Origin of the sequence: Nitrosomonas sp. (assembly GCF_024282095.1) — a bacterium.
GTDB lineage: Bacteria > Pseudomonadota > Gammaproteobacteria > Burkholderiales > Nitrosomonadaceae > Nitrosomonas.
This window is the reverse complement of sequence record NZ_JAMWZS010000017.1, coordinates 1-53,967: the sequence shown is the minus strand read 5'-3', so window position 1 is coordinate 53,967 and position 53,967 is coordinate 1. Positions and strand designations below refer to the sequence as shown.

The window sequence follows — 53,967 nt, the reverse complement described above, 5'->3', positions numbered from 1 at the left end:
AGATTCACACCTCTATCAAACCGGGTAATCCCACCTTGGGCAAGACTCTACTGTCAGATCAAGTCTGAACTACTACAACTGACTTTGCGTAGGCTCATGTTCGCCGTATCTCAGGTGGATAGTCGCAGTCATGTTGTCGTAAATGCCGCGTTTCGGTATGCCGCCAATTGCCAGTCACTCTTCACTCCAGTCAAACTGAAATGCTTCACTCAACGTAAACCTCGGCGGCACATACGCCGTGCTCTGGTTTTCTTGATTGCGCCAGTTGCGGATAAAGTCGCAAATAATCGTATAATCGCCTGCATAATCTTCGTTCAATATTTCTTTGAACAACACAATGCCGTGCGGCGATCTTTCTTGGGACGACGGGCATCCGATTTCAGCGCCAAACATCAACCTGAACTCAAACGGCGTTAGCTTGTCCGACTTCTTTGCCCTTTGATATTTCACCGTGCTGTCACTCGGCGCTTGCAGCCATTTTTTTATCGTGCTCCGTGACAAACTCGTTCGTCGTTGAATTTCATTGATCGACAGGTGCTCACGGTAATACATCCGTCGTATCTTCGCATACATAACCATGGTAATCACCTCTTAAATTCTCCTACTTAAAATTTAAGCAAGATACGTGAATTACCTGGTCAATTTTCTACCAGTGTCAGTAAGGGTATAGTTGTGGGAGGCCACTTCTTTTCTAGCCAGTCGGAGTTGTTTCTATCACAATTTTAACGATTTCTGGAAAAAATCATTTCTCTAACCGTTTTTTGGAGAATTAAAGCGTATATTGTTTGCTTATTCGGTTTTTTATGGGGATAGATAGGATTTATAATGGATGTGCATTCATATAGAGAATATGAATACGCTATGATTTGTATTAAAGTTTCTTATCAGGTTGTCGTAACTGAATTGGAGATGCTTGTATTTACTGATCGTAATATTGTGGTTAATGCGGTGAAGTCGAAGGTGCGTTCGTTAAGTGCTGCTTTATTATAATTTAAATCATAAAGGTGAAATTCTATGGTAGTAACATATATGCGGATGAAATTGATAGGATTGGTATTGTTTTCTATTTTGGTTTTTTCTGCTTGTGATAATCAACCTAAGGAAAAGAAGCCCGGACAAGCATTAGTTAGTATTAATGGTCAAGAAGTTACTACACTTCAACTTAATGATGAAATAAGGCGTGCTGGTGTACGTGCCGATCAGTACGAGGCTTCTAGCAAGCAATTGCTGGAGTCGTTAATCGCTCGTCAATTGATTGTAGATGAAGCCATACGTAACAAGCTTGACCGAACTCCAGATGTCATGCAGGCACGTGAGAGAGCTAATGCGCAGATTATTGCGCAGGCATATTTGCAGGGTATAGTGAGTAAAATTACTAAACCATCTGAGGCCGAGGTTAATGAGTATTACCAGAAGCATCCAGAGTATTTCGCACAACGCAAACAATTTGATTTGACGATATTGCGCATTGCCACCAAAGATCTTAGTAGCGAATTAAGGGCAGTGATAGATGCTGCTAAGTCCACTGGTGAAGTTGCAGCTTGGCTTGATAAAAAGAATGTGCAGTATTTCCGTAGCTTGGCATCACGCAGTACTGCAGATCTGCCACTTGAAATGGTAACAATGATGCGAGAGAAAGGTAAGAACCATGTTTTTATCATTAATGAGCAAGAGAATAGTTCGCTAGTTTCTGTCAATGAGATCAAAGATAGTCCAGTCACAGCTACTGATGCTGCATTGCAGATTGAGAAATACTTAACCAATCATAAATATAAGCAGGCAATTGATGCAGAAATTGCCCGTTTACGTTCATCAGCAAAAATAGAATATCTTAATGCTAAAGCACCAGCGCGGAACACCGAAAGACCAGCTACTCAGTTAATGGATGATATAAACCATCCTGATACTGTAGGTAATTTAAATCTACCTGAACCTACTTCAGAAGGAGCAATTGAGCGTGGTATCATGGGGCTGAAATAAGAAACATAACTTTCTTGCTGTATCTTAGGAGTTTATTTTTTAGCGAATTAGATGTGGTATGTCAAAAAATTATGGATAAATGGACATTTAAGGCATTTATTATGAATAAAACGAAGCTATTATTGCTAATACTGATTTTTGTGCTCTCGTGGACGGTTTATGTTGGTAGTGCAGTTGCTGGAAAGCTGAAGGAAAGTGTAATAGGACCAGGAGATACGCTAAAAATATTTGTTTATGGACACCCGGATCTTACTACCGATACGAAAGTAAGCGAAACAGGAAATGTTACCTTCCCATTGTTAGGTGAGATATTTGTTGGTGGATTAACTCCGTCTGCTGCTGAACGAAAGATAGTAAATCTACTGGAAAGTCGTGACATCTTACGCAAGCCTCAAGTTAATATTTTTGCTGCTTCATTACAGAGTCAGATGGTATCTGTGCTCGGTTATGTTCGTAATCAAGGACGTTATCCAATCGAGGGAAAACGAAGTTTAACAGATATTCTTGCTATGGCGGGAGGGATAATGCCTGATGGGGGGGAAGTAGTTACTTTGATTCGCTCAGATGGAGACAAATCTACTAAAGAAGTGATTGATGTTTTGGAGATGATTCGCTCCAGTGATTTAACTCGGAATTTAATTGTGCGAAGTGATGATTTGATCTATGTTGAACGAGCTCCACGGTTTTATATATATGGCGAGGTGCAACGCGCTGGCGCTTACAGGCTTGAGCGTAATATGACAGTTATGCAAGCATTGTCAGTAGGAGGAGGACTAACTCAACGGGGTACTGAGCGTGGTCTAAGAATTCAACGTCGTGATGCTGAAGGTAATTTGCAGGTATTGACTGTCAATTCTAGTGATTGGGTTCAGCCGGATGACGTAATATATATCAAGGAAAGTTTATTTTGATATTTTTTCCTCAAGCTTTGTATTTCTGCTTTTTGTCGTAGATGATAAAGGAATATCAGAGCTTGTACCATTTGAGATGCGACTTAAGTGCCTATTATATATCAGGTGATACTGTAAATAAGAGAGTGTTAGGTCTATGGGAACTGTATCTGAGAGGTTTCTCACAAATTATCATCTATTGAAAGTCACAATTAGTAGAAGAGGTTAGGATTATGGATTATGTTGTGATGTGTTGGTGACTGGATTAGATGAAAGTTATTGTTTAGGTATACATTCGTAACTAGGGGGAGAGAGAAGGTGAGCAGTATGATCAATAAAGCTAGTTATAGGATAGGTTGCGAGGAGTGGATGATGGTTTTTGTGCACATTGAGATGCTCATCAATACAAGATTAAGGCTTTGCCGATGGTGTTTGGTTAAGTCAGAAATGAGATTTTAGCTATGAATTACTCCCGGTTTCTTCTTATTATATTGGCTCGTCGCAAGATTATTTTGCTTGCACTTATTGTGACAGTATTGACTACTCTGATAGTTAGTTTGTTATTGCCAAAAAGTTACAAATCGGCGGCCACTCTAGTGCTAACTCATAAAGGCCCTGATCCTGTGACTGGAGTTATTCTGTCTGCACAGCAGATTACGGGTTATATGGCTACTCAATTAGATGTCATTAAAAGTTCTAAAACTGCGTTAATGGTGGTGGATCAGCTTAAACTTGATCAGAGTGAAGTTGTGAAAAAACAGTATGAGGATAGCAGTACTAATATGGAGTTACGTGATTGGTTGGCTACTTTTCTTCTTAAAAACTTGGATGTTGAGACTGCACGTGATAGCAGCGTGATTCGAATAAATTTTATGAGTGTTGATCCCGTGTTTGCTTCAATCATTGCCAATGCTTTTGCGAATGCTTATCAAGAGATAAACATCCGTCTTACAGTAGAACCGTCACAAAAAGCAGCGACATATTTTACCAGTCAACTTAACTTGTTACGTGACAGATTGGAAACAGCACAGAAAAAACTGACAGTGTATCAGCATGATAATGGGATCATTGATGCAGATTTTCGTCTTGATGTTGAGACAAGACGACTAAACGATCTTTCTAGTCAATTAGTGGTTGCTCAAGCGGAGTTGATAGGAGCAGCATCGGAGAAGGGGAATAATTATCGCGGTGGTGAAACTCAGAGTGTTGTTAGGAATGTAATGATTAATAACCTTAAGATAGATTTATCCCAGGCAGAGTCTAGATTTTCAGAAATTTCACAGAAATTGGGACGCAACCATCCTAGCTATATAGGAGCCAAAGCGGAAGTGGAGAAATTGCGATCTGAGCTTAATAAGCATATCAAAACTACTACCGATAACGCTATCAGTCAAGAGGCTGAGATTCGTGCTGCACTTGAAGAACAAAGAACTAAAGTACTTTCTCTTAATCGTGCGAGAGATGAGCTTCAGCTTCTTACTAGAGAAGTGGAGGGTGCTCAACAAGCATATAACAGCGCTATGCAGCGCTTAAATCAGACTACTCTTGAGGGGCAGTCTAATTTATCGAATGTTTCCATCCTTGATGCGGCAAAAATTCCAGATAAACCAGATAGTCCTAAGTTATTACTTAATATGGTTCTGTCAATATTCCTAGGTACTTTGCTTGGGCTAGGAGTTGGTTTACTTGCAGAAATGGTTGATCAACGCGTGCGCTCACCAGAAGATTTAGTAGATGTACTCCAAACGCCTGTTCTTGGCGTAATAAAATGGGGAGTATCAGAACAGAAGCGCGTGCAGTTGACTTGGCCACGTTTGATGCGAAGAATCAATTTAAGCCTAAAATAGGAAAAAGAAAATGAGTACTTCAGGTCCTTCGGAAACAAAGAGGTTTATCGCTTCAAACTCAGTTAGCCCGAATGCATCTTCACTTCATAAATTTAGTATTGGCCACATTCTGTTAGATATGGGAAAGATTACACCAGTCGAAGCTGAACGTGTATTACGTTTACAGAAAGAGAGTGGTTTACGTTTTGGCGATGCTGCGCTTAAATTGGGTTTGATTACTGAAGCTGATATTCAATTGGTATTGGCGCAACAGTTTGATTATCCTTATTTATTGCCAGGGCAAGGAAATCATCCACCGGAACTTGTAGTTGCTTATCAACCCTTCGGTGCCCAAGTTGAGGTTTTTCGTGCGGTGCGCAGTCAATTAATGTTACGTTGGTTTACTTCGGGGCGTAAAGCACTGGCAATTGTTAGCTATAACTCTGGTGATGGAGTGAGTCTTTTTGCTGCTAATCTCGCGGTGGTGTTTTCGCAGCTTGGGGAGAGGACATTATTAATTGATGCTAATTTACGCTGTCCGCAGCAGCATGAGATTTTCAATCTAAGAAGTAAGCAAGGTTTATCTGATGTTCTTGCTGATCGCGCGAATATTTTTGAAGTAATTTCCAAGATAGAATCTTTCGTTGATCTATCTGTTCTGCCAGCAGGCACGACCCCGCCTAATCCTTTGGAGCTTCTGAATCGTAACTCATTTGACGAGTTGAATGATCAGCTTGCGGATCAGTTTGATGTGATTCTTTATGACACCTTGGCTTTTTCGAGTGGGGTTGACGCACTAGCCATTGCTGCGCGTACAAGCGGTGTATTGATAGTAGCGCATAAGAATAATACCCGTTTAAGTGATATCAATACTATGAGTGAACAGCTTAAATATAGTGGTAGCGAAGTAGTAGGCTCTGTTTTGATTGATTTCTAGTAAACAATTCGATTATGTTTTCTCTATTGCCCAAATTGCACAGCTCAAAATTAATTGCATTAGAATGGGGGCCCGTATTGTTGGGATTATTTGCTTTATATGTCCCTACCTTCTATAGCTTATTCTGTGGATTGTGGACTACAGAAGAGCAAGCGCATGGGCCGATCATTTTGTTTCTTGCGCTTTGGCTTATCTATCGTCGATGGCCAGAAATGATAAGTAAAGGTGAGGGTAAGTCAACCTCAATCTCGGGATGGATATTATTTTTCATAGCTCTGTTCCTCTATATTATTGGTCGTTCTCAACAGATATTAGTATTTGAAATGGGATCCTTTATTATAGTACTAGTAGCAATACTACTTATGAAACGAGGTAATAGTGCTTTGAAGGTTATGTGGTTTCCAATTTTTTTCTTATTGTTTATGATACCGTTGCCCAGTCAATTGGTAAGCTTACTTACTATGCCAATGAAGATGGCAGTTTCATATACGGCGGAACATGTTTTATTTTGGGCTAATTACCCGATAGCACGAAACGGAGTTATTCTGCAAATTGGACCATATCAGCTTCTTGTAGCAGATGCTTGTGCTGGATTGCAGACATTACTGACATTAGAAGCGCTCGGATTGTTCTATCTGAGTCTTGTTCATCATACTTCAGTTTTTCGTAATGTGACATTGGCTATTCTTGTGGTACCTATTTCTTTTACCGCTAACGTAATCCGTGTCATTGTGCTTACTCTAATTACCTACCATTACGGTGATGCTGCGGGGCAGGGGTTTTTACATGGATTTGCTGGAATGGTTCTATTTATCAGTGCGCTGATATTAATTCTTAGTGTGGATACGTTATTGCAATATTTTGTTAAGACACAGCCGATGGGTGTTTCGCGACTAAATAATGGTTAATGGTCTTTTTGTAATTATTGCTAACTATCTGATGATATTATATTAAGCATCTGTTGTGTGTAAATATATTTGATAGTTGCAGTCTGATGTGATTTAGCTTGTTCATAAAGATCGAATTGTGTTGTTTTTATGACAGAGGGGGAAAGCAATGAGAAAATCGTTAGTTATAAGTATTACTATGGGAGTATTAATGGTGTCATCCGGTGCTTTAACTATGGCCCTGACTCCAACTATAAAGATTGCCGATCAGCAGGAAGAGATCAATCTTGAGGTCATGATTCCTGAGACGTTTGAGGATTGGAAAATTGATAAATCAATTCTACCACTTCAAGTTGATGCTGAAACACAAGCTAATCTTGACAAGATATACAACCAAACATTGGCAAGAACCTACGTTAATTCTCTGGGTGAACATATCATGCTTTCTGTAGCATACGGGGGAGATCAGAGCGACAATTTAGCAGTACATAAGCCCGAAGTATGCTATTACGTACAAGGCTTCGAGATAGTGAAGACTCTATCAGATGAGCTACTTACACAATATGGAAAATTACCGATTAAACGTTTGCTAGCAGTTAAAGGTAATAGAAATGAACCGATTATCTACTGGGTTACGATTGGTAATAAAGCAGTGTTACCTGGTTTTGATCAGAAGTTGCAGCAACTACGTTATGGTCTGACCGGAAGTGTGCCTGATGGGATGTTGGTGCGTATATCTTCCATATCACGTGATGAAGATAGTGCCTATCGTCTTCAAACTACTTTTATACAGAATTTGCTATCAATAATTGGTACTAGGGAACGTATTAGATTAATAGGGGCTTTTGAAACATAAAATAGTAAATTCAACATATATGAATGAGTAACAACAAATATAACTTGAAAGACATCTTGAGTATTTTATGTTACTTAATTAAATTAGGGATCTGATATTGCTGATATAAGGCTTTCGTTCGTGTTGTAAGGCAGAAGATAGAAAATGAGTAGATGTTTTAGGGAGATGAAGAAAGCATATCGTTGTAATGTGCCAAAGCTGTCACTATTTTATCTAACTATAGACGAACTTTTTGTACAATTCATCCTATTTTGTTAATGAACTATGTTAGGAGAAATCTGGTACAGCTCTTGATTCTATTTGTTGATTGGGAATGGAACATAAAAATACCACTACATATATATAAACCCCTTCGCGCAATTGATGAGTGATAGAAGGGGAAGCAAGAACTTGTATTGATATCATTATAGCTCAGATGAGGCTTCATTATTTCTGTATTACAGATTCAATCTAAATTTTTTGAAATTCAAATATGGTGTTGAAATTGATAGCTAAGTAAAATAAGTAGCCCAAGTCACCTGGGATGTACCATTTGTGCGTGTGCACACGATCTTATCGTATTTCCTTATCGTTAGATTTGAAGTGCCGCAATTTCTACTGAGAATATTTCTACCCTTAATTGTTCAGAGTAACAGTACTACTTCGTAATATCAATAGTTAATTATGAGCGTAAAAGTACCAATTTTACTAATGTCTAGTAGTAGTCTGAACTCAAGAGCACTGCCTATTGCCCTTCTAGTTACTGGTGTTTTATTTCTATCAGTATTAAGTGGTATATTTGCAGCGTTCGGTAACGTAATTCTTTTGATCGCTTTGCTAGCTCTGTATGGTCTTTTTTTTGTCCTTGCTGCTCCTGCTGGCTGGACAGTATGGATTATATTTTTGGCGGCATTCTTGATCACTGGGCCGAGTGCCTACTTTATACGATTTTCGCAGCTTCAATGGTTTACTGTCTTGGTGAGTGCGGCGCTATTGTTACCTGTGTTACTCCACCTGCTACGTAGCAAAGCCAATATACTGGCAGCTCCAATTTCAAAGGATTTTTTCTGGCCTGCTACCTTTCTTCTGTTAATAACTTTCTCTACCATAATTGATCAACCTAAATTCTCGGAATTTGTGAATGCATCTCGTCATTACCTATTTATGTGGCCATTAATGCTTGTCTTTATGTTGGGTTTAGTTCGTCAGGAAATGCTGGTGCAATTATGGAAGGCTCTTATGGTTGTGGCGGTTATGCAACTTCCAATGGCAATTTATCAATATTTCTTTGTGGCTAAAAAGAGTGTGCGACTTTCTCCTTGGGATGCTGTGATTGGTACGTTTCAAGGCACTATTGAAGGTGGCGGTGATAGTGCCGCTATGGCTATAATGTTGCTGATCGCGATGCTGACTGCCATAGCGCTATGGCGTGAAGGGAAATTGCGTGGTATGTGGATGGTGCTGGTCGTAGTAACGAGTCTTGGCACGATAGCTTTGGCGGAAGTTAAGGCAGCAGTTATGCTGTTGCCGATTGTTATTGGTCTGTATTATCGTAAAGAGTTATTACGGCGCCCCATAGAATCGGTTGTTGTTATGATTGGTGCACTCTTGTTGGTCGGTGGCATTTTTATGGTTTATGAAAAGCTTCACTACGGAGAGATTTCAACACATACATTCAACAAGAATCAAGCTACTTCAACTTATGATCGTGTAATGAGAGCATTAAGTCCGGAAACGGAATCTTCAAATGGGCGTCAATTGGGGCGTATTAATCACTTAGTGAACTGGTGGGATATTAACGTCATGAGTGGCGATATACAGCACAGCTTATTTGGTTATGGTATGGGAGCAACATTTGCCAGTAGAATCGGTACTGGCGAGTTAGTAAATCGTTTTCCCTATCAATTGAACACATTTTCCTCTGTTATTCTACTTTGGGAGATAGGCATCTTAGGGCATTTAGTTTTTCTTCTTGTATTAATATCTGGTGTGCAAGTTTCTAGCCGGGGTGCTAGGAATGAAGCTGTTCCAGAGATTCATCGTATTTTCCTCAGAGTAGGTGCAATTGGTTTGCTATTACTTGCTATAACGTTACCATACAAAAATTTTCATTTCTATTCCAATCCGATTCAATTCCTTATGATGTTCATGCTTGGTCAGGCAGCATACTGGTCACGTTTCATAAAGAGCTATGAGAAGATGAATGGATCATGAAAAGCAAAGATTTTGCGAACATTACAAAAGTTTTATCGTACGAATAAGGGATGTGACTAGTTCTTACGAAAATTTGCTATTGGAGGATAGGCATGGCCGAAGTGATTGAAGCAATTCCAGGGAATATCGTTTTGATCAACTTGTTTTTTCGTGGAAATGAATGATTTTTTATGCGGTTAATGATAGGAGAAGAGAATGAAAAACATGTTGAAAAATATATATTCGAGATTGAGAATCCTTTCACCATTTGTGTATTACCTCATCCAATACAAGCGAGCTGCAATCAAGTTAGGTAGAACAGGTGGGAGTGTTCAATATAAAAGGATATTTGAAGAATTTATCGAAAGCTGTGAAAGTAAATCATGCCTGCAAATTGGGGTAAAAGATAATGTAGGTAAAAAATATGGACCTAATTGGGTAAGTGTTGACAAGTTTGATATGCGTGATTTCATTGATTATCATTACGATATTCATGATTTGCCCTTTGAGAACGAAAGTTTTGATGCCGTGGTCTGTATATCAATATTGGAGCATGTTCCTTATCCTTTGAAAGCCATAAGTGAACTCAAGAGAGTTCTAAAGCCTGGTGGAAAAATATGGGTTCAATTACCATGGCTTTATCCCTATCACGAAGCTCCAAAAGATTATTGGCGTGCTAGCCCAGACGGATTAAGGATATGGATGGAAGATTTCAAGGAGATTTCGTGTGGGATTGATTTATGGGATAAAACTTATTTTTCAATAGCAACATATTTTTATGGAGAGAAATAATAGCTATGATGAATAGCGGATTTGTTCTCTTTTGGAATAGTTTTCCAGCTTCATCCCCAAGATGATGGGTTAAATAATTCATATGTCGTTATTATAGAAATGAAAATTAATTTCATAGGCATTGGTGCGCAGAAATGCGCATCTACTTGGGTGCACCGTGTCCTTTCTGATCATCCAGAGGTGGCGGTCCTCCCAGGAAAAGAGATTGATTTTTTCTCATACTACTATAACTTCGGGTATGAGTGGTATGAAAGGCATGTGGGGGAAATTGACCCTGTAAAGATGATAGGTGAAGTATCTCCTTCATATTTTTCGGATACCGATACGCCTGAGCGAGTGTTTCTTTATAATCCAAATATGCGAATCGTACTTTCCCTACGCGACCCGATAGAACGTGCTTATTCAAATCATCTGCATGAAGTCAGGCTTGGTCATGTAACTGGTCAGAATCTTGAATTTGAAAACGGGTTAATGAACAATCCCATGTATTTAGTGCAATCAAGTTACGCACAGCAGCTCGTTCGTTGGCTTGCTGTATTTCCGCGCAATCAGATTTTGGTGATTTTTCAGGAGGATATTCGTGATGATCCTCTCGGTCAAGCATTGAATTTGTATCGCTTCCTAGGCATATCGGAAGACTATCAATCCTGGTTTCTGGAAAAAAAAATAAATGAAAGTCTAGTCATAAAAAATACCAGAATAGATTACTTTCTAAAGCGGTTAGGGAAGCTCGGGCGATCTATAGGGGCTAGTGAAATAGTTGAAACAACCAAGAAAAGTGATTTAGTTCGTCGTTTGCGTCGCAAATATAACCAGATAGACTTACGTCAGGTTATTCCACCAATGCGTGACGATACTAAGATACATTTGCAAAACATGCTAGCTGATGATATGCGTGAATTGTCGCTTCAGCTTGGGAGAGAGGATTTGCCTTGGCCAAGCTGGAAGGCATTACATAATAAAGCAAAGTGAGGATTAGCTGTGTTTGCTATGTTAATGCGCTATATGGTTGTGTTGTTGAGGGATATTACTGAGAAGAGTTTAGAGCGAATTTATCGGAGGGAATTATGAGCAAAAGAGGGGCGCGCGTAGTATTCCTTCTTGGTGCAGGTCGTTCTGGTACTACGCTACTTTACAAGATACTATCTACCCATCGGGGTGTAGCGTATTTAAGTAATTACCAAAAGCGATATCCTAATTGGCCATTTCTGGCCTATTTGCAATATATACTCAATCAGTTTCCAGAGTATAAACGCCAAACTTGGTTTAAAGAGCAAGGTAATGCTTACTTTAATGAACGACGTAAATGGCTGCATTCTATTGTACCAACTCCCTCAGAGGCTGAATCGGTATATACCAGTTGCGGTATTCCTCTAATACCTACAGGTGATTATCGCTTGCAGCCTCAAATGGCTGGATGCTTGCAGGATAAATTTGAATGTATTCGCCAGACTTCTCGTAACGAGGTATTGTTGACCAAACGTACTGCCAACAATCGTCGTATACCACTTCTTAAACAAATTTTTCCTGATGCAAAATATATTCATCTAATTAGGGATGGTCGTGGAGTGGCTTATTCTTCGCTGCGAGTAGCTTGGTGGAATGACCACATCTTGTATTGGGCTGGCAAAACACCCCAACAAATGGTTGTAGCGGGTTCTAATCCATTGGAACTTGCAGCACGAAATTGGGTTGAGGAAATGCAAACACTGGAGCAAGGAACTGCGCTGATTCAGAGTAATCACCTATTGGAAGTGCGATATGATGAACTTCTGCGCAACCCGTGTGAGCAATTACAACGTATCTTGGATTTTATGGGGGTAGCTACACAAAAAGATGTCGCGTTTTGGAATGTCATAGAATCCTTGCATCTCGCGCCAAAACAGGAAGCATGGACTCGTAGTTGGACCGAAGTGGAATTGAAGATAGTGCATGATGTGCAGAGAGATACTTTGTGTCGCTGGGGTTTTGAAACAAATAATAGATCATGATGTACTCATTGTGAGAGAGTCGATTTATTGAATAATTAAAGATGGGAATACCTAAAATGATATATCCTAATTATGATCAGGCAAAAAGGAATGCTCAGGATGATTTTCGCGTTCTATATATTTGTTCCGCAGCGCGCAGTGGTTCTACTCTGACTGATATGTTTTTGGGGGGGCACTCCAAAATCGCTTCGTTGGGAGAAGTCGATCTTTTGGGCAAAGCCATTAGTTTGAATGCCACATGTAGTTGTGGTGATAAGTTGCGTGTTTGCGTACAGTGGCGAAAGATTTTTGATGCTGTTTTAGCATTTCAAGGTATTGATCTAATAAAGGATCCATATAAACTCAAGTTATGGGATATTATTGCCTTTAATGAGATTGACTATCAGCAGCAAAAGCCTGCATATCGTTTGGCAATTAACTTACGTAAGGCGTGGATGGAAATTCGGGATCACTTGCCGCATGGCTTACGTAAGGACTTTCCTATACCGCCTACATTGCTTAAGGCGCTTCATAATAAGATGAATTTATATCGAGAGATTTCTAGTTGCTGGAACAAATCTATCATTGTAGATTCATCTAAAGTTTTTCGCGAAGCGATTGAGTTGCATCAGCGTTGGCCAGACCTTGTCAAAGTAATACTGCTGATTCGTGATGGAAGAGGAGTTTATCTTTCACGCCGTTCTAGTGGGCGCAGTCAATTTGAAAGTGTGCATGGATGGCTAAGCTATTACCGTCGTGCGCTGCCCTTGCTAGAAAGCCATATCACTCCGGGTAGTCTACTCAAAATACGATATGAAGATATTGCATCTGATCCGAGAAAAGCTGGTCAGCTATTGTGTGATTTTGCTGGAATTTCTTTCGAACCGAACATGCTTGATCTCGCCCAATCCACACGGCATCTTGTCAATGGCAATTATACAAAATTTTCTCCTGGAAAAGGAATACGGCTAGATGAGCGTTGGCTAACTGAGCTCAATGGAGAAGAGCTAGATTTCTTTGAACGCATTGGTGGCAACATGAATCATCGTTTAGGTTATCGTTAACGCTATGTCTCATCTTTAGAGAACTATACTGATATTTTTAACAGAAATTAATTTTGTTAAGTCGAATATGCCGAGTGCCTGCTCACAGGAGGCAGAGAAATTACCATGAAGATGCTCTATATTGTAGAAGATCGTTTCCCGCCATTTCGTGCAGATGTAGTGGAATTATTCGCTAAGCAGATGCCAATGCGAGGTCATCAGATCGATTGGCTGATGCAGCGAGGACCGGAAGCGCTCAGTATTTCTTCGCCAACAAATTGGTTGAATAATACTGTGTATCTTACACCGCGAAGTAGATATAAGGGGTTACTGGGTCGAATAATAAATGATAATCTGTTAGGCATGTGGGGGGATTTCATGATCCTCCCGCTTGCCATTAAAGGTCAGTATGATGTGATCCAGGTACGTGATAAGTTTTTTGCTAGTTTGATTGCTTGGCTAGCAGCCCGTCTGACTAATGCTCGTTTTATTTACTGGATGTCCTATCCATTTGCAGAATCCAAGCTACATCAGGCGCGTAACCGGATCGTGCCTCATTACCGTTTAGTTTGGTTCAAGGGGCAGACTATCAGGATTCTGCTTTATAAGATTATTTTGCCACTAGCTGATCATGTCTTCGTACAAAGCGTGCGTATGAAGGAGGATGTAGCGCAACAAGGTATTTCTTTTGCTAAGATGACTCCAGTTCCTATGGGCATTCGAGCTGACCAAGTAGGCAAACCTGAAGATGCTGTTGCACCGAACACAAATGCACCTGTATTACTTCATCTTGGGATTATCATGAAGTTGCGTCAATCAGAAATGCTGGTGCGTGTGCTTCAGCAAGTGCGATCGAACTATCCTGATGCCCGGCTATTATATGTGGGAGATGGTCAGCTATCGAGTGATCGCCAAGCGGTCGAAAAGGAAATATCTCGATTAGGGTTGTCGGATGCCGTAACCATAACAGGTTTTTTACCTATGGAGCAGGCTTGGGAGTTGGTGAAACGAGCAGATATTTGTTTCTCACCTTTCTACCCGATACCTGTTTTACTTTCTACTTCCCCCACCAAACTTATTGAATATATGGCTATGGCCAAATGCATTGTGGCTAACGAGCACCCTGAGCAGCGTCAAGTAATGGAAGCAAGTGGCGTTGGAAGATGTATTCCATGGAGTGAGCAAGCTTTTGCTGAAGAAGTTTGTTGTTTATTAGATGATCCTGAGAGTGCGCGAGCCATGGCGGCAAAAGGACCGAAGTGGGTACGGGAGAATCGTACCTATGACGTGATAGCTGATTTGGTGGAGTCAAAATACCAAGAATTACTTGGGCAGACGATTTGAATAATTCTGATCTCTATTCTGGCAAACGTTTTCGCCAAGCTATTCAGCATTTTCTACTGGGACGAACTGCGCAAGCGATTGCTTCCCTGATACTCACACTATGGTTGGTACGTTTATTAATGCCGATAGACTATGGAACTTATATGGTTCTGTGGGGAATGGTAGAAATGATGGTGCCGCTGAGCTCATTAGGTATGTTGGACGCGGTTCGGCGCTATCTGCCAGAGCTAGCAGCACGAGGAGCACCGGGTGATCTAATATGGTTTGTTCGCTGGATGACTCTAATTCGACTGGCTATTATGGTAGCGTGGGCGGCATTAATCGCTACCTTCTGGTCCGATATCGCTGCATGGATGGGCTTTAGTGTGCCGCAGAAGGATGCTACCTTTCTAGCAGTAGGACTCATCATTACCGTTATTGGTTTTCGCTATGCCGCGGAAATGCTCGAGTGTCTTCTGGAGCAGCGATGGTCGCAATTAATTCATGCCCTTATGCCTTTAGGGCGTTTAATTGGAATAGCCGTGTTGGTAATTGCTGAGCATCTGACTTTGGAATATTTACTTTGGGTAGATTTGGTTGTATCGCTAGGCTGCTTTTTATTAGCTGAGTTTTTCTTAATGAAAAAATTGCGCGCCTTGCCCGATAAGGGTAATTTAAAGATAAGTATATATGAGATACTTAGCTTTGCGTGGCATATGGCTGGGGTTAATTTGCTACGGGCCATCGCAAGCTTTGGCGCGCTCCGTATCCTTGTGTCGCATACGCTAGGGCTTGAAGCAGCTGGTATGTTTGCCTTTCTACAGCAGTTGTTATTGATGATCGGACGCTATTTGCCTGCTAAGCTGCTGGCTAATATTATTCGGCCTATGCTAATTTCTCGCTATGTGGCTGGAGAGATTGACGTGGTTAAGCAAGGCATGGCGCTGTTGTGGAAGAGTAATTTGCTTGTCATTACTGTTTGTATGGCAGCGATAGTTGTCGCAGGTGATTCGCTCATCATGGTGGCTAGTAGTGGGCGCTTTGTTGATGCGGGTATGCTTATGCTGATTATGCTGCTGGGTTTGGGTGCTACCAGCCAGGGACAACTAGTTATCATGATCATGCAGATATTCCCATACACTCGTCAGTTAAAGTATTTTAGCTTATTGTCTGTGATGTCACCGTTAGCGGTTGTTGTTGGCTCGAATTGGGGATTGATTGGGGTGGCTAGTGGAATTGTGCTCAGTGTGTGGTTGTTGAATAGCCTGACTTTATTTTGGTTAAACCGCCAAGCTGGGCGTATGAAGCTAGATTGGTTGGGTATTTTGCGTGGCTTTGGTATAACTGTATTGTTGGCAATTATCGGTTGTATGATTGAACATGAATTGGGGGCATGGTGGGGGCTTACTGTAATGTTGCTGGGCTACGTGCCGGGATTGATGCTGGTGAAGCCATTAAACCAATTTGATAAAGTACTATTGAATCGAGGATTGCGTCGTCGCGCCTATTTTTTTGCTCCTTTCGTATCGAAGGGATAATGGTAGTACTGTTATGGAACATGATTAAAGATCATATAGTTGTATGTAGAATAAATATTTTGGGTATTAGCGCATTAGTCAATTAAATGTTTAGCGGATAGGTTTCCACGTGTTGAATTGGAAGCAGCTTTGGAATAATAATGCTCATCTATCTGCGGTATCTTAATACGTTTTCCTGGATTCTCTAAAGATGTGATTGATCAATATTAATGCGGGAGAGCAAGAATTCTCGTTCAATTCCTTTATCAATGTACCTAACATGAATGTCAGTGAGAAGAAAATAAAAATTATGCATGTTATCAACGGAGAATTTTTCTCCGGTGCCGAGCGAGTGCAGGATGTTCTGGCTTTGCGTTTACCAGATTATGGTTATGAAGTGGGTTTTGTTTGCATCAAACCAGCTAAGTTTTCTGCCTGTCGGAATTCTACCGTGCCATTATTTGAAGTGCCGATGAAGTCTAAATTTGATTTAGCACCGGCATGGAAAATTGCACGTATTATGAAACAAGATGGTTATGCCCTATTGCATACGCATACTCCGCGTGCCGCCTTGGTAGGACGGATAGCAGCTTGGTTGACTGGTGTGCCGTTAGTGCATCACGTACATAGTCCTACTACACGTGATACTGAAAGCGTTTGGCGCAATCGTAAGAATGCGATCATGGAACGATTGAGTCTAATTGGAGTTGCGCGATTGATTCCAGTATCGAGAAGCCTTGAAATCTATCTGAGGAAACAGGGATGGCCGTCGACGCGAATTAGTATGGTCGCTAATGGAGTAGTAACGCCTGGTACTTTACCCAATCGACTCAAGTCAAATGTGGAATGGGTAATCGGTAGTGTGGCGCTTTTTCGTCCACGTAAAGGCATGGAAGTTCTGATCCAGACTTTGGCAAAATTACGTCAGATGGGACAAATTGTACGTCTACGAGCAGTAGGTCCATTTGAAACGATAGAGTATGAAAAGACAATCAAAGAAATGGCTGAACGCCTAGGTGTTGCGGATGTAATCGACTGGATTGGCTTCACTCAAGATGTAAACGCCGAGTTTGCCAAAATGGATGTATTGGTATTACCTAGCCTTTTTGGTGAAGGTATGCCCATGGTAATCTTGGAAGCCATGGCGATGGGAGTGCCGGTAGTGGCGTCAGATGTGGAAGGAATCCCAGAAGTGCTGGAACATGGGCGCACTGGTTTGATAGTCCCTGCAGGAAATGCGGAGAAGTTGGCTGTTGTATTGGCAGAGCTAATAAATAATAAATATGATTGGAATGCTATACGCGAAGAAGCTTACCGATTACAGGTGGCAAGTTTTTCAGATCGCAGTATGGCACAGAGTGTGGCTCATGTTTATGATGCAATTCTTGGTAAGCGATAGTTATGGAACGCTATCAATTGTAGACACTGACAAAACTGTTAAGGTGAATGTATTCTATGAGTCATGTTTCTTTATTTGGATTACATATAGAAGATACAACATTAATCGGTGCGAGTGCGAATATTATTCACGATGCCAAGTTAGGTGTGCGGCGTAAGATTTATTTTGTCAACGCGCATTGTATTAATATCGCCGCTGTAAATACGAATTATCTTTGTGTATTGCAGGATAGAGGAACTCTGTTATTTGCAGATGGTAGCGGCATGCGATTAGCTTCTAGGTTTGCGGGTTGTCTACTCAAGGACAATGTCAATGGAACAGACCTGTTTCCATTAATTTGTCGTGATGCTGCAGATTCCGGAATTAAGCTGGCGCTCCTTGGAGCGCATCCAGGCATCGCGCAACGTTGTGCAGATAACATGAGTAATCAATTTCCTGGCCTGAATATTGTTTGGACTCATGATGGCTACTTTAGTGCAGATGATGAACCGGAAGTGATCAAAGCTATCAATGACAGTGATGCACAAATCCTTTTGGTGGCAATGGGGGTGCCGATGCAAGAATTTTGGATTGCTCGTAATGCCGATAAACTACGTGTCCCTGTTTTGCTGGGTGTGGGAGCATTGTTTGATTTCTATTCTGGCACAATGCCACGTGCACCGCAATGGATGCGCCAATTTGGCTTAGAATGGTTATTTCGGTTCATCATGGAACCGAGAAGGATGTTTGTGCGTTATATCGTGGGTAATCCGGTATTCATCATGCGAGTATTATGGCGGCGTTTACGAGGACAAAAATTTTTGCAAGAAGTATCCCTAATCGGCAACTTGGAGCGAGCAGCGCGTGGCCGTGACTAATCTAGCCTATATTTTTCTGCAGTTTATTCAAAATAATGTACTACAACAGCTTGAAATAAATAATAATTGTGAATCATAATATCTGATTTTTGTATTCAAGCAGCATAAGATGATTTAATTCCTTGTTCTCAAGAAAGGTGTGTAATACATGAAGAAAGTACCCGGAACCGGTTTGGCCAATTTTATTATTGCTGGCACAGAAAAGGCTGGTACAACATCGGTGTTTACCTATCTGAGTACGCATCCTTCAGTTTGTGGCTCAATTATCAAAGAAACAGATTTCTTCCGTAATTCATATACCGGTGATCGCGAGAAGGATATTGCCAATTATGCAAGCTATTTTGAAGACTGTGCTCATCAAGCAGCGATAGTGATGGAAGCTTCACCAGGCTATCTCGGTAGTGGGGCAGAAGTAGCAGTACGCATCCATGCGATGATACCTCACACTAAACTGCTGTTCATTTTGAGAAACCCTATAGATCGAATGTATTCTTCGTTTAACTTCCACGTTGGTAAGCTGAATATCAGTAAGGACTTGAGTTTTGAGGAGTACATTGATAAATGCATTGCTTATGACTCCGGCCAGAAAACCCCTGTCGAACTGGGTATTGATGAATGGTATTTGAAAGTGATCAGTTTTGGTCGCTATGCCGATTACCTCAAATATTACTACCAGCAGTTTCCAGAAAATCAAATCAAGGTAATGTTTTTTGAAGACATGGATCGTGATATACACGGCTTCATGCGTCAACTATGTCAGTTTCTTGAAATCTCTCCAAATTACTTTGATGATTACAACTTCAAGAAAATTAATGTTACCTATGAAAGCAGAGTGAAATGGTTGCATAAAGCAGCAATTAGTTTCAATACAAAATCCGAGCGTTTTCTGCGACAAAGACCTAGGCTGAAGCAGTTCATGGTGAGTTTGTATAAAAAGATTAATCAAGGAAGAGAAGGTTACGATGAAATATCAGATGAAAGCTATAGTAGGCTTAAGCAATATTACTGGCCCAGCATTGGCGCATTGCAGGCATTAGCTGGTATAAAAAGAGTGCCTTGGGACATTTAAGCAGTCTACTCATCATGGAAGTGTTTTGGGTGAATCGCTCCGGATTTTCCAGAGACATATTTTCTTGAGTCAAGTGCATCAGCTGACTCCTCCCGATTGCGATAATACGCCTTTTCAAATTCTACCGGCGGGACATATCCGATTGCATCCAGCAGTCTTCGATTGTTGAACCAATCCACCCACTCCAATGTAGCAAATTCTACTTCTTCGATACTACGCCAAGGACCGCGATGCCGTATGACTTCGGTCTTGTACAAACCATTGATGGTCTCGGCCATGGCATTGTCATAAGAATCTCCGATGCTGCCGACGGAAGCGTCAATATTTGCCTGCGCCAAACGTTCCGTATAGCGAATCGACAAATATTGGCAACCGTGGTCGCTATGATGAATCAATCCTGCGGTTTCCCGCCGTGCCCATAGTGCCTGTTCCAATGCATCCAGTACCAGATCCGTTCGCAATGAACGACTCACTCGCCAACCAACAATATACCGGGCAAAAACATCGGTGATAAAAGCCACATAAACAAATCCCATCCACGTCGCTACAAATGTAATATCCGCCACCCACAGTTGATTGGGCCGGGCAGCTACAAATTGCCGGTTAACCTTGTCCGTTGGCCGGTCAAGCAAATCGTCCGAAATGGTTGTCCAACACTTTTTGCCGCGTCGAACACCTTGCATTCCAAGCTTCTTCATCAACCGTTCGACCGTACAACGAGCAACACCAATACCTTCTCGCAGCAACTGCCGCCATACTTTGCGAGCACCATAAACGCGGAAATTGTCTTTCCATACCCGCTGTATATCAAGTTCTAGTCTCATGTCCCGCTTGATGCGATCAGGCAATCGATCCGGATCTCGCTCGCGTGCTTTGTGTTCGTAATAACTCGACGGGGCAATCCAGATTTCATTGCAGATTGGCTCGACCCCGTATTCTGCTTTGTTGCTATCGACAAATGTCACCATTATTTCGGTTGGAGGTCGAGCGTCCTTTCGCAAAATAGGCCGGTGCCTTACGTAATATTTCGTTGGCTCGCTTTAATTCCCGATTTCCTGTTCCAATTCCTTGAGCCTCTCACGATCCGCACTCGACATGCCGCCTCGAATTCCCTGATCAATCTCTGTTCGTCTTACCCACGTTCGCAACGTCTCCGCTGTGCAGCCAATCTTTGATGCGATCGACTTGATCGCCGACCATTACAATTCATGCTCCTTTTGCAGCTCGAATACCAATCTTACCGATCGTTCTCGTACTTCCGGTGAATAGCTGATTTGATTTCTCATCTCTTCCGCCTCTCAAACCATTTTATCTCTGGAAAACCCGGGGCGATTCAATTGTGATGCCCCCGACATAACCGGGGGCTTACTGCTATGCATTACTATACATTAACATGCTGCGCTAGGGCAGACTGTGTTGACCAGCGGCACAATATTACCGCTCGTAAACGGGCTGGCTCCTTGTACCTTGGGATCAGTGCTGGTGTAACCCCAACTTGTCACGGCAACAATGGTATTCTTTTGAGCGCTTAGGCCTGGAAGATCAGGCGTTGCAGCAGGGTCAATACCAAAATTTACAATCCAAGGTCCACCACTGGAACCACCCCTCATTCTTGAACCAATCTGGATATTGTTAAACCATCCGGCAGTTGTTATCGTGTAACCAAGCGAATCTGTACGCTGCATCGCACCACCATTCCCCAGTCCTACCGGATAACCTAATTGGGTAATTTCGGTTGCATTAAGTCCTGCAAAAGAAGTAAAACCAAAGTTATTCCAGCCATAGCCTAAGAAACCTGTGCGATCACCAGGGTATACACCTGCAATAGGAGCTGCCACCAGCACGGCAACATCATTTGGACAAACAACATCACATCCATCAGTTCCATTGATCCATGACGTCATGACTACAGCACTCGTAACGCCATATACACCATAGGGCGCATTAGGAGTAAATCTATCATTCTTGGCAGGTACATAGACCCAATTACTATAAAACGCGTTAGTTCCGTACCCCGCTACACAGTGAGCAGCAGTTACTATGATGCCTTTTTTGATTAAAGAAGCAGAACAAACGAATGTGCTTGTGCCGATATTGAAAAATAGCTTACCAGATGCTCTAAAAGGATATTCTTTAGACACTCGACCCGCTTTAGCATCGGCACGTGATGTAGTGAAGGGATGTTGGAATGTTCCAAATTCTTGTGTTGAGATTCCATCACTTGCATCGGTTGAATTCAATTTAGGAATCGACATAGGATTTTCCTTGCCGTTTCCTGATTGCCCGGATGAAAAACCAGGTGTGCCTTTAAAGGCTTTCTTTGCTCCGCCGGAAATTTCCAGAGTTTCCGGTACCATTTGTGGCGGTTCGGGCATTTGTATTGCACGCGCACCAGAAAAATTAATATTAGCCATTTGAGACTGCAGATTATTTGATGGCGCTGTTAAAATAGTTACATTGCCGCTCTGTTTTACTTCGCCACCAGAAACTGCTGCATAGCTCGTAGCACTTAGGAAAGATAGCGACATAAAAACTGCAGCTAGTCGGAAAAATTTGATCTTCTTCATCGCAAAGCTCCTATTCTTTTAATTAATTAAATTTGAATTTCACTCAAGGATACTATCAATCCTAATTTCGTTTGATTTGCCCGAGATCATCTGGTCGATAAATTACTAAATGTTAGAAATTCAATATCGATCTTCTAATTCAGGGAAGTTCATGAAAAAACTCCCCTAATGCAAAATATAACTGCACTAATAATCACAGGCATGTGACAAAACTCACATGTTCATACAGAAACAGTTTTGGTTGAGAATTCTCATCAATTGAGCCGCTTCCCAGCAGCTTTCCAAATTGCTCATGCGAACAATAGCGTAGTATGATGAATGGGCGTGATTCCTCAATAACAGGAGACAATTCATGATGACAATAAAACCTGAAGCATCATTCAAGAAATTGTTGCGCATCCAGCGAAATACAAATCAGCATTGGGTCGGTGATGGTTTTCCGGTGCGCACACTGTTTTCCTATTCAGCGCTGGGGCCCATGATCAGTCCCTTCTTGCTGTTCGATTATGCAGGACCGATGGAATTTCCACCGACCGAACAACGCCGCGGCGTGGGCGAGCATCCACATCGCGGTTTTGAAACCGTTACCATTGTGTATAGTGGTGAAGTGGAACACCGTGATAGTTCCGGTAACGGCGGCAAAATTGGCCCAGGCGATGTGCAATGGATGACGGCAGCTTCCGGTCTGGTCCACGAAGAATTCCATGGTCGGGATTTTGCGCGACATGGCGGTGTGCTTGAGATGGTGCAATTATGGGTCAATCTACCTACCAAAGATAAGATGTCGCCCCCGCGTTATCAAAGTATCCTGAATAGCCAGATTCCTGTCGTCCAGCTCCCGAACGGTCAAGGAAGTGTGCGTGTGTCATTGCCGGTGAATTCGAGGGAACTGCTGGACCGGCGCATACCTTTTCGCCAATCAACGTATGGGACTTGCGTTTAACCAACGAACAGCCCATCGACCTGGTTGTGCCGGATGGCTACAACACCCTGCTGGCAGTGCTCAAAGGCTCGGCGCGCGTCAATGGATCTGAAACCATTGGCGCAGCAGAAGTCGGTTTGTTTGATCGGGCAGGTGATTATATTCATATCGATAGCGCACCCAATACGACAGCGCTGCTACTATGCGGTGAACCGATCGATGAACCTATCGCGGGCAGCGGCCCGTTTGTTATGAACACTGCAGAGGAAATTCGCCAGGCCATGGTGGATTATCAGAGTGGCAAGATGGGGAAATATCATGAGCACTGACAGGCTGATTAGGCAATAGAATCTATTGAGCCAATCATCATTCAATTCGGGGAAATAAAAATGACTTTGGAAGAGCAGCTCAACGACTTAAATCGGATGATTCTCAAAGGTGAAATACTGGAATCGATGGATAAATATTATCATCCCGATTGTATCGTGATCGAGAAAAATGATGTGGTGGCACAAGGTTTAAAACAAGCCAAAGACCGTGAATCCGAGTTATTCAAAGGTGTTGAGGCATGGCTTAAATCGGAAATCATATCGACCGCCGTGGGTGACAACGTGACGATGACCGAGTGGCATTACGAGTATCAGCACAAAGACTTCGGGCATAAAAAATTCGATCAGGTGGCGGTGCAACACTGGCAGGACGGCAAGATCATCAGCGACCGTTTCTATGCGCTGTATTGAACGATAGCTTCATACTCAAAACCCTAAGGAGCACGGCAATGAACCAGACTTTCAAATACAACCGACTTTCCAAAGATGATGCTGTTTTACTATTGGTAGACCACCAGGCAGGACTGATCTCGCTGGTACAGGATTTCTCGCCGAATGAATTCAAAAATAACGTACTGGCTTTGACAGCGTGCGGCAAGTATTTTCAACTACCCACCATTCTGACCACCAGTTTCGAGGATGGCCCGAACGGACCGCTCGTTCCTGAAATCAAAGCAATGTTTCCCGACGCGCCTTACATCGCACGTCCCGGCAACATCAATGCCTGGGACAACGAAGATTTCGTCAAGGCGATTAAAAAGACCGACCGCAAGCAACTGATCATCGCCGGCGTAGTCACCGAAGTCTGCGTTGCCTTTCCGGCATTGTCCGCCATCGAGGAAGGCTATGAAGTGTTTGTCGTCACCGATGCCTCCGGTACATTCAATGAAGTGACCCGTGATGCAGCTTGGATGCGTATGCAAGCAGCCGGCGTGCAGATGATGAGCTGGTTTGGCGTGGCCTGCGAATTGCACCGTGATTGGCGCAACGATGTCGAAGGTCTGGGTGCCTTATTTTCCAGCTATCTGCCCAACTACCGCAATCTGATGACAAGCTACTTTGCCATCACCAAGAAATAAGGTGGATTAGCTCTCATTGAAACTGCAAGTCAATGGAAAATATGGATCAAATCGAACTACTGAGAAACATCCTGTTAATAATATTCTGACTTAGCATAGCTTTCGAAACGGGTATATTCGCCCAGGAAAGTCAAATCAACCTTGCCAATCGGCCCGTTTCTCTGTTTACCAATGATAATTTCTGCAATACCTTTGTCGGGTGAGTCCGGGTTATACACCTCGTCACGGTAAATAAACAGAATCACATCGGCATCCTGTTCTATTGCACCCGATTCCCGCAGGTCCGACATGACAGGGCGCTTATTGGGGCGCTGTTCAAGACTCCGGTTAAGCTGGGACAATGCGATCACAGGCACTTTAAGTTCTTTGGCTAATCCTTTTAAAGCGCGCGATATTTCCGAAATTTCAGTGGCACGATTTTCGCCTTGACTGCTGGAAGACATCAGCTGCAAATAATCCACCACAATCAAGCCCAACTCACCATGCTGACGATAAAGCCGCCTGGCCCGTGCTCTCAGTTCCAGCGCATTCAGCGCCGCGCTCTCATCGATAAAAATAGGCGCTTCATTGAGCTTGCCCAATGCATGGGTCAGTCTAGGCCAGTCCTGGTCGTCAAGACGACCGGTACGAACCTTATGCTGATCCAGCTTGCCGACAGATCCCAGCATACGCATTGCCAGCTGTGCGCCACCCATCTCCATACTGAATACAGCGACCGGTTTATGCAATTCCAAGGCAACATGTTCTGCAATATTGAGCGAGAAGGCCGTTTTACCCATGGATGGCCGGCCCGCTACAATGATCAGGTCTCCGGGTTGAAATCCGGATGTTTTTTGATCGAGATCGTGAAAACCGGAAGCAATGCCGGTTACATTGCTCGGATTATCTTGGCTGTAAAGTAATTCTATTCTTTCAACCACTTGCTTCAAGAGCGGTTGAATATCCATGAATCCTTCTTTACCTCGGGCACCTTCTTCAGCAATTTCAAAAACTTTTGCTTCCGCTTCGTCTAGTAAATTGGCTGCAGAGCGGCCAGCGGGATTATAAGCAGAATCCGTTATCTGCACGCCAACCTGCGCCAGATTACGCATAATTGAACGTTCACGGACAATCTCGGCATAGCGTTTGATATTAGCGGCCGACGGGGTATTTTGTACGATCGTGCCTATGTACGCGAGTCCGCCAACAGTTTGAAGTTCTGCTGATATTTCCAACGACTCGGCGATCGTGACAACATCGGCAGGCTTGTTTTGCTCGATCAATTTACAAATATGATGATAGATCAGACGATGATCCTGTCGATAAAAATCACTATCGGTAATGATGTCGGCAACTTTCTCCCAGGCATTATTATCCAGCATGAGTCCACCCAGCACAGATTGTTCACTTTCAATAGAGTGCGGCGGAGTTTTATAGGAATCTAAAAACTGATCTTGACTGATACTGATGGGTGATTGCGCCATGGATATCCATTTAGGAACACAAGTGGTTAATGTTTAATTCTATCATCTGCTGAATTCCAAATAAAAAAGGACTATGTGAATAGTCCTTTTTAAGCATTTTCTCTGAGAGTTTTTTATAACTATCAAACCATTGCTTCGCCTAACACAGAGACAGTAATACTTGCTGAAACATCACTGTACAGCGCAACGGTAAGCGGGTAATCCCCAACTTGTTTCAGCGGCCCATTCGGCATGCGAATCATTGATCTTTCAATGACAAAACCTTGAACAGCAAGCGCTTCAGCAATATTTGCATTGGTGACTGAACCAAATAACTTGCCGTCATTGCCGGTTTTTTGGGTAATCTGTACTAACAATCCATCCAATTTATCAGCAATAGCCTGAGCAGCTGCTAACGATGCCGCTTGAATCTTCTCAAGCTCGGCGCGTTTAGATTGAAACTCTGCAATCGCCTGTTCGGTTGCACGTTTTGCTTTTCCTTGAGGGATCAGATAATTACGCGCAAAACCGCTTTTGACATTCACAATGTCACCCAATTGCCCCAAATTAGTAACTTTTTCCATCAAAATGATTTGCATATCATGACTCCTTAGTGCTGATCAGTATAAGGCAATAGTGCCAGAAAACGAGCATATTCCACTGCTGTACTGAGCTGGCGCTGATAAAAAGCGCTTGTTCCGGTTATGCGCGCTGGAATTATCTTGCCATTCTCACTAATAAAGTCTTTTAAGATTTCAATGTCTTTATAATCAACATTCTTTATGCCTTCCGCAGTAAAACGACAAAACTTTTTGCGCTTAAACAAAGGACGATTGGCTTTTTTCTCTCTTTCTTTGTCTTTACTGTCTTTACGTCTTGTAAAACGTGTCATTTTAATTCCTATTATCTGATTAAATAAGTTCGATATGATCGGTATGCAATACCAACTGTTGATTCATATGACTTTTTCTATTGAGAAACCCAATGAGTTTAACCGTACTGTCAAGCTTAAATCCGGCAACAGTCAAAGCCAATTGTCCCAATGCTACTGCAAGAATATCCAATATTATTTGTCGAGCTACACCAGCTTCCTTTTGTCGAGATACATGCTTGACTGTGAACTCGATAACGGCAATACCGGCAGGCGTGTAACGCAAAATGCCTAGTTTGGCAATTTTTCCACAAATGATTGTTTGGTTACATTCCAATTGCAATACAGTCTACGCAGAGGCGCTGGATTCTTCCGGCGTATCATCGGACTCCTCAGCGCTTACATCCGCAGTGTGCAAGCCTGCGGCACTCGATCTTTCCTCTTGGCGCATCATGGGTGATGGTTCTGTGACAGGCCCTTTTGTTTTAATGGTTAAATGACGCAGAATAGCATCATTGAATTTGAACGCATGATCCAAGTCATCCAAGGTCTCTTGATCACACTCGATATTCATTAACACATAGTGCGCCTTATGAACTTTCTGAATCAGATAGGCAAGTTGGCGGCGCCCCCAATCTTCCATACGATGAATTTTGCCGTTCTTTGTAGTAACAATACCACGATAACGTTCGATCATTGCTGGCACTTGTTCACTTTGATCAGGATGAACAATAAAAACTATTTCGTAGTGTCGCATAAATTCCTTTTGGGTAAAGTCTCCCATCAATTGAGATAATCATGGTGAGACAAGGTTTAAAACCGTGTAATTTTACTGAATTAATAAGGCAATATCAAATAATGTTCAAATAATTGTGATTATATTATTAGCATTATCATTGAACTGGTAAAATTTATTCGTTTAATTTGACCACCCATCATTTGATATAATCTTTCTCACGAAAATTTTAACAATAGCATGTACAAACAAAGTGTTAACAAAATATGTTGCTAATGATTGATAACTACGACTCCTTTACCTACAACTTGGTGCAATATTTCTCTGAATTGGGCGAACACGTTGTTGTATACCGGAATGATGAAATTACCCTGGATAAAATTTCGCAACTCAACCCCGAACGAATAGTCATTTCTCCCGGCCCCTGCACGCCCAATGAGGCGGGAGTATCGCTGTCAGTGATTAACCAGTTCAGCCGGGATATTCCGGTTTTGGGGGTTTGCCTGGGGCATCAAAGTATCGGGCAAGCATTCGGCGGACGGATTATTCATGCAAAACAATTGATGCATGGCAAGACTTCGCCAATTTTTCATCATAATCAGGGTGTTTTTCGGGATTTGCCAAACCCTTTTATCGCGACTCGCTATCACTCACTGGTCATCGAGCGTTCGACATTACCCGATTGTCTTGAAATTACAGCATGGACCGAAGACGGTGAAATTATGGGGATACGCCATAAAACACTGGCCATCGAAGGTATCCAATTTCATCCCGAATCCATTTTGAGCGAGCATGGACATCAAATGCTCGAAAATTTTCTTAACCGATCTGTAAATCAGGCTGAATAAGGTCACGCAATGACTCCACAAGAAGCACTGCACCGTATTATTGCGCATCAAGAAATACCGCACGATGAAATGGTGTCCCTAATGCGGCAAATCATGCAAGGGAAACTCTCACCCGTTCTTATCGCTGCAATCATCATCGGTCTCCGGGTAAAAACAGAAACCATCGGAGAAATAGCCGCAGCTGCCGAAGTCATGCGTGAATTGGCAACCAAGGTTGAAATTCCCGATAGCGCTCATCTGGTCGATACCTGTGGCACAGGCGGAGATTCATTACACACATTCAATATTTCAACGGCGTCGGCATTCGTTGCCGCAGCTGCGGGGGCGCGCGTCGCCAAGCATGGCGGCAGATCAGTTTCAAGCAAATCAGGTAGCGCTGACGTCCTTGAAGCGCTCGATGTTAATTTGAATCAAACACCGCAACAAGTTGCACAGAGCATCAGTGAAATCGGTGTCGGTTTTATGTTTGCTCCCAATTATCACGCTGCCATGAAACACGCCGCGCCAGTACGGCGCGAACTCGGTGTCAAAACATTATTCAACATCCTCGGACCGCTCACCAATCCTGCCGGCGCCAAACGGCAAGTACTCGGTGTATTTAATCGCGATCTGGTTAAAACGTTGGCGCATGTGCTGCAGCGACTGGGCAGTCAACATGTGTTGATAGTCAACGGACACGATGGATTGGATGAAATTACAATAACCGGTGAAACACATGTCAGTGAATTGAAAAACGGCAAGGTAGAGACTTATACCATCCGGCCGGAAGATTTTAATCTTACAACATCTTCAATCGAAGCGATTCAGGTTACGGACAGCGCGCATGCCAAAACAATGCTGCTTTCCGTGTTGGAAAATGTCGCCGGCCCTGCTCGTGATATCGTTTTACTCAACGCCGGCGCCGCTATTTATGCGGCCGGTATTGTGGACACGCTTGAACAGGGCATAAAAACAGCGCAGCAAGCTATTGAAAGCGGTGCGGCATTCAAGAAACTGCATGAACTCGTGGCGTTCACTCAAAAAATTTCTGCTGAAAAATAACATGTCCGATATTCTGAGAAAAATTCTTACTGTCAAGAAACAAGAAATTGCTGCCGCCAAAGCATCAAAATGCTATTCACTATTACTTCAGGAAGCCCAATCAGCGCTCCCTCCACGTGATTTTATCGCAGCGATTCGTAACAAAATCGATGCGGGGCAATCGGCTGTGATTGCCGAGATCAAACAAGCCAGTCCCAGCAAAGGCATCTTGCGTGGACGTTCATCCGGAGCAAATGCGCAATCGTTTGAATTTTTACCGGCCGAAATCGCCAAAACTTACGCGCGGCATGGCGCAGCCTGCCTATCGGTATTGACGGATAAACAATTTTTCATGGGCAGCCCCGAGTATTTACAAGCAGCACGCGCCGCGTGCCAGCTTCCGGTTTTGCGTAAGGATTTCATTCTTGACGCATATCAGATTGCTGAAGCGCGTGCCATGAATGCGGATTGTATTTTGCTGATAGTCAGTGCTTTTTTGTTAGAACACGATAGCCGTGAATCCGGCGCCAAGCCTTTGGTGCAAATGCTGAAACTTGAAGAACTGGCCAATTCACTGGGCATGGCTGTGCTGGTGGAAGTTCATGATGCGGCAGAACTGGATCTGGCACTGCAACTTGCCACACCGCTAATAGGCATTAATAACCGTAACTTACGGACTTTTGAAACATCGCTAACCACGACATTGGAATTACTGCATAAAATTCCATCTCATCGAATCGTTGTCACGGAAAGCGGTATACATCACCCCGCAGATGTTGCATTGATGCGCAACAACCAGGTGAATGCATTTCTTGTCGGCGAAGCTTTCATGCGCGCTGAAGATCCAGGCATTGAACTAGAACGATTATTTTCGTGATTCATTGCTGCATGGTTTTAGCACGAACTCCCGCAAAAACACATTTCTGATTGAGTAACTGAAAGTAGATAGCTTGTTGTTTCCTAAAAATTTATAAAGAAATGTCGTAGGAAACTGCACGACACCTTAAATCAGGAGCTCAGCATGCTACCGCAAAAACAGCGAAAACTATCAGAATGGGTAGATTTTCTTACCACCGCAGAAATTCCTGTTTTAAAACAAACTGCACGTAATCTTGCCATCCTGGAACAAGATGAGCAGCACCTAAGCGCTCGCAGCATTGCCCACGCTGTGAAATATGATCCGCTTATGACAGTTAAGCTACTACGCTATTTGCAACAGCATAAACATCGCAATCAGGGACATGACGTCGTGGAGGTCGAGCAGATTGTCATGATGCTTGGACTCGAAACGACATTAAATAAAGTCTCTGCAAAACCACTGGTGGAAGAAATCCTGGGACGCAATAACATGAGTGCGCTCGTTTATCTGTTAAAAACCGCTCATCGCTCAAATATTGCCTCTTCCTATGCGTTTGACTGGGCAGTTCGCCTGCACGACTTACATTTTGAAGAAATCCGTGTCGCAGCATTGTTGCATGATATTGCGGAAATATTGATGTGGTGCTTTGCACCCAACGAAATGCTGCAGATCAGAAACCTACAGAAACAAGACAAAACCATACGCAGTGCAACCGCACAAGAAAGCATTTTTGGATTCACATTGAATCAATTGCAGCTGGAACTCGCTGTGACATGGAAATTACCACAACTGTTAATTACGCTGATGGACGACAACAGCTCAACCCTGCAGCGCGTTCGTAATGTGACCCTCGCTGTCAATCTAGCCAGACATTCTGCCAATGGTTGGGATGATGCCGCTTTGCCTGATGATTATGACGAAATAGCCAAACTTTTGCACTTGCAGGCATGGGAAATTATGACCATCGTAGGCGCTGATAAGCAGCATGAAGGCTAAATTGGAACTGAGATTTGGCACAATTTATTACGCCTCTCTACTTACCTAACCAATTGCCTGCCGTACATAATTACCATCGCACCGGCTAAACAAATCAGTACGCCAATCCAGTCTGTGACGGTTGGCCGAACCGCGTCAATCACCCACAACCACATCAGCGCCACGCAAATGTAAACACCGCCATATGCGGCATAGACACGACCCGCAGCCTGAGGATGAAGTGTCAGTAACCAGACAAATATGCCCAAGCTAATTGCTGCCGGCAGAAGCAGCCAGATAGATTTTCCTTCCTTTAACCAAAGATAGGGCAAGTAACAGCCAATTATCTCGGCAAGCGCAGTAGCAGTAAATAGGCCTAATGTTTTTAGAATTTCCATCACTTAGTTTTGAAATGACATTGAAAATAACCCCAACAAAATTGTTTGACGGTCAGTGCAACTCAGTTTAATGCCGCCTTGCCATCTTGCTTCCGGTATCGTATATAGTATGCTTACTTAATACCACTTAAAGGAATCTATCGCTATGACTCAGGATGCAATCTCGTGTGAACTTCATGATTTTGTCGAAGTAGCTTGTATGTATGGCTATCAGCTTAAGCTCATGTTAAAAAATAACCAGATCATTGAGGGCAAAGCCATTGATATCGTTAATTCTCCTGAAAGACGCGAATGTTTAGTCATTGATTGCGGTTCGAGACAGCACATTGAATTAACCCAGCTTGCCAAAATGCAAGTGCTGACACCCAATGCCAAATTTAATGAAGTTGTTTTTGAGTAACTTTTTTGCAAAAACCATCCATATTGCTCCCCTCTTGACATTGTAAACTCAGTTGCTCAGGCTTTACTCCACAATGATAAAAACTCATGCGCCACTCCATTCTTTGAAAACAGCTTACTTAGGCGTGCAAAGATGTCATTGATCGCAACTCAGTTAATGCATTGGCATAAGCAATACGGTCGCCATCATCTGCCTTGGCAAAGGAGTCGGGATCCTTATGCTATCTGGTTATCCGAGATTATGCTGCAGCAGACGCAAGTCAATACGGTCATTCCTTATTATCTGCGCTTCATGCAAGCATTCCCGACGATCAGCAGTCTGGCGCAGGCGCCTCTCGATGCGGTACTGGCACTCTGGAGCGGTCTTGGCTATTATTCACGTGCCCGCAACTTACATCAAGCTGCGCGCATCCTGATGCAAGATTATCAAGGACAATTCCCGGATACCTTAACATCGCTCCAACAACTGCCGGGAATCGGACGCTCAACTGCTGCCGCCATAGCCGCTTTTGCTTTTGGCAAACGCGAAGCTATTCTGGACGGCAATGTGAAGAGAATTTTCACACGCTGCTTTGGAATTACAGGCTATCCGGGCGACAGTAAGATACAAGCCCTATTGTGGAACAAAGCTGAAGAATTGTTACCCGTTCATTATCGTGACGGTCAGATTGAAATTTACACACAAGCATTGATGGATCTGGGCGCTACCGTTTGTACACGTCACGCCCCTCTTTGTCAGGCTTGCCCGTTGCAGCAGCACTGTGTTGCATACAAAGAAAACCGGGTGGATCAATTACCAACAAAAAAATTGCGCAAACCTTTACCACAAAAGGAAACCGTTTTCTTACTGCTGATGCAACATCAAAAATTACTTTTAGAGAAAAGACCCGCTTCAGGTATCTGGGGAGAATTATGGTGTCTACCCGAAATCGAAGCCAGGACGGATGCTGCACTTTATTGTCAACACCATTGGGGCATCAAGGTCCAGCCCCCCATTGAATTACCAACGTTAGATCATCAATTTACACATTTCAAGTTACGCATTTATCCACAGCTGCTGCAAGTCATTTCAGACACTCTCGTACCATCCAATAAATTCATTTGGATTCAACCAACTGACGCACTTGAACAAGCTATTCCGACACCTGTCAGGAAACTGTTAAAACAAAATTTCTTATCTGATAACCGTACCCTTACTACCTGAGTTCAAATAAAAACCATGGAAAATCTATCGGAATGGAGGAAACATCAACGTAAGCAATTGATTGCAGCCCGCGAGGCCATATCGGATGAAGTTCATCAGCAATGGAGTCAACTAATTTCTGATTTTCTTAAGCAAGGTTTTCCCAAACTTCAGAAAATGACGATTGGAATTTATTGGCCGTTCCGCGGCGAATACGACCCACGGCTAATTGCTGAGTACTTTAGACAACAGGGAGCAACGCTCGCATTACCGGAAATCATTAACAAAAATGAGCCGCTTTGTTTTCGTGAGTGGCTGCCTGACGCACCCATGAAAAATGGTGCTCATAATATCCCCGTTCCTGCAGAGGCAAGAACTGTCAGGGTTGATGCGGTTCTTGTTCCAATGGTAGGGTTTGATCGGCATGGCTATCGTTTGGGCTATGGTAGCGGGTATTTTGATCGTACTCTGGCTACTTATCAACCGCAGCCATTAACCATCGGGATCGCTTTTGAGATCCTGCGATTGGAAAATATTCATCCCCAACCACATGATATCGCGATGCATTATGTGGTAACTGAAGCGGGCATTTTTCATACCCAAAACCATGCGCTCACACCTGTCGCCACACTTCAGGATTCTGCCGAATAGATATTCAACCTATTGGCATTAGTCGTTTTCGGTTCCCCAACGAGGCATCAGTGTATGCTGGATACCCAGATGATCCAGAACACGGGCAACAACAAAATCCACCATGTCCTGTATCGTCTGCGGGTGATGATAAAAACCCGGATTCGCCGCTAGAATGACTACGCCACTACGTGCCAGCTTGAGCATGTTTTCCAGGTGAATTGTAGAAAACGGCGTCTCTCTTGGCACGATAATAAGCGGGCGATTTTCCTTTAATGTCACATCCGCCGCACGTTCGATCAAATTCTGGCTCATACCTGCAGCAATCGCCGCCAGGGTTCCCATCGTGCAAGGACAAATCACCATGGCATCCGCAGGATTCGAACCCGAGGCTACTGGCGCGAACCATTCTTCACGGCCAAATACACGTAGCTGTCCTGCGGGCAAATGATATAACTGATTAAAAAATATTTCGGTTTCCTTAGCGCGAGAAGGTAAGGCTAATTTCATTTCCTGCTGCGCGACAATCTGCGCTACTTGTGAGTACAACAGATAGACCTGCTTATTCTCAGCCAACAATTTCTCCAGCAAGCGGATACCATAAGGCATTCCGGATGCACCGGTCAGTGCCAGAGTGATTGTTTGGGGGTTTTTCATGTCAATCAGAGTTAATCTAAGAAATCGCTCTCATTAAGAACGATTTGGAGATATTTTGCAAATATTGCGTTATTTTTGATTCTTGTCTGCTGACTCGCCATTCATGACTTGTTCATGGCGCTCGATAAAATCCTTCATGCTATCGATACCGCGTAATTGCAAGACATAATTCCGTACTGCCGCCTCAACCAGAACCGCCAGATTCCGCCCGGCAGCCACAGGAATAATGACCTTACGAATATCAACGCTCATAATATTTTCATTCAGATTACTCAAAGGTAATCGTTCCAACACGCTAGTATCGGTTCCACCACTATTTTGTAGATGAACGATCAACTTCATATTCTTATGGCGCCGCACCGCTGTTTCGCCAAAAATTGTACGGATATTCAGCATGCCCAGTCCCCGCACTTCGAGATAATCCCTTAGCATCGGAGGACAGCGGCCTTCCAATGTTTCAGGCGCAATGCGGCGTAACTCCACGACATCGTCAGCAACCAAGCCATGACCGCGGCTGATCAGCTCCAAGGCCAGTTCACTTTTACCCACGCCGCTTTCGCCTGTGATCATGACGCCCATACCCAGAACATCCAGCAGTACGCCGTGCAAGCTACAGGAGGGTGCCAGAACACTCCCTAAATAGGTACGTATTACCCAGATAATTTCCAGACTAGGATACGGCGAGCACAACAATGGAATATTACAGCTACTGGCCATGTTAAAGACGGACACAGGGGCCTCGGCATTATCTGCGACAATGATACAAGCCAAGTTACTGTGCGTCAGCTGATTCAGCTTCTTCTCAAGCGAAGCCGGTTCGAGTTTGTTTAAATAATGAATTTCATCGCTGCTGATGACTTGAATCCAATCCGGATGAATAAAATTCAGGTGGCCGATCATGCCTTGAGCGGATTTTTCGATCGCCTCATCGCTGAGCTCGATAGTGCCGCCGCTCTGGCCGGCTATCCAGGTTAAGCCAAGCTTTTCCTTTTTATCTTCAAATAACTGTGCAATGCTAATTTGTGACATTCGGTTCCCAATCAGCGATGAGTCTATGAATCTCCGCCGCATCCTTACTGCGCAGGATATTTTCACGAAACTGTTTATCGCTGAACATTTGCGCTAATTCACTTAAAATTTGTAAGTGCTTATCGGTAGCTTTTTCCGGCACCAATAAAATACAGGCGATATTGACTGGTTGACCATCAGGCGCGTCAAACGGAATGGCTTCCTTCATCGTTACCAAAGCGGCAACCGCTTCGCGCAGCCCTTTGATCCGACCATGCGGAATAGCAACGCCTTGCCCCAAGCCTGTTGAACCCAGCTTCTCGCGTGCAAACAAGCTATCAAAAACCTGGCTGCGCGCGATCTGACTGGTATTTTCAAATAGTAACCCGGCTTGCTCAAACACACGTTTCTTACTGGCAACATCTAAATCAACAATAACATTGGACGGCGGTAATAATTGTGAAATTAAATTCATGGAAAAAAAGATTAGTTCAGTCAAATGCTAATGTGGTGCTCCAAGAAATATCTGAGGCTATTGCTTGGAAACAGAGGCATGCGTAATAATTCTTTATTGCTCAAAATCCTGATCTTTCAATGCACCGTGGTTGCGACGCTCAAGGTTCTTTTCTTTGTGCTTGAGTATTTGCCGGTCCAGCTTGTCTACAAGACTATCAATCGATGCATACATGTCTTCACTATCAGTTTCCACGAAAATATCTTTGCCGCGCACATGGACGTTCGCTTCCGCCTTTTGTTTCAGCTTCTCTACCGATAAAATGACACTGACATCAATCACATGATCAAAATGACGTGTAATTTTACTGATTTTTGAAGTGACATAATCACGCATGGCATCGGTAATTTCCACATGGTTGCCGGTAAGTTTAAGATTCATTATCCTTCCTTTATTCTAATTAAAATGATTTGCGAAGATTTGCTGCAGGGATTAACAACGATTCCCGATATTTCGCGATAGTTCTACGAGCAACGACAATACCTTGCTGTTCAAGAATATTTGCAATTTTGTTATCACTCAAGGGTTTCTTGGAGTTTTCTTCTTGTACCAATTGCTTAATCAATGCACGAATCGCCGTCGCTGAACAGGCTCCTCCGGAATCTGTGGATACATGGCTGCCAAAAAAATATTTCAGCTCAAAAATTCCGCGAGGCGTGTGCATAAATTTTTGTGTGGTTACGCGTGATACCGTAGATTCATGTAAATTCAAAGTTTCTGCAATTTCCCGTAATACCAGCGGACGCATCGCAACTTCTCCATGTTCAAAAAATTGCTGCTGCCGCGCTACAATAGCGTTAGCCACACTCAGAATGGTACTTGAACGCTGCTGAATATTCTTAATCAGCCACTTCGCTTCACCCAGTTGGTTTGCTAACGTGTTTGCTGAGTTATGCTGCGCTTGTCTCAATATGTTAGCATACAGATGGTTAATACTGAGTTTCGGAAGCGCGTCTATATTAAGATTCGCCACCCAAACGCCATTCTTTTTTGTCACGGTGACATCCGGCACAATGTAGCGTGCGCTTTGAGAACTGAATTCAGCGCCCGGCTTAGGATTCAAGTTGGTGATCAACTTCTGAATAGCACGCAAGCTCTGATCATCACATCCTAATAATTTCTTGATTTGAATAAAATCATGCGATGCCAAGATCTTCAGGTACTCTTGCACCACTCGTAACGCCTGATCGCGATGCGCCATGCTATCAGGCAGCGCTTGCAGTTGCAGCGCCAGACATTCTTGTAGGTCATGTGCGCCCACACCCGGCGGATCAAGGCGCTGCAAATACTTTAGCGCACTCTGCAAATCATTGAGACTGATGCCTAGCTCTGCAGGCAGCATTTCCATGAGCTCGCTTAAAGGCTGGAGCAGATAGCCGTCATCGTCCAAGCTATCGATTAATAAGCCAATAATCCTTCTCTCACGCTCGGAAATCTGATTCAAGCACGATGCTTGTACATTCAAATATTCACGCAAGCTGATTGGTTTGGCAGGAATCTGTGGCGCATCATGATCGTCATCCTCATAAGCACCATAAGAAAAAAGATTCTCCTGAGGCCATTCAAAATCATCTTTATGCGTTTCTTCAGGTAATACTTTGTCTTCAGAAGAGCTTGCCATCTCAGCTGGCCTATTTTCAAAATCTGGTGAGTCAGAAGACTCTGAATCCATGGGTGAACAATCCGTTGCCGATGTGTTCCAATCTTCACGCAATTCCAATAATGGATTCTCCTGCACAATACGTTCAATTTCCTGATTGAGTTCAAGCGTTGATAACTGCAGCAATCGAATAGACTGCTGTAGTTGAGGTGTCAGTTTAAGCTGCTGAGCCAGCTTTAATTGAAGTGTTGGTTTCATGATTTAGGAGCAACTATCGATTGCTAAATGACTCAATCCATTCGTAACGTTACAATCGGAAATGTTCTCCCAAATAAACTTCCCTGACTTGTTCATTATGAATGATCTCTTCCGGTTTACCTTTAGCCAGCACCTGACCTTCACTAATGATATACGCTCGATCACAAATTCCTAATGTCTCGCGAACATTATGATCAGTAATCAGTACACCAATTTTTCGTTCTCTAAGAAACGTGATCACTTTCTGTATATCCACAACAGCAATCGGATCAACACCAGCAAAAGGTTCATCGAGTAGGATAAAACGCGGCTGCGATGCCAAAGCACGGGCTATCTCAACGCGGCGGCGCTCGCCTCCCGACAAACTGATTGCCGAATTATTACGCAAATGACTGATATGCAAATCATGTAATAAGCCATCTAAATACCGCTGTTTTGTCGCATCATCCAAATTCTGCAACTCTAATACGGCAAAAATATTCTCTTCAACGGTCAGACGTCGGAAAATCGATGCTTCTTGCGGCAAATAGCTCAATCCGAGATTTGCCCTTTGGTGGATCGGCAATTGACTTAAATCCTGATCATCCAGATATACTCCCCCGCCATCGAGAGGCATCAGACCGACGATCATATAGAAACAGGTGGTTTTCCCTGCACCATTCGGACCCAGCAAACCAACCACTTCACCGCTATTCAGTGAAAAAGAGACATCTTGTACTACGGTGCGTGATTTATAACGCTTTTTTAAATTACTGGCTTTTAGCTCGCTCATTCGCTGGAATTACATTGATTTCTAATCTAGCATCGAAATGTGCTACTCAGATTTGTCTTTAGGTTGGATAGTGATGCGTACTCGTTTATCAGGTCCCGTTTCAACACCGCGTTCCTTGCTGCCGATCACTTTAAAGAATTCACTATTCATATCATAGGAAATATAATCGCCTTGCACTTCATCAGAACCACGTTTTAATCGTGCTTGCCGGAATAATTCAATTTTATCCGTCTTGCTATCGTACTCAACTCGTTGACTCCAACCTTCGACATATTCATTCAAGCCATCACGTTTCTGACGAAAACTAACCAGATCTCCGGTTGCTGTCGCCTGCTTGAATCCGTTCAGATCTTCTTTCATGATCACCTTATCAGCGTTAATCCGCATGGTGCCTTGCGTGAGGATCACATTTCCGGTGAATACACTGACCCGGCTGGCTTCTTTACGATTAACATCCTCAACAGTCGCACGATCGGCCTCCAGGTGAAGCGGTTTTTTCCGATCCCCCCGCTCAGCCATCGCAGACTGGGCAAAGAGCAAACCACATAAGCACACGACATAAATAAATTTCATGGTTTCTTTTATCACTTAGTATTGACTGCTTTCACTCGTGTCAGGAGCTGTATCATCCCAGACTGATTATTCAGTTCCATCCCGATCGCGTTGATCGTAGTCTGCAATCTTGAAATAGTTACCGCTTGGTCTGTTTTAACCAAGCTTTCATCCGGAATAAGATGCAAAAAATTAGTCGTCAAGGTAATTTTGCCTTTTTCATCATCAGCACCTCTGATTGCAGTCACATTGTTCGTCAAGAAAATATTCTCACCTTTATTTCTCACTTCCGCACGATCCGCCTGCAAACGAATGAGCGGCTTTTCCGGTTCGGTATTCACAAAACTAACGTGCTCCATCTGCGTAACATTTTCATTGAGATAATGAGACAACTTCTGCGCAGTAAATTTTCGCTGAATCGCTCTGCCGTACTCCACTTGGATACCCGACAAATCTTCAGCGATATAATCAGGATTACGATACAAATCATCATCCTTAGTTTGCTCAGGCGGCCGGGTTATCCGATCCAACCAAAATGTCAATAGAATCAGAAGAATAAAAAGAACCAAAGGAAAGCTGATATGAAGGCGACTGAACATTTAAACGATTATTGGTTAAGATTATTCCAGAATATTCAATATCAATCTAATCTCACTGATTAAAATACATGCTTTTTGAATTATACCAGAACTAAAATTCCCACTTAACGAATAGATTTTTGCATGACTTTTCCATGCGTTTAAACTTTCAACTTGGATCGATATCTGAGTATGATACCGTGTATTATTCGACAAACACTTCATAAGAAGATATCGCAATGCGTGCAGAAGCCTTTGAATTTGAGAAATACGATCAATTACAAGATGAAGCGTGTGCGCAGCGTATTATCGCTGCCAAAGAAATTCTGGGAAAACGCGCCGTCATTCTGGCTCACCACTATCAACGGGCGGATGTATACCGGCATGCCGATCTGACCGGTGATTCGTTAAAACTCTCCCATCTCGCGGCTCAGACTGACGCGGATTACCTGGTTTTCTGCGGCGTTCATTTTATGGCTGAAGTTGCGGACATGCTCTCCAGTCCGCAACAAATCGCCATTCTTCCCGATATGGCGGCCGGCTGTTCGATGGCCGATATGGCCAATCTTTCCAACGTTGAGCGCGCTTGGCGCGAGCTTGCGGAAATACTGGACCCCGATGAAATGTTCACGCCGGTCACGTATATCAATTCCGCGGCTGATCTCAAAGCTTTCTGCGGCGAACACGAAGGCATTGTCTGCACATCCAGCAATGCCAGTAAAGTTCTGCAGTGGTCATTCAATCAGCGGGAGAAAGTCTTGTTTTTCCCTGATCAACATCTCGGTCGCTGGAGCGGGCATCAATTAGGCATTCCGTTGGAAGAAATGCCGGTATGGAATTTTGATGAACCCATGGGTGGATTAACGCCGGAGCAAATCAAGAAGGCCAAGATTTTATTATGGAAAGGCCACTGCTCCGTTCATCAAATGTTTCAGCCGCAGCACATTATCCGTTTTCGCAATCAGCACCCCGACGGCACCGTCATTTCACATCCCGAATGCAGTTATGAGGTTTGCAAAGCATCCGATTATGTCGGCTCGACTGAATACATCATCAAAACCATTGCAGCAGCAAAAAGTGGCACACGCTGGCTGGTCGGCACGGAATTGAATCTGGTCAGCCGCATTACGGAAGAATTCAAATCAGAAGGTAAAATTGTCCAATTCATGTCACCCATGGTATGCATGTGTTCGACCATGGCACGAATTGATCCGCAGCATCTGGCTTGGGCATTGGAAAATCTGGTCAACGGCAATGTCGTGAATCAAATCAAAGTCCCTGAGAACGAAGCCCGGCTAGCCAGATTGGCACTCGATAGAATGTTGAAGATTTCGTAGTTACGCTAACCAGCACCCGAAAACGTAAATGAGAGCATTCGGATGCTGCATTATCAACAGATTATCCATCGATGAAAAATTCTCATTTTGTTGAGAGCAACCAAATTGCCCTGTTGCATAATGGGGAGGAGTATTTTCCCGAACTGGAAGCCGCCATAGAAAAAGCACAATTTGAAATACACATTGAAACGTATATTTTTGAATATGATGCCATCGGCATAAAAATCTCACAAGCTTTGAAACGTGCAGCACAACGTGGCGTATCTGTGCATCTGCTGCTGGATGGCTTTGGTTCGCAGAATCTCCCCCGGGTTGAAATAAACAGTATGCTGCAAGCCGGTATGAAGGTATTGATATTTCGGCCGGAATTTGTTTTCTCAATGCCACGCCGCTATCGTCTGCGCCGCATGCATCGCAAATTAGCCATCATTGACGCACAAATCGCTTTTGTCGGCGGCATCAATATCATCGACGATCAACACAATCCGGAAAAACTGACACCGCGCTTTGATTATGCGGTTGCTGTCAAGGGTCCATTGCTGGTTCAGATACACCAGGCTGTGAAGCATTTATGGATGTTGGTCGCGTGGGTGCACCTGAAGAAACGCTGGATTATCCCTATGACTATCCAACCGGTGGACAAGCCTTGCGGCAATCAGAAAGCTGCATTCGTGATACGCGATAATTGGCGCCATCGTCATGACATCGAACACGCTTATTTGGAAGCCATTAACCAGGCACAGACTGAAATCATTATTGCCAACGCTTATTTTCTGCCGGGGAGAAAATTTAGTAACGCGCTGAAAGACGCTGTTCAACGTGGCGTTAATGTTGAGCTTTTGCTACAAGGCAAAATTGAATACCGTTTGCAATATCATGCCACTCAGGCACTCTACGAAAATCTATTAAAAGCCGGAATAAAAATTTATGAATATAATCGCAGTTATCTACATGCCAAGGTAGCTGTCATTGATCAGTATTGGGCAACGGTAGGCTCGTCCAATATTGACCCTTTCAGTTTGCTTATGGCGCGAGAAGCGAATATTGTCATTGAAGATCATCAGTTTTCCAATGAACTGAGAACCAGCCTGAAAACCGCCATTACACAAGAATCCGTACACATTACGCCGGCAAACAGGAGCTTTTTCTCCTGGCGCAAATATATTGTCAATTGGCTGAGTTTTTATATCGTACGTATGATGCAAGGCGTGCTAAATTATGACTGGTATGACAATGTGCCATGATTGCTTACAAAGAAACATTGGATTTTCTCGTTTATTTGAATTAAAACGCAAAAAACCACGTGAATGGAACAGACACAGTACGCTCCCGGTAAATCAGATCTGCCGCCGCAACAACAAGAGCAGGTTACTGCAGCCACGCGAATATTATGCGCAGGCGGTGTGGTGGCTTTTCCTACTGAAACTGTTTATGGTCTCGGCGCTGATGTCACAAACCATGATGCGATCAACAGAGTCTATAAAATAAAACAGCGGCCTATTGATCATCCGCTGATAGTCCATATTGGCGCTATCTCCCATTTGGATTATTGGGCGCAGGCAATACCGGCATCTGCCTGGAAATTAGCCAGCCACTTTTGGCCCGGACCGCTCACATTGATTCTGCAACGCAGCCGCCACATACCGGACAGCGTTACCGGCGGTCAGAGTGCCGTAGGAATACGCATACCGGCGCATCCGATTGCACTGGCATTACTTGACGCATTAGGACCGGAAAAAGCACTGGCTGCACCATCCGCGAATCGTTTTGGACGCATCAGTCCGACTACAGCGGCACATGTGCAACAGGAACTGGGTGCCAATGTCGACATGGTCTTGGATGGCGGTGCCTGTACGGTTGGCCTGGAAAGCACGATCATCAGTTTTCATGACGAATCACCCAGGATACTGCGCCCGGGCGGAATTGCATTATCTGCACTTGAGGCTGTGCTGAACGGTCCGGTCATGCTAGCGCACAACACGATCAACCCGACAATACGCACGTCCGGATCATTACCGGCACATTATGCACCTGTAACACCATTAAGCGTATATCCGCTCGAACAAATAGGACAACATGCGTTAGCATTAGCAGCACAAAATTTTCGAATACTGATCATGACTTGGTCGAATATCGATACATCACAACTTTCAGGTCAATCTATCGAACAATGCGCCATGCCTGCAGATCCAATTGCATATGGTCAGCAATTGTATGCAAAATTGCGTCAGTTTGATCAGGCGGCATTTGACTACCTGCTGGTCGAAGCACCGCCTGATCATCCCGACTGGTTAGCCATTGCGGATCGTTTGCAACGCGCGAGCCATCGCTTATCCAATAATCACTAAAATTATCTAACACAATGAATACAGAAAACAAATTACAGGCTGTACTGTTTGATGTTGACGGCACACTTGCCGACACAGAGCAAGACGGTCATCGTCTTGCTTTCAATGCTGCATTCAAACAATTTAATCTCGACTGGCATTGGGACATTGATCTGTATGGTGAGCTATTACAGGTTACCGGTGGAAAAGAACGGATTCGCTATTACATGGAAAAACATGTTCCCGCCATGCTTAACCAAAGCGACTTGACGGGATGGATTGCCAGCTTGCACAAAACCAAAACCAAATACTTTGAATCACTGATGGAAACCGGCAGCATTCCGTTACGTCCCGGCGTCGCACGGCTAATTCACGAATTACGCCAGGAAAAAATAAAACTGGCGATTGCCACCACAACGACGATGGAAAATGTCACTGCTCTGCTCAAATCAACGTTAGGCGAAGAATCAATTGGCTGGTTCGATGTCATTGGCGCCGGTGACATCGTACCCATGAAAAAACCGGCGCCCGATATTTATCTTTGGGTACTGAATCAACTCAACTTAACCGCGCAGCACTGCATTGCCATAGAAGATTCGGAAAATGGCCTGAAGTCTGCACTGGCGGCAAACCTCCCGACGCTCATTACAGTCAGCGGTTATACGCGTTCACAGGATTTTAGCGGTGCCATCGCGGTTTTATCCGACCTCGGCGAACCATCCCGGCCATGTACCCCAATCAAAGGCGCGATGCTTGATAAAGGATGGGTTGATTATAGAATACTCAATAGTTTGATGCATTAACTGCTAAACTTTATATTACAGTACGAAATCTTTTTTAAATCCATATTGAAAAGGAGTGGCATCATGAAAATCATGAGAATTATCATTACAATCGGTTTATTAGCACTTTTCCTCAATGCTCAGGCTATTGCTTCTGACATCAATCAGCACGCCGCTGAAGCGATAAAACATGCAGAGACAGCCCAAACTCATGGCCAGGCGGGTCATGCCAAGGCATTGCTGGAACATGCGCAAGAAAGCCTTACGCATGCAAAAGCCGCGGAACAGGAACTCGCTGGCGCGCACCAGCAACATATGACCGAATCAATCAAACATTTGGATGAAGCCATCGCACATGCTCAACAAGATCATGCCGATGTAGCAACCAAACATGTCGCAGAAGCCTTGAAGCATATGCGCGAATCAGCTGCAAAATAAATCTGATTTATCGGCATGGACGAGAGGGTGCCTCGCTGATACCGGTGACGATTAAGGCAGCCGCACCGGTGGTAAGTTGTTTGGGCTCTGTTGTTCAGGTGAGCATGTATTGGAAATACCGGAAGATATTGCCCCCAATGGCTTGCTGAGTTTTTGCGATGCCTGAACTGATTGCATTTGCCGGGCAAATCCGGATGATGGTTGCGCCGGTGGATATGCGCCGTGGTATTGACGGTTTGTCGATACTGGTGCAGCAGGTATTGGGGTTCGTTGTTTTAAATCGACGCAATCGCAGTGGGAATGGGTAACGACGGAAGTCGACTGGTAACGCTTATCAACAGCGCCGCTTGCACATTTACGCGTGCAAATATACACAATAATTCAATGTTAACAATAGATTGATGTCGTTTCATGATATAACGACGACCATGAAGTCACTCGTCCGGCTTGATCAATTGACTCTCGACGCTGCCAAGCCTGTTCGAAGAATCTCTGCAATCCGATATGGCGACTGTCATTGCTGAGATTGAACAGCTGAATGCGCCGACACCAAAAGGTATTCCCAAGGTACCCCACACTCGGGCCGGTCGTCAGCCGTTGTCGGACACCTGCCATCTGGTCGAGATGAGCATGAGAAAAATTATCAATCGGCATTTAAGTTTCCCCTCATTTCCTCAGGTTTTGATGCCTATATTATAATTTCCCAGGGATTCCAGCGTTTGCTAATTCGCATGAGTTCGAACATTTATAGGGCTTCCAAGCGTTTTGCAGGGGCGGCTAAGTAGTTGCGCCATCCGCTGAAATGACTGATATCTGTTGCATTGTCGATAGCGTAACGCTCGCAGAGAAAGCCTTGCACTGTTTTGCCGTTTGCCAGGGTAATGGTGCCGATGCCTAGCGGTGCCGGAATATTGGCCACAAAACTGCCCAATTCGCGTGCCGGTAACTCCCAAATTTCCACTTCGATGGCAACGCCTTGCTCATTTTTGTTAACCCGAACTAAGCCAGGGCGTTGCGGTGATTCTCCCGGTAACGCGTAGAGCCTGTAATCGGGCGAAGTGGTCGTGCTGATGACTAATCGGCCGTGGCGGCTGGTTAATTGTTCATTCAACGGTAAACCCGACAAATGTGCGCCGCAGACGGCTATCCGCACCTGGCCGGATCGGGATGCGGCAGGGAAGGGGATATTCCGGGGCATCGCAATGCCGGTTGCACCCAATGACAATGAGTAAACTTGTTGCAGTCGATGCGCCAGATGCAGCAGTGGTTCATCCTGGTGGGCCGGTGCTGCCAGCGTGATGCCAAAAGGTAGTCCATCACTTTGAAAACCGGCAGGCACGGCGACTGCGGCATAGTCGAGCAGATTCATAAAATTGGTGTAATAGCCCAAGTTGGTATTGAGGCCTATGGGATCCTGCTGCATGGCATAAATGGGATAGATCGTGCCGGCGGTTGGTGTCAGCAAACAATCAACTTGTGTCCAAATCTGATCTGCTTGCTGTTTGATTCTGCGTAGTTGATAGATGCCATTGAAAGCATCCGCAGCTGAGCGCTGTTTCCCGGTCGCGATGATTTCATGCACCGGTGCGATGATCTGATCACTGTGCAGCTCGAAGAAAGATTGAATGGCGGCATAACGTTCCGCCACCCAGGGGCCTTCGTAGAGGAGGCGCGCAGCTTCGAGAAAGGGCTCGAAATCTATCGTGACAGTTTTTCCACCCAGTGCCTGCATGCGGGCTACGGCATCATTGAACAATCGCTCGCTGTCGCGATTACCGAAGAATTTCAGTTGTTGCGGACGCGGTATACCGAAGTGAAAATGGGGTGCTGTGCCGAAATCGAATCCATGTGCTTCTCTTTCACGAGAATAGCTATCCGCTGTGTCATAAGCGGCGCAGATTGCCAGGATGTGCACTGCATCGGCGGCGGTATGAGTGAAGACGGATACCGTATCGAGGGAACGGCAGGCGGGCACCATGCCTTGCGCAGAAAACCAGCCTTTGGTGGGTTTATAGCCAATCAGGTTATTAAAAGCGGCGGGAATTCTGCCCGAACCTGCGGTATCGGTGCCGAGGCTGAAACACACCTGCCCCTTGGCGACAGCGACCGCCGAACCTGAACTGGAGCCGCCGGAAATATATTCGGGATTGAATGCATTGCGGCACGCACCATAAGGCGACCGCGTGCCATTCAATCCGGTGGCGAACTGATCGAGATTGGTTTTGCCGATGGGAATCGCGCCGGCATCGATCAATTTTTGCACGACTGTGGCGCTGCGCGATGGCGTGTAGGCAAAAGCCGGACAGGCCGCGGTGGTTGGTATGTTCGCCAGATCGATATTATCCTTGATGGCGAAAGGCACGCCATACAGCGGCAATGACGTCATGTCTTGCGCTTCCACTTTGCGGGCGTAACCTCGTAATGACTCCAATGACAGTGTCGAAATCCAGATATGATCGGGATCATGCTGAATGTCGGCATGAATGGTTTCCACTATTTGCGTGGGTGATAGCTCGCCGCTGGCGTAGCGTTGCAGCAAAGAGGGTATATCACTCAGCGGGAGAAACTTGCGCATCATGATGGGTTTTCCTGGATGATGAACAGCACTTGTCCGGCAGAGACATATCCGCCTTGTTTGCAACATAACTGCTGCACCGTGCCGGTAACGGGCGAATCCACCGGAAATTCCATTTTCATCGATTCAATCATGACCACCGGCTTGCCTGCTTCCACCTGTTCACCTGCTTTGACCAGCAGCTTCCACACAGTGCCGGTTACCTGAGAGCTGACGGCTTGCGCACCTTCCGGCAAATCCAGTTCGCTTTGTGAATCCGCTTCATCGAGCGTATCTTCACTGACATACTGCGCTTGACCATTGGCTTCCCAACGTTGCCGTTCGGCCTCAAATGCAGCCTGCTGCCGGGTTTTGAATGTGCTGATGCTGGCGGCATGTTGTTGCAGGAAGGCATGGTACTGTTTCAAGTTGAGAGTCGTCTCCTCCGTGCGCAGTTTGAAGTGTCCGCTGATGAAATCCTTACGCAGTTTGAGCAGTTCACTCTCACTGACCGGGTAGAAACGAATTTGATCGAAGAAGCGTAATAACCACGGTTGACCATCTTTGAAATCGGTGGTCTGGCGATAACGATTCCACATCGGCACGGTACGGCCGACGAACTGATAACCGCCCGGACCTTCCATACCGTATACGCATAAATAGGCGCCACCGATACCGACGGCATTTTCGGGTGTCCAGGTGCGCGCCGGGTTGTATTTGGTGGTGACCAGACGATGGCGCGGATCCAGCGGGGTTGCTACGGGCGCGCCCAAATAGACATCGCCCAACCCCATCACCAGATAGCTGGCTGCAAATACGATATGCTGAACCTCCTCAATGCTTTCCAGCCCATTAATGCGGCGAATAAATTCAATATTGCTCGGGCACCAGGGCGCATTGCTGCGTACCGATTGCATATACTTTTCGATGGCGAGCCGCGTGGCCGCATCATCCCAGGATAAAGGCAGGTGGACGATGCGGGACGGTACTTCCATGTCATCAATCGATGGCAATTGGCTTTCGCCCGTGATCAGAAGCGCCAGTAATTTTTCGCGTGCCAGTTGGCTTGAGTCAAAATGAATCTGTAATGAGCGTATGCCGGGTGTCAGATCCAGAATGCCGCAAAGCTCACCATTATCGATGCATTGTTGCAACCAGGTCATCAATGCATGTGCACGAAAGCGCAAATTCAGATCGAGTACCGCCGACCCATATTCGATCAACAGGTATTTATCGCCGGATTGGCGATAAGTGACTTGCACTTGTGCTGTGCTCTCCGGAATGCAGTGCAGAATGGGGCTGCCTGGTTTTTCGGATCGAGCAACTATCGGCGAACTTGCATCCGCATGAAGATGTTGAATCAGTTGGTTTTGCTGTTGTTCCAATGCGAGCGCCTGTTCCATCGATACCGGATAAAAGCGGATGCTGTCGCCGGGTTTGAGTTGCCCGGTTTTCCACAATTCCGCTTGGACGATGGTGACCGGGCACACGAAACCACCCAGGCTGGGGCCGTCAGGGCCGAGGATAATCGGCATATCGCCGGTAAAATCGACTGCGCCGATGGCATAGGCATTGTCGTGAATATTGGAGGGATGCAGGCCGGCTTCGCCACCATCGCTACGCGCCCATTTCGGTTTAGGGCCGATCAGCCGCACGCCGGTACGGCTGGAGTTATGATGTACCTTCCACTCGGCGGCAAAAAACTGTTCAATGTCCGCTGCGGTAAAGAAATCCGGCGCGCCGTGAGGGCCGTACAATACGGCAATTTCCCAGCGATTTGTATAAAGCGGCGCCCATGGTTGCGGCAAATGTTGTGGCGCCGGTTGGGAAGATGGCAGCGGTTGCACATGCAAGACATCGCCGACACGCAGCACGCGTCCGGCATGTCCGCCAAATTGGCCGAGTGTAAAGGTGGATTTGCTGCCCAGATAATCGGGTACCTGAAAACCACCGTGTACGGCCAGATAAACCCGGCTGCCGGCTTGCCGAATTTTGCCAAATTGCACGAGTGCACCGGCTTTGATGGCATGGGATTGCCATAGTGGCAGCGGCTCGCCATCCAGCGATACATCGATAGGCGCGCCACAGATGGCAATGATGCTGTCGCAATTAAAACGCAGTGTCGGGCCTGCCAGCGTGATTTCCAGTCCGGCGCTATCCTCGGGATTGCTGACCAACCGGTTGGCAAAGCGGAAAGCCAGACTATCCATCGGTCCGGAAGGCGGAACGCCGACATGCCAGTAACCGATCCGCCCGGGATAATCCTGTATCGTGGTTTGCACGCCGGCATTCAGAACATCGATACTGTGCGGCTGATAATGAAAGCCATTGAGGAATTGCGTAGTCGATTGCCCATTGCGGAACACCGTGCTGCGCAGAATCTGTTTGAGATAGGCCAGATTGGTTTCAATCCCATGCAGCGATGTATTGTCCAATGCGGTCAATAGCTTGGCGATGGCTATTTCCCGCTCTGGTGCATGTACGATGATTTTTGCCAGCATCGGATCATAAAACGCGGATACTTCAATACCGCGCTCAACCCAGGTTTCAACACGTGCGGCGGTGGAAAACTCCGCTGCGGTGAGTGTACCGCTGGAGGGTTGAAAATCTTTTGCGGGATTTTCGGCATACACCCGTACCTGAATCGAAGCACCAGTAGGTTTGATCGTGAAAGATTCGAGGGGAGGGAGGTCGCCAGCCGCCTGCCGCACCATCCATTCCACCAGATCAATGCCGGTGACTTCTTCCGTCACGCCATGTTCGACCTGCAGGCGGGTATTGACCTCAAGAAAATAAAATTGGCCATTGGCAGCATCAAAAATGTATTCAACGGTGCCGGCAGACTGATAGCTGATGGCTTTACCAAGGCGTACCGCCGTGTCCAGCAACGCTTGGCGCAGATGCGGTGCAAGGTTGGGGGCGGGTGTTTCCTCGATGACTTTCTGGTTGCGCCGCTGCATGGAACAGTCACGCTCACCCAGTGCGACGACTTGGCCTTTGCCATCACCGAAAATCTGTACTTCGATATGACGCGCCCGGTCGACAAATTTTTCCAGGAATAAACCGGCATCCTTGAAATTGTTTTGTGCCAACGTTTTGACCGATTCGTAGGCACCGACCAATTCATCCTGGTTCCAGCACAAACGCATGCCGATACCGCCGCCGCCGGCGGTGCTTTTCAACATGACGGGATAGCCGATGTGTTTGGCCTGATGACACGCTGCTTCAAGGTTTTCTAATAAACCGGTTCCCGGCAGCAACGGCACCTGATTCTCCAGTGCCAAGGCGCGTGCTGTGTGCTTTAAACCAAACGCGCGCATTTGTTGCGGTGTAGGGCCGATAAAACAGATGCCATGCGCGGCGCACTGCTCGGCAAAATCGGCTTTCTCGCTAAGAAAACCATAGCCGGGATGAATCGCTTGCGCGCCGCTTTGCTGAGCAATTTCCAGGATTTTATCGGTGCGCAAATAGCTTTCCGCAGCGAGTCCGCTGCCAATGCAGTAGGCTTCATCGGCTTCGGTGACATGCCGCGATAACGCATCGGCTTCGGTATAAACGGCGACACTTTTGACATGCATGCGGCGCAGGGTGCGAGTAATCCGGCAAGCAATGGCGCCGCGATTGGCAATCAAGACTTTATCGAACATAGCGTTATCCTTTTTCTTGATGAATCATCAACTGGATTTATCGATTATTGGGAATCCCAGATCAATAACCGGATCGGTGTCGGATTATAGGCATTGCACGGATTGTTGAGTTGCGGACAATTCGAAATCAATACCAATACATCCATTTCAGCCTGCATCTCGACGTATTTGCCCGGTGCCGAGACGCCATCGACAAATTCCAATCCACCTGCTTCGGTGACCGGGACATTCATGAAAAAATTGATGTTGCTCGGCAGGTCACGCTTGCTCATGTTGAGCTGTTCACAAACTGCTTCATGGGCCAGTGCATGTAGAAAATTGTCCCGGCAACTGTGCATCGGATATTTTTCCAGTGCATAGCGCACCGTGTTACTTTCCGCCGCGCAGGCACCGCCCAATGTATCATGCCGTCCACAGGTATCCGCGACAATTGTGAGCATGGTGTTGCCGAAATTGGAGCAGAGTTTGCTGCCGGTGGTCAGATACAACTTATTCTGAGCGCGAATGGTGTCGGTGGCGCTATAACGTTCCAAGGCGTGGCCGGCATTGAAAAATAGCGTGTCGACGGCTTGATTGCCTTCCAGGTCAACGATGCGAAAAATTTGCCCTTGCTTGACGATTCCGACCCAGGGTTCGCCGGCCGCACAAATTTCATCGACGACGGCGAGATCCGGGTTGAGTTTGCTGGCTATCATAGTTTGCGTGTTCATTGCGCACCTCCACAGGGGTGATAGAACCGATGGGTATTGTGTAATCCTCTGACGTTTTCGGCAATCTGTTGGCATATTGAGGCTGCTGCATCGGGTGTCACAAATGCCGACAGATCAACGGTGCCGGGCTGGTAAGTTGGCTTTGTATCCAGCGGATGCGGGGCAGCCGAGAGGATGACCAAGGTATCCATTGCAAAACTCAGATCAATATAATCACCTGCCTGGCTGTTACCGGCATGAAATGTCAGCTCGCCGTCGGCATCAGCAGTGACTTTGCTGAAGAAATTAATATTGGACACAACGTCGCGCATGCCTAATCCCCATTTACCCAGTTCGATCAACATGCCGTCCAGGCCGCTGCGAAACATGTGATTGCGGTGTTCCTGATAACGCGCAATGCCATATTTTTGTTGTATTAATTGAGCGTCACTCAATCCGCATACGGTATCGTTCCAGCCGGCGGTATCCGCCGTGATGCAGCAGAAAATCCGTCCCATATCCGAATGGCACGCGTGTCCTTGGGTCAGACGGAAGGTATGCTGCGATTTCAGTGTATCTGCCATATTGTAGCGTTCGAGCTTTTCTTCCTGATTAAAGAACAGCACCGCTGCATTTGCACCACCACTCACGTCCGTCAGGCGTAACGTGGTGCCGCGACGCATGATGCCGGACCAGTGGCATCCGCCGGGTATGGATTGTTTCCAGATAATTTTTTGTTGATTCATGATGAACTCCTTGTTAAAGCAATTTTACTTAGTGCTAATCCATTTCTTGCAAAGGATATATAGTGTGGTGATGGTCAGAATACTGCCGAGTACCAGTGGCGTTGCCCATAATTGCCACCATGGCGCATCGGCTGAAATGGCATACGGGCGGGGCCAGGCGATATTGATGACCTCAAACAACGACCAAATGAATGCCAGGATATTGATGACCAGACCCCATGCGCCAAGCTTTAATTCGCCGAGTTGCGGATTCCACCGGCCTGTGAGCCGGGCAAACAATGCAAATCCAGTCGTGAACGTGAACATGGCGTATAAACCGCCGGTACCAAAAGCGATTATGGTGGCCACGGCATCATCATTGAGTCCGAAAATCAATCCACAACCTGCCAGCAGAACGGTAAAGAGAACCGCATTACGTGGTGTTTTACTGGCCGTTACCCGGCTCAACATGGCTGGCATATTGCCTTCCCGCGCCATGGAGTAAACGATGCGGGAAGTATATTTGGTCATGGATGCGCCGCAGGCCAGAAAAGCAGTCATCACAATGGCCAGAAAGGGTTTTTCAAACCAAGCGCCAATGCTGCTGGCAATCAATGGCGTCACCGGATCAGCGGTATGGCTGGAATTTCTCAATGTGTCATGATCAAATGCCAAGATCAGTGCGGCTGAGTTAAATAAAACCACTGTGCCGACAACGAGTAGCGACATGAGAATTGCACGCGGCACCATGCGTTTCGGTTGATGGGTTTCTTCCGCTGTGGTGGAGCAGGCATCAAAACCGATAAAAGCCCAACCGGCGATAGCCAGTGCCGCCAGAAAAGCAGCCATTTCACTGGGCGCAGTTCCGGTACCCATATGCTGGAACAATTCCATGAAAGAATGCTGACGGAAGAAAAGAAATAACAGCAGTGCCACGCCGAATGACCCTACAACTTCAGCGTAAACACCGAGCTTGATCACCAGATTGAAAATGCCGACAGGCGCCAGATTGAGTAGTGTGCAGAGAAAGAGAAATAGGGCGCCCCAAAGCACCATCATCGCGCCGCCATCACCCTGCGATCCGCAAAAGGTGGCGAGCCAGAAACCGCCTGTGTAAGCGGTTGTCGTGACCATGGCAATGGTGGAACAAATATAAATCACACCTGCATATTGCCCGGCGATGGCGCCACCCAGTTGCCGTGCCCATTTATAGGCACCGCCCGCAATCGGGAATTGCGAAGACAATTCTGCATAAACGGTAGCCACCAGTAGCTGCATGATCAAGCAGACCGCTAATGCAGCAAACCAACCGCCACCGGTAACTGTGGTTTGCACACCGATGATGGCATAGAGTCCGGCGACCGGCGAGACAACCGCAAAACCCAGCGTGAAGCTGTGCCATACACTCATGCTGCGATTGAGTACATCGCCGACTACATGGGCATCTTGCGAAGAAACGGTTTGTTTCGTTGAACCTGACATAACAAGTCTCCATACAAAAAGGGTTTGCCGAGATTGTAATGCACTTCACGTACATTACGCTTAATCTCCCGGGCTTTTTTCCCTCCGTGGAGCCTCGTTATCACGAGACCGGAAACTCTTGGACCTGACGCCGTTTAGTGCACCGACCGGAACCCTAGTTTCCATTGAATTACTGCTTTTTGAGTTGCTATGCCGTCAATCGTTCAATCGGCGTTTTGGAAAGCCAGTAACGGGTGGCATTTTAAATGCGTGGTTTGGAAAAAGCAATGGT

53 protein-coding genes, 2 pseudogenes, 1 riboswitch and 1 other annotated feature are annotated in these 53,967 nt (G+C 45.1%); of the genes and pseudogenes, 32 read left to right on the top strand and 23 right to left on the bottom strand.

Annotated elements, in window-relative coordinates:
- Positions 1-174: 174 nt before the first annotated feature.
- Positions 175-579, bottom strand: a complete 405-nt coding sequence (locus tag Q0K92_RS06810) for a hypothetical protein (protein ID WP_297325053.1) — start codon at positions 577-579, stop codon at positions 175-177.
- 435 nt (positions 580-1,014) lie between these two features.
- On the opposite strand from Q0K92_RS06810, the gene Q0K92_RS06805 reads away from it, so the two are divergent.
- From Q0K92_RS06805 to Q0K92_RS06730, 16 genes are all read left to right on the top strand, one after another.
- Positions 1,015-1,980, top strand: coding sequence for an EpsD family peptidyl-prolyl cis-trans isomerase (locus Q0K92_RS06805; RefSeq protein WP_297325052.1), 966 nt, complete (start codon positions 1,015-1,017; stop codon positions 1,978-1,980).
- Between the two features lie 71 nt (positions 1,981-2,051).
- Positions 2,052-2,891 carry a polysaccharide export protein EpsE gene (epsE, locus tag Q0K92_RS06800; protein ID WP_297325051.1) on the top strand — a complete coding sequence of 280 codons (840 nt, stop codon included), beginning with the start codon at positions 2,052-2,054 and terminating at the stop codon, positions 2,889-2,891.
- A 440-nt stretch (positions 2,892-3,331) separates the two neighbouring features.
- Positions 3,332-4,717: a chain length determinant protein EpsF gene (gene epsF, locus Q0K92_RS06795; protein WP_297325050.1), complete on the top strand. Its 1,386-nt coding sequence runs from the start codon at positions 3,332-3,334 to the stop codon at positions 4,715-4,717.
- A 10-nt stretch (positions 4,718-4,727) separates the two neighbouring features.
- Positions 4,728-5,633 (top strand): chain length determinant protein tyrosine kinase EpsG, encoded by a 906-nt coding sequence (gene epsG / locus Q0K92_RS06790; protein WP_297325049.1) that lies wholly within the window; start codon positions 4,728-4,730, stop codon positions 5,631-5,633.
- Between the two features lie 14 nt (positions 5,634-5,647).
- On the top strand, positions 5,648-6,541 hold the full coding sequence (gene xrtB, locus Q0K92_RS06785) for an exosortase B (RefSeq protein ID WP_297325048.1): 894 nt from the start codon (positions 5,648-5,650) through the stop codon (positions 6,539-6,541).
- 148 nt (positions 6,542-6,689) lie between these two features.
- Positions 6,690-7,376 carry an exosortase-associated protein EpsI, B-type gene (epsI, locus tag Q0K92_RS06780; protein WP_297325047.1) on the top strand — a complete coding sequence of 229 codons (687 nt, stop codon included), beginning with the start codon at positions 6,690-6,692 and terminating at the stop codon, positions 7,374-7,376.
- A gap of 663 nt (positions 7,377-8,039) precedes the next feature.
- Entirely contained in the window at positions 8,040-9,569 is a 1,530-nt protein-coding gene (locus Q0K92_RS06775) for a hypothetical protein (protein WP_297325046.1), read from the top strand.
- Positions 9,570-9,764: 195 nt separating this feature from the next.
- Positions 9,765-10,340, top strand: coding sequence for a class I SAM-dependent methyltransferase (locus tag Q0K92_RS06770; protein WP_297325045.1), 576 nt, complete (start codon positions 9,765-9,767; stop codon positions 10,338-10,340).
- Positions 10,341-10,439: 99 nt separating this feature from the next.
- Positions 10,440-11,312, top strand: coding sequence for a sulfotransferase (locus Q0K92_RS06765; protein ID WP_297325044.1), 873 nt, complete (start codon positions 10,440-10,442; stop codon positions 11,310-11,312).
- 95 nt (positions 11,313-11,407) lie between these two features.
- A complete protein-coding gene (locus tag Q0K92_RS06760; protein WP_297325043.1) occupies positions 11,408-12,331 on the top strand; it encodes a sulfotransferase in 924 nt (307 codons plus the stop codon).
- Between the two features lie 56 nt (positions 12,332-12,387).
- A complete protein-coding gene (locus Q0K92_RS06755; protein WP_297325042.1) occupies positions 12,388-13,374 on the top strand; it encodes a sulfotransferase in 987 nt (328 codons plus the stop codon).
- 105 nt (positions 13,375-13,479) lie between these two features.
- On the top strand, positions 13,480-14,697 hold the full coding sequence (locus Q0K92_RS06750; RefSeq protein WP_297325041.1) for a glycosyltransferase: 1,218 nt from the start codon (positions 13,480-13,482) through the stop codon (positions 14,695-14,697).
- On the top strand, positions 14,694-16,214 hold the full coding sequence (locus Q0K92_RS06745) for a hypothetical protein (RefSeq protein WP_297325040.1): 1,521 nt from the start codon (positions 14,694-14,696) through the stop codon (positions 16,212-16,214). Before Q0K92_RS06750 ends, Q0K92_RS06745 begins: the two co-directional genes overlap by 4 nt.
- A gap of 196 nt (positions 16,215-16,410) precedes the next feature.
- On the top strand, positions 16,411-17,592 hold the full coding sequence (locus Q0K92_RS06740) for a glycosyltransferase (protein WP_297325039.1): 1,182 nt from the start codon (positions 16,411-16,413) through the stop codon (positions 17,590-17,592).
- A gap of 56 nt (positions 17,593-17,648) precedes the next feature.
- Positions 17,649-18,449, top strand: coding sequence for a WecB/TagA/CpsF family glycosyltransferase (locus tag Q0K92_RS06735; RefSeq protein WP_297325038.1), 801 nt, complete (start codon positions 17,649-17,651; stop codon positions 18,447-18,449).
- Between the two features lie 148 nt (positions 18,450-18,597).
- On the top strand, positions 18,598-19,518 hold the full coding sequence (locus tag Q0K92_RS06730) for a sulfotransferase domain-containing protein (RefSeq protein WP_297325037.1): 921 nt from the start codon (positions 18,598-18,600) through the stop codon (positions 19,516-19,518).
- Positions 19,519-19,523: 5 nt separating this feature from the next.
- Here Q0K92_RS06730 and Q0K92_RS06725 read toward each other — a convergent pair.
- Together Q0K92_RS06725 and Q0K92_RS06720 are read right to left on the bottom strand one after the other, a co-directional pair.
- Positions 19,524-20,804, bottom strand: a pseudogene (locus Q0K92_RS06725) (IS3 family transposase).
- Positions 20,412-20,527 (bottom strand) — a sequence feature (AL1L pseudoknot). It overlaps the preceding pseudogene by 116 nt.
- A gap of 102 nt (positions 20,805-20,906) precedes the next feature.
- On the bottom strand, positions 20,907-22,085 hold the full coding sequence (locus Q0K92_RS06720; RefSeq protein ID WP_297325036.1) for a trypsin-like serine protease: 1,179 nt from the start codon (positions 22,083-22,085) through the stop codon (positions 20,907-20,909).
- Between the two features lie 355 nt (positions 22,086-22,440).
- Between Q0K92_RS06720 and Q0K92_RS06715 the strand changes: the two are divergent.
- The 3 genes and pseudogenes from Q0K92_RS06715 to ycaC all read left to right on the top strand — a co-directional run bounded on the left by Q0K92_RS06715 (position 22,441) and on the right by ycaC (position 24,415).
- Positions 22,441-23,336, top strand: a pseudogene (locus tag Q0K92_RS06715) (pirin family protein).
- Between the two features lie 60 nt (positions 23,337-23,396).
- Positions 23,397-23,747, top strand: a complete 351-nt coding sequence (locus tag Q0K92_RS06710) for a SnoaL-like domain-containing protein (protein ID WP_297325035.1) — start codon at positions 23,397-23,399, stop codon at positions 23,745-23,747.
- A gap of 38 nt (positions 23,748-23,785) precedes the next feature.
- Positions 23,786-24,415, top strand: coding sequence for an isochorismate family cysteine hydrolase YcaC (ycaC, locus tag Q0K92_RS06705; protein ID WP_297325034.1), 630 nt, complete (start codon positions 23,786-23,788; stop codon positions 24,413-24,415).
- 74 nt (positions 24,416-24,489) lie between these two features.
- On the opposite strand, the gene dnaB is transcribed toward ycaC, so the two are convergent.
- From dnaB to rpsF, 5 genes are all read right to left on the bottom strand, one after another.
- Entirely contained in the window at positions 24,490-25,878 is a 1,389-nt protein-coding gene (gene dnaB, locus Q0K92_RS06700) for a replicative DNA helicase (protein ID WP_297325033.1), read from the bottom strand.
- A 122-nt stretch (positions 25,879-26,000) separates the two neighbouring features.
- The gene (rplI, locus tag Q0K92_RS06695) at positions 26,001-26,456 is read right to left on the bottom strand and encodes a 50S ribosomal protein L9 (protein ID WP_297325032.1); all 456 of its coding nucleotides are present in this window, start codon (positions 26,454-26,456) and stop codon (positions 26,001-26,003) included.
- 11 nt (positions 26,457-26,467) lie between these two features.
- Positions 26,468-26,749, bottom strand: coding sequence for a 30S ribosomal protein S18 (gene rpsR, locus Q0K92_RS06690; protein WP_110341801.1), 282 nt, complete (start codon positions 26,747-26,749; stop codon positions 26,468-26,470).
- Positions 26,750-26,768: 19 nt separating this feature from the next.
- The gene (priB, locus tag Q0K92_RS06685) at positions 26,769-27,071 is read right to left on the bottom strand and encodes a primosomal replication protein N (RefSeq protein ID WP_297325031.1); all 303 of its coding nucleotides are present in this window, start codon (positions 27,069-27,071) and stop codon (positions 26,769-26,771) included.
- Between the two features lie 6 nt (positions 27,072-27,077).
- Positions 27,078-27,485 carry a 30S ribosomal protein S6 gene (rpsF, locus tag Q0K92_RS06680; RefSeq protein WP_297325056.1) on the bottom strand — a complete coding sequence of 136 codons (408 nt, stop codon included), beginning with the start codon at positions 27,483-27,485 and terminating at the stop codon, positions 27,078-27,080.
- A 245-nt stretch (positions 27,486-27,730) separates the two neighbouring features.
- Here rpsF and Q0K92_RS06675 point away from each other — a divergent pair, with 245 nt between their 5' ends.
- The 4 genes from Q0K92_RS06675 to Q0K92_RS06660 all read left to right on the top strand — a co-directional run bounded on the left by Q0K92_RS06675 (position 27,731) and on the right by Q0K92_RS06660 (position 31,187).
- Entirely contained in the window at positions 27,731-28,312 is a 582-nt protein-coding gene (locus Q0K92_RS06675; RefSeq protein WP_297325030.1) for an aminodeoxychorismate/anthranilate synthase component II, read from the top strand.
- Positions 28,313-28,321: 9 nt separating this feature from the next.
- The gene (gene trpD / locus Q0K92_RS06670; RefSeq protein ID WP_297325029.1) at positions 28,322-29,353 is read left to right on the top strand and encodes an anthranilate phosphoribosyltransferase; all 1,032 of its coding nucleotides are present in this window, start codon (positions 28,322-28,324) and stop codon (positions 29,351-29,353) included.
- A 1-nt stretch (position 29,354) separates the two neighbouring features.
- The gene (gene trpC, locus Q0K92_RS06665; protein WP_297325028.1) at positions 29,355-30,209 is read left to right on the top strand and encodes an indole-3-glycerol phosphate synthase TrpC; all 855 of its coding nucleotides are present in this window, start codon (positions 29,355-29,357) and stop codon (positions 30,207-30,209) included.
- A 144-nt stretch (positions 30,210-30,353) separates the two neighbouring features.
- Positions 30,354-31,187: an HDOD domain-containing protein gene (locus tag Q0K92_RS06660; RefSeq protein WP_297325027.1), complete on the top strand. Its 834-nt coding sequence runs from the start codon at positions 30,354-30,356 to the stop codon at positions 31,185-31,187.
- A 41-nt stretch (positions 31,188-31,228) separates the two neighbouring features.
- On the opposite strand, the gene Q0K92_RS06655 is transcribed toward Q0K92_RS06660, so the two are convergent.
- Positions 31,229-31,564 (bottom strand): YnfA family protein, encoded by a 336-nt coding sequence (locus tag Q0K92_RS06655; RefSeq protein WP_366084143.1) that lies wholly within the window; start codon positions 31,562-31,564, stop codon positions 31,229-31,231.
- Between the two features lie 145 nt (positions 31,565-31,709).
- On the opposite strand from Q0K92_RS06655, the gene Q0K92_RS06650 reads away from it, so the two are divergent.
- From Q0K92_RS06650 to Q0K92_RS06640, 3 genes are all read left to right on the top strand, one after another.
- A complete protein-coding gene (locus Q0K92_RS06650) occupies positions 31,710-31,964 on the top strand; it encodes a Rho-binding antiterminator (RefSeq protein ID WP_110341816.1) in 255 nt (84 codons plus the stop codon).
- Between the two features lie 132 nt (positions 31,965-32,096).
- Positions 32,097-33,167, top strand: coding sequence for an A/G-specific adenine glycosylase (gene mutY, locus Q0K92_RS06645; RefSeq protein ID WP_297325026.1), 1,071 nt, complete (start codon positions 32,097-32,099; stop codon positions 33,165-33,167).
- Positions 33,168-33,182: 15 nt separating this feature from the next.
- Positions 33,183-33,797, top strand: a complete 615-nt coding sequence (locus tag Q0K92_RS06640; protein WP_297325025.1) for a 5-formyltetrahydrofolate cyclo-ligase — start codon at positions 33,183-33,185, stop codon at positions 33,795-33,797.
- A gap of 18 nt (positions 33,798-33,815) precedes the next feature.
- Here Q0K92_RS06640 and Q0K92_RS06635 read toward each other — a convergent pair whose 3' ends face one another.
- The 8 genes from Q0K92_RS06635 to lptC all read right to left on the bottom strand — a co-directional run bounded on the left by Q0K92_RS06635 (position 33,816) and on the right by lptC (position 39,736).
- Positions 33,816-34,433, bottom strand: a complete 618-nt coding sequence (locus tag Q0K92_RS06635; protein ID WP_297325024.1) for a flavin prenyltransferase UbiX — start codon at positions 34,431-34,433, stop codon at positions 33,816-33,818.
- A gap of 69 nt (positions 34,434-34,502) precedes the next feature.
- Complete coding sequence (gene hprK / locus Q0K92_RS06630; RefSeq protein WP_297325023.1) at positions 34,503-35,462, bottom strand: HPr(Ser) kinase/phosphatase; 960 nt, start codon at positions 35,460-35,462, stop codon at positions 34,503-34,505.
- Positions 35,449-35,916: a PTS sugar transporter subunit IIA gene (locus Q0K92_RS06625; RefSeq protein ID WP_297325022.1), complete on the bottom strand. Its 468-nt coding sequence runs from the start codon at positions 35,914-35,916 to the stop codon at positions 35,449-35,451. Before Q0K92_RS06625 ends, hprK begins: the two co-directional genes overlap by 14 nt.
- A 93-nt stretch (positions 35,917-36,009) precedes the next feature.
- Entirely contained in the window at positions 36,010-36,336 is a 327-nt protein-coding gene (raiA, locus tag Q0K92_RS06620) for a ribosome-associated translation inhibitor RaiA (RefSeq protein WP_297325021.1), read from the bottom strand.
- Positions 36,337-36,355: 19 nt separating this feature from the next.
- Positions 36,356-37,813 carry an RNA polymerase factor sigma-54 gene (locus tag Q0K92_RS06615; RefSeq protein ID WP_297325020.1) on the bottom strand — a complete coding sequence of 486 codons (1,458 nt, stop codon included), beginning with the start codon at positions 37,811-37,813 and terminating at the stop codon, positions 36,356-36,358.
- Between the two features lie 49 nt (positions 37,814-37,862).
- Complete coding sequence (gene lptB / locus Q0K92_RS06610; RefSeq protein ID WP_297325019.1) at positions 37,863-38,585, bottom strand: LPS export ABC transporter ATP-binding protein; 723 nt, start codon at positions 38,583-38,585, stop codon at positions 37,863-37,865.
- A 42-nt stretch (positions 38,586-38,627) separates the two neighbouring features.
- Positions 38,628-39,158, bottom strand: a complete 531-nt coding sequence (lptA, locus tag Q0K92_RS06605; RefSeq protein ID WP_297325018.1) for a lipopolysaccharide transport periplasmic protein LptA — start codon at positions 39,156-39,158, stop codon at positions 38,628-38,630.
- Between the two features lie 11 nt (positions 39,159-39,169).
- Complete coding sequence (gene lptC, locus Q0K92_RS06600) at positions 39,170-39,736, bottom strand: LPS export ABC transporter periplasmic protein LptC (protein ID WP_297325017.1); 567 nt, start codon at positions 39,734-39,736, stop codon at positions 39,170-39,172.
- Positions 39,737-39,954: 218 nt separating this feature from the next.
- Between lptC and nadA the strand changes: the two genes are divergently transcribed.
- From nadA to Q0K92_RS06570, 6 genes are all read left to right on the top strand, one after another.
- Positions 39,955-41,052: a quinolinate synthase NadA gene (gene nadA, locus Q0K92_RS06595; RefSeq protein ID WP_297325016.1), complete on the top strand. Its 1,098-nt coding sequence runs from the start codon at positions 39,955-39,957 to the stop codon at positions 41,050-41,052.
- Positions 41,053-41,123: 71 nt separating this feature from the next.
- A complete protein-coding gene (gene clsB / locus Q0K92_RS06590) occupies positions 41,124-42,296 on the top strand; it encodes a cardiolipin synthase ClsB (RefSeq protein WP_297325015.1) in 1,173 nt (390 codons plus the stop codon).
- A 63-nt stretch (positions 42,297-42,359) separates the two neighbouring features.
- Positions 42,360-43,400 carry an L-threonylcarbamoyladenylate synthase gene (locus tag Q0K92_RS06585; RefSeq protein WP_297325014.1) on the top strand — a complete coding sequence of 347 codons (1,041 nt, stop codon included), beginning with the start codon at positions 42,360-42,362 and terminating at the stop codon, positions 43,398-43,400.
- Between the two features lie 14 nt (positions 43,401-43,414).
- Entirely contained in the window at positions 43,415-44,182 is a 768-nt protein-coding gene (locus tag Q0K92_RS06580; RefSeq protein ID WP_297325013.1) for an HAD family hydrolase, read from the top strand.
- Positions 44,183-44,245: 63 nt separating this feature from the next.
- The gene (gene smbP, locus Q0K92_RS06575) at positions 44,246-44,599 is read left to right on the top strand and encodes a small metal-binding protein SmbP (protein WP_297325012.1); all 354 of its coding nucleotides are present in this window, start codon (positions 44,246-44,248) and stop codon (positions 44,597-44,599) included.
- Between the two features lie 158 nt (positions 44,600-44,757).
- Positions 44,758-44,907 (top strand): hypothetical protein, encoded by a 150-nt coding sequence (locus Q0K92_RS06570; protein WP_297325011.1) that lies wholly within the window; start codon positions 44,758-44,760, stop codon positions 44,905-44,907.
- A gap of 79 nt (positions 44,908-44,986) precedes the next feature.
- Here the strand turns inward: Q0K92_RS06570 and Q0K92_RS06565 are convergent, their stop codons facing one another.
- The 6 genes from Q0K92_RS06565 to Q0K92_RS06540 form a co-directional block, all read right to left on the bottom strand.
- Entirely contained in the window at positions 44,987-45,253 is a 267-nt protein-coding gene (locus tag Q0K92_RS06565; protein ID WP_297325010.1) for a hypothetical protein, read from the bottom strand.
- 91 nt (positions 45,254-45,344) lie between these two features.
- Positions 45,345-47,174: an allophanate hydrolase gene (gene atzF, locus Q0K92_RS06560; protein WP_297325054.1), complete on the bottom strand. Its 1,830-nt coding sequence runs from the start codon at positions 47,172-47,174 to the stop codon at positions 45,345-45,347.
- Positions 47,174-50,800, bottom strand: a complete 3,627-nt coding sequence (uca, locus tag Q0K92_RS06555; RefSeq protein ID WP_297325009.1) for an urea carboxylase — start codon at positions 50,798-50,800, stop codon at positions 47,174-47,176. Before uca ends, atzF begins: the two co-directional genes overlap by 1 nt.
- 44 nt (positions 50,801-50,844) lie before the next feature.
- On the bottom strand, positions 50,845-51,510 hold the full coding sequence (locus tag Q0K92_RS06550; RefSeq protein ID WP_297325008.1) for an urea amidolyase associated protein UAAP2: 666 nt from the start codon (positions 51,508-51,510) through the stop codon (positions 50,845-50,847).
- Entirely contained in the window at positions 51,507-52,235 is a 729-nt protein-coding gene (locus Q0K92_RS06545) for an urea amidolyase associated protein UAAP1 (protein ID WP_297325007.1), read from the bottom strand. The genes Q0K92_RS06550 and Q0K92_RS06545 overlap by 4 nt, the downstream gene beginning before the upstream one ends.
- A 24-nt stretch (positions 52,236-52,259) precedes the next feature.
- The gene (locus Q0K92_RS06540; protein WP_297325006.1) at positions 52,260-53,696 is read right to left on the bottom strand and encodes an APC family permease; all 1,437 of its coding nucleotides are present in this window, start codon (positions 53,694-53,696) and stop codon (positions 52,260-52,262) included.
- 63 nt (positions 53,697-53,759) lie between these two features.
- Positions 53,760-53,865, bottom strand: a riboswitch (guanidine-I (ykkC/yxkD leader).
- Positions 53,866-53,967 lie beyond the last annotated feature (102 nt).

Bases quoted from the DNA above. Each gene is read 5' to 3' on its own strand.
- Q0K92_RS06805 (WP_297325052.1), top strand. From the start codon at position 1,015: ATGGTAGTAACATATATGCGGATGAAATTGATAGGATTGGTATTGTTT.
- Q0K92_RS06755 (WP_297325042.1), top strand. From the start codon at position 12,388: ATGATATATCCTAATTATGATCAGGCAAAAAGGAATGCTCAGGATGAT.
- Q0K92_RS06625 (WP_297325022.1), bottom strand. From the start codon at position 35,916: ATGAATTTAATTTCACAATTATTACCGCCGTCCAATGTTATTGTTGAT.
- Q0K92_RS06640 (WP_297325025.1), top strand. From the start codon at position 33,183: ATGGAAAATCTATCGGAATGGAGGAAACATCAACGTAAGCAATTGATT.
- Q0K92_RS06770 (WP_297325045.1), top strand. From the start codon at position 9,765: ATGAAAAACATGTTGAAAAATATATATTCGAGATTGAGAATCCTTTCA.
- epsE (WP_297325051.1), top strand. From the start codon at position 2,052: ATGGATAAATGGACATTTAAGGCATTTATTATGAATAAAACGAAGCTA.
- Q0K92_RS06775 (WP_297325046.1), top strand. From the start codon at position 8,040: ATGAGCGTAAAAGTACCAATTTTACTAATGTCTAGTAGTAGTCTGAAC.
- raiA (WP_297325021.1), bottom strand. From the start codon at position 36,336: ATGAATCTTAAACTTACCGGCAACCATGTGGAAATTACCGATGCCATG.
- Q0K92_RS06655 (WP_366084143.1), bottom strand. From the start codon at position 31,564: ATGGAAATTCTAAAAACATTAGGCCTATTTACTGCTACTGCGCTTGCC.
- Q0K92_RS06750 (WP_297325041.1), top strand. From the start codon at position 13,480: ATGAAGATGCTCTATATTGTAGAAGATCGTTTCCCGCCATTTCGTGCA.
- Q0K92_RS06570 (WP_297325011.1), top strand. From the start codon at position 44,758: ATGCCTGAACTGATTGCATTTGCCGGGCAAATCCGGATGATGGTTGCG.
- lptA (WP_297325018.1), bottom strand. From the start codon at position 39,158: ATGAAATTTATTTATGTCGTGTGCTTATGTGGTTTGCTCTTTGCCCAG.
- mutY (WP_297325026.1), top strand. From the start codon at position 32,097: ATGTCATTGATCGCAACTCAGTTAATGCATTGGCATAAGCAATACGGT.
- smbP (WP_297325012.1), top strand. From the start codon at position 44,246: ATGAAAATCATGAGAATTATCATTACAATCGGTTTATTAGCACTTTTC.
- Q0K92_RS06585 (WP_297325014.1), top strand. From the start codon at position 42,360: ATGGAACAGACACAGTACGCTCCCGGTAAATCAGATCTGCCGCCGCAA.
- Q0K92_RS06760 (WP_297325043.1), top strand. From the start codon at position 11,408: ATGAGCAAAAGAGGGGCGCGCGTAGTATTCCTTCTTGGTGCAGGTCGT.
- Q0K92_RS06810 (WP_297325053.1), bottom strand. From the start codon at position 579: ATGGTTATGTATGCGAAGATACGACGGATGTATTACCGTGAGCACCTG.
- Q0K92_RS06730 (WP_297325037.1), top strand. From the start codon at position 18,598: ATGAAGAAAGTACCCGGAACCGGTTTGGCCAATTTTATTATTGCTGGC.
- nadA (WP_297325016.1), top strand. From the start codon at position 39,955: ATGCGTGCAGAAGCCTTTGAATTTGAGAAATACGATCAATTACAAGAT.
- hprK (WP_297325023.1), bottom strand. From the start codon at position 35,462: ATGTCACAAATTAGCATTGCACAGTTATTTGAAGATAAAAAGGAAAAG.
- Q0K92_RS06720 (WP_297325036.1), bottom strand. From the start codon at position 22,085: ATGAAGAAGATCAAATTTTTCCGACTAGCTGCAGTTTTTATGTCGCTA.
- Q0K92_RS06650 (WP_110341816.1), top strand. From the start codon at position 31,710: ATGACTCAGGATGCAATCTCGTGTGAACTTCATGATTTTGTCGAAGTA.
- Q0K92_RS06550 (WP_297325008.1), bottom strand. From the start codon at position 51,510: ATGAACACGCAAACTATGATAGCCAGCAAACTCAACCCGGATCTCGCC.
- epsF (WP_297325050.1), top strand. From the start codon at position 3,332: ATGAATTACTCCCGGTTTCTTCTTATTATATTGGCTCGTCGCAAGATT.
- rpsF (WP_297325056.1), bottom strand. From the start codon at position 27,485: ATGCGACACTACGAAATAGTTTTTATTGTTCATCCTGATCAAAGTGAA.
- clsB (WP_297325015.1), top strand. From the start codon at position 41,124: ATGAAAAATTCTCATTTTGTTGAGAGCAACCAAATTGCCCTGTTGCAT.
- Q0K92_RS06765 (WP_297325044.1), top strand. From the start codon at position 10,440: ATGAAAATTAATTTCATAGGCATTGGTGCGCAGAAATGCGCATCTACT.
- Q0K92_RS06710 (WP_297325035.1), top strand. From the start codon at position 23,397: ATGACTTTGGAAGAGCAGCTCAACGACTTAAATCGGATGATTCTCAAA.
- rplI (WP_297325032.1), bottom strand. From the start codon at position 26,456: ATGCAAATCATTTTGATGGAAAAAGTTACTAATTTGGGGCAATTGGGT.
- lptC (WP_297325017.1), bottom strand. From the start codon at position 39,736: ATGTTCAGTCGCCTTCATATCAGCTTTCCTTTGGTTCTTTTTATTCTT.
- Q0K92_RS06615 (WP_297325020.1), bottom strand. From the start codon at position 37,813: ATGAAACCAACACTTCAATTAAAGCTGGCTCAGCAGCTTAAACTGACA.
- Q0K92_RS06540 (WP_297325006.1), bottom strand. From the start codon at position 53,696: ATGTCAGGTTCAACGAAACAAACCGTTTCTTCGCAAGATGCCCATGTA.
- trpD (WP_297325029.1), top strand. From the start codon at position 28,322: ATGACTCCACAAGAAGCACTGCACCGTATTATTGCGCATCAAGAAATA.
- uca (WP_297325009.1), bottom strand. From the start codon at position 50,800: ATGTTCGATAAAGTCTTGATTGCCAATCGCGGCGCCATTGCTTGCCGG.
- Q0K92_RS06675 (WP_297325030.1), top strand. From the start codon at position 27,731: ATGTTGCTAATGATTGATAACTACGACTCCTTTACCTACAACTTGGTG.
- Q0K92_RS06735 (WP_297325038.1), top strand. From the start codon at position 17,649: ATGAGTCATGTTTCTTTATTTGGATTACATATAGAAGATACAACATTA.
- Q0K92_RS06580 (WP_297325013.1), top strand. From the start codon at position 43,415: ATGAATACAGAAAACAAATTACAGGCTGTACTGTTTGATGTTGACGGC.
- xrtB (WP_297325048.1), top strand. From the start codon at position 5,648: ATGTTTTCTCTATTGCCCAAATTGCACAGCTCAAAATTAATTGCATTA.
- Q0K92_RS06635 (WP_297325024.1), bottom strand. From the start codon at position 34,433: ATGAAAAACCCCCAAACAATCACTCTGGCACTGACCGGTGCATCCGGA.
- lptB (WP_297325019.1), bottom strand. From the start codon at position 38,585: ATGAGCGAGCTAAAAGCCAGTAATTTAAAAAAGCGTTATAAATCACGC.
- Q0K92_RS06565 (WP_297325010.1), bottom strand. From the start codon at position 45,253: ATGCCGATTGATAATTTTTCTCATGCTCATCTCGACCAGATGGCAGGT.
- epsI (WP_297325047.1), top strand. From the start codon at position 6,690: ATGAGAAAATCGTTAGTTATAAGTATTACTATGGGAGTATTAATGGTG.
- Q0K92_RS06660 (WP_297325027.1), top strand. From the start codon at position 30,354: ATGCTACCGCAAAAACAGCGAAAACTATCAGAATGGGTAGATTTTCTT.
- trpC (WP_297325028.1), top strand. From the start codon at position 29,355: ATGTCCGATATTCTGAGAAAAATTCTTACTGTCAAGAAACAAGAAATT.
- rpsR (WP_110341801.1), bottom strand. From the start codon at position 26,749: ATGACACGTTTTACAAGACGTAAAGACAGTAAAGACAAAGAAAGAGAG.
- Q0K92_RS06545 (WP_297325007.1), bottom strand. From the start codon at position 52,235: ATGAATCAACAAAAAATTATCTGGAAACAATCCATACCCGGCGGATGC.
- ycaC (WP_297325034.1), top strand. From the start codon at position 23,786: ATGAACCAGACTTTCAAATACAACCGACTTTCCAAAGATGATGCTGTT.
- epsG (WP_297325049.1), top strand. From the start codon at position 4,728: ATGAGTACTTCAGGTCCTTCGGAAACAAAGAGGTTTATCGCTTCAAAC.
- atzF (WP_297325054.1), bottom strand. From the start codon at position 47,174: ATGCGCAAGTTTCTCCCGCTGAGTGATATACCCTCTTTGCTGCAACGC.
- dnaB (WP_297325033.1), bottom strand. From the start codon at position 25,878: ATGGCGCAATCACCCATCAGTATCAGTCAAGATCAGTTTTTAGATTCC.